Consider the following 40,599-nt stretch of genomic DNA (forward strand, 5'->3'; position numbering starts at 1 on the left):
CATCTTCCTCATCTTCCTCATCTTCCTCATCTTCCTCATCTTCCTCATCTTCCTCTGCTACCTGCTGTTCACTTGGGTTGATGAGATTTTGTAATTGTTCGGCTGTCTGTTGACCCAACTTGCGGATGGCTTGTTGCAATTGTTGCCGCTGATGCAATGACAAATTCAAAAAGCTTTCCGGATACCCTTGAGTACACAGGTGATATGTCGCCAGAATTAGCTGCTTGCGTACGGTTTCCCCCAAGGCGCTGAGATAATTGGTATAGGCGGTTTGGAGTTCTTTTGCGATCGCCTGTATCGCTTCTTCTAGTGCTAAAATATCCCGTTCAATTCGCTCAATTGCTTTCGCCATATCTTCTTGCTATTGCCCATCTAAACCTTATATTGGTATAAACGTACTACTTTAGTTTAAAATAACCATCCAAAGCATTTTAGATTTTAGATGTTGAATGTTGAATTTTAGATTTACACAGAGATAGGAACTCTAATCTATAGTAACGCTCAGCAAATAGTGGTAAAGTTTATTACCAAAGTCCAAACAAAAATCTGACATTAATTTGACCGTGAATGAAAAACAGGTCAGCTTGGCTTGCCTGACCTGTCTTGGAAATAGTCGTTTGTCTTTTGCCCAAAACTAACGACAAATGACTAAATTACTTGCTGCCCATTTGCGCAGCGACTTCTTCAGCAAAGTTGCTTTCTTCCTTCTCAATACCCTCGCCCAGGATATAGCGAACGAAGCGAGCAACAGAGATGCTTTCGCCCAGTTGTGATCCAGTCTGCTTAATCAATTCTTCCACTGTGATACTCTGATCACGAATATAAGGTTGATCCAGCAAAGTCAGTTCTTTTAGGCGTTTTTCAATCCGTCCCTGAACAATCTTTTCTTTGATGTTCTGTGGCTTGTTCGCCAAGTCATCCCGCCCCATTTCAATATCCTTTTCTTTTTGGGCAACTTCAGCGGGAATTTGGTCTACGTTGACATACTCAACATTTGGGCAAGCTGCAACTTGCATCGCTAAGTTGCGTCCCAGAGTTTGAAACTCTTGACGACTCGCTACTGCATTTTGGCTGCTTAGTTCCACTAACACACCAACTCGACCGCCGGTATGAATATAACTGTCTATTACCCCTTGTGTGCCTTCTAGTGCAAATTTGGCGAAGCGACGCAGTTGGATATTTTCACCCAACTGGGCGCTCATTTGCTTAATAACAGCTTCGACCGTTAGACTTTCATCTTCAATGTAAGGTTGAGTCAACAAAGCCTCAGGGCTTTCGGCGGTTGTTGCTTGCTTCGCCAAGTTCTGAACTAAAGCTTTAAAAGCCTCGTTACGGGCAACAAAATCAGTTTGGCAGTTGACTTCTATGAGCACACCAACCTCACCTCCGGGTTGAATGTACGTGTCTACTAGACCGTCTGCCGCAGTACGTCCTGCTACCTTCTCGGCTTTGGCAATGCCTTTTTGCCGCAGCCACTCGATGGCTTTTTCTATATCACCATCAGTTTCTTTCAGCGCCTTTTTGCAGTCCAGTATGCCAGCACCAGTTTTCTGACGTAGCTCTTGGACAAGTTTTGCAGATATTTCCGCCATGTTGCCTCAATTCCTAACTTGACTGACAGTTTTAATCGCTCTCAAATAAAGTTTAGAGTCCTGGGTTTCAGAAAATCCTGAGCAATGAATCATAAGTGCTGAGTTATTTCTACTCAGCACTCACCACTAACTTAGGATTTTACCTGTAGCTAAGGACTGATGAATAAGTAGTACTCTAGAGTACCAAGTACTACTATTTTACTCGGCACTCAGCAACGCCCTAGTGGGAACGACCACGCCTTACGGTGAGTCCAGCGCTGCGGGAGGGTCTCCCTCCGCAGGCGACTGGCGTAAGCGCAAAGCGCAGGCTCCGCCAACGCGTAGCGTGCCGAAGGCATACCCGGAGGGCTATCGGGTATGTCCTTGAAAGGGACAGGACTGGACTCACCAGTTGCCTAGGCGCGTGAAAGCCCTGATTCGCGCTGACTGCTGAGCACCGATTATTCTTCTTCTTCGTCGTCGGGAATCCCCAAGTCACTGTAGTCGCTTTCGCTTTCGTCGTAGTCGTAGTCTCCCTCAGCGCCTTCGTAATCTTCGTATTCTTCTTCTGCATCCAATTGACCGTGACGACCTTCGTAAATGGCGTCTGCCAATTTGCCTACTATTAACTTAATCGAGCGGATGGCGTCGTCATTTGCCGGAATGGGAATATCTACTACATCCGGGTCACAGTTAGTATCCAGCATGGACACAATCGGAATTGCCAACTTTTGGCATTCTTGCACTGCGTTATACTCCCGGCGTTGGTCTACAATCACCACTACATCAGGAACTTTCCGCATGGTTTTAATCCCACCCAAGTATTTCTGAAGCTTCGCCATTTCCCGACGCAGCATTGAAGCTTCTTTTTTGGGCAGCAAATCGAGAGCGCCGTTTTCTTCCCGGCGTTCCAAATCTTTCAGGCGGTCTACCCGAGTTTTGATAGTCGTCCAGTTGGTGAGCATTCCACCCAACCAGCGCTGGTTAATGTAGTGAGAACCACAACGGGCAGCTTCTTGGGCAATAATTCCTGCTGCTTGCCGCTTGGTACCAACAAACAGGAATTTCTTGCCAGCCTCAGCTTGTGACCTCATATAGCTATAAGCTTCTTCCATCAACTGGGCAGTTTGCACCAAGTCGATGATATGTACTCCGTTGCGAGAGGTGTAGATATAAGGAGACATTTTTGGATTCCACCTACGGGTTTGATGCCCAAAGTGAACTCCTGACTCCATCATTTGAGCCAATGAAACGACTGGCATATTTGTTACTCCTATTCGGGTTAAACCTCCACCCAGGCGTATCTCCCAAAGCAGGAAACACCCGAACTCCTGGATGTGCGAGATTAGTTAACCATACTAGAGTAGCATAGCTGTGGCAGCGATTGGGGAATTGGGAGTGTGGAGAAAATACGACATTCAAAATAAGAAATTACTACATCATCTTTACCAATGCAATAGCTTGCGCCCCTCGCCTCTTATCAAGCTGGCTTTTGCATTTGGGTATACGCTTCATAGACACCCTTGACGTTATACCAGTTTAGAAAAATTCGGGCAATTTCTAACGCCAACTGCGGTTTACCTAAATTAATTAACCATTGTAAAAATGGAGCCATTGTACGTTCATTAAGGATGCCATTCACTGACAGGATTCCCCAAAGTAAGCGATGCAACCAAGTCATTTGAATCATCATTCGCACTTCCCAAGTGGGGTGCTTTTGATAAAACAAAACTCCCATGCGTCCGCGCTGAATTTCTTTGTCAATTAAGCGGGGAACTTGTTCTAAGGTAAAAGGTGGATGCCAGTGATATCCAACGGCAGCAGGACATTTAATCAGTTTTAAACCAAGATTTTTCAGTCTGACACCTAGTTCTAAATCTTCCCAACCATAAAGTTGAAAACGTGTGTCAAAAAGCCCGGCTTTCTCCAGCCAATGCTTGGGAATGGCTACATTACCTGTGGCAAAAAAGGCGGCGGAAAAATCTGTTATTTTGTATGGTTCAGATGTCGGATTGTCAAAATTACAAGTATTAATAACTGCACCGTAGGTAAAGAAGCGATCGCCTCCCAATTTCTCCTTTCCTTGCATCAGTGCTGACTCATGAGCTTGTAGAAAATTTTCTGTCACCACTAAATCACTATCAATAAAAATGATAGTGTCTCCTAGTGCCTTTTCTACTCCCAAATTTCGCGCTGCTGCAGGTCCTGCATGATTTTGACGAAACACTCGCACATGGGGAAACTCCTGTTTGTTTGCTTCTAACCACTCCAATGTCCCATCAGTAGAGCCATCATCCACTAAGACAATCTCGTAACCTTGTAGAGACGCGCCATCGAATGTTTGTTGATAAGACGCGCCACCTCTCGTCTCTACATCAGTTAGCTTCTGTGCCTCCAAAGCTCTGAGGCACTTTTCCAAAATTGGCTTACGATTGTAAGTCGGAATCACAACGCTAAAAAACACAGTCTCACCCACATCAGTATTGCCCATCTCCAGGATAGGACAGCAGTGACTACAAGACTGTTCCTTAAAGCAAAACCACCCTAGTTCTTCTAGGGCGGAGGTGGTTGAGATGAGGATTATGGCGATTTGCATTTGGATGCAATACAATTTTTACCCCACACCTTACCCCAAAGGGTGCAAGCGAAGAGGGGAGAAAATACTCGTTTCAAGGGTAGGTTTTACAGATTTTGCGTTTTGACCGATGTGGAGATGCGGAGAAACCCAGACGCAAAGAAAAATTTTTGAACGAAAATATAGGCTTTGCTGATAACTTTCAAAACACCTGCCCTTAAGAGAGAAAATACTCCCCCTTTGGATCTTGCAAAGAGGAGAATTGGGAGGTAAAGTTCCTGCGGTATTTAAGCAAAGTGAGAACCGCTATATAATGCAGTGAGTTGTTTTCCTTAGTTGGAAGCCGCTTTACGACGGTGTTTGCGTAGCAGAACACCTGCTCCAAGTACACCCACGCCAACTAATGCTGTGGTGGCTGTTGGTTCTGGAACCGCCCGAGGAGTCTTTAAGGAGAATTTCAGTACAGCGTTACCCGTAGAAGGAGCTCCTGGTGGGCCAAGTCTGTCCTCTTGAGTAAAATCTATTTTGCCTGTGGTGTTCTGGAATACGCCCGTTCCACCAGTGATAGTTATCGTACCACCACCCTTAATTGTGCCTTCGATGGGGTTAATTTCAGCGCTGTCATTTGCTAGTCCAAATAACTGATTGGGACCATCGCCGTAGTATATATCGCCAAGTACTTCGCCTTGTATGCCAAATGTGGCTGGATCTGAATTAAATCTGGTGAATGTGTTAGCTCCACGAGGCTCAGACTGTCCGTAAGTATTGCTAGTAAATTTAGTCAATCCGTAAAGAGCATCAGTACTCTCACCTGTGATGGTTGCCCTTGTGATGTTCTGTTCCGGTAGAAAGGGCTGAAGTTCGACTGATGTCTTGTAGTTAGCAGTAAATTCATAGGTATCATATGTAGCCTGCGCGCTCGCGCTTTGCACATTTAACCCGAAACCACCGAAAGCTAAGGCTGCTGGTATGAGCCATTTGATGTGTGAACGGAGCATAATTGACCTTGTGTACTATATTAGTTAAGCACTGAGTATAAACTAACAGTGTATATTTATAAATGATACGTAAAAATGAATCTATTCGTAATAAATTGTTATAAAGCAGGCGTAAAGCCATTGTGAAATTAAGTCAAGAGAGTTTATGTTCTAAAAGATACATCATGGAACTCGTACTGCAATATCAAACGTCAATTGTCTAGCAATGCCTAGAAATCAAGCTATGGTAAGCATTGTTCATGTTAGAGATGTAATTTATATAGGGTTATTTGGGTCATGCTTTTAGAGCAACATTACAACTGCGAGTGTTCAGATAGTTCCGCCGATGGAACTCAAAACAGTCGAAAAACTCAACTTTTATCAATAACTGTTTGTTTACTTGCTGGGTTTTTTGTTGCTGAGTGGAGTGTCGGTTTATGGAGCGGAAGTTTATCTCTACAGGCAGATGCAGAACACATTCTTTCTGATATCGCTGCTTTGGGAATATCACTGTTTGCCAGTTGGTTAGCACAGCAACCTGCTGCTGGTCGGGCAACATTTGGACATCGCCGCATTGAAATTATGGCGGCTTTGGTGAATGGGTTAAGTTTGCTTGTGATTGCTATTTTCATTTGTTGGGAAGCAATTCATCGGTTGGGGAGTCCGGAAGAAATTTCTGGCTTACCAATGCTAGCAGTAGCTGTGGTAGGTTTAATCGTCAATCTGCTCAACATGACTTTGCTGCATCCCCACTCTCATAACGACTTAAATCTACGGGGTGCTTGGCTTCATATCATCGCTGATACTGCTAGTTCTTTGGGTGTGATTGTTGCTGCTGTCGCGATTCACTTTTGGAATTGGTTATGGGCAGATGCGGCTATTAGCTTAGTAGTTGCTAGCTTGATGGGTATCAGTGCTTTGCCGCTTGTACGAGAAAGTCTCTCGATTCTTTTGGAGTATGCACCAAAATCAATTAACCCAAGTGCTGTGGAAATCTCTCTCAAGTCTTTTGCTAAAGTTTTGCAGGTAGAAAAACTTTACGTTTGGAGAATTAGCAAAGAGCAGATCATGCTTTGCGCTCATCTAACTGTGGATTGTACGACTATTGAAGAACGCGATCGCCTGCTTGGGCAATTACAAACTCATCTACAGCAAACTTTTGGTATCAACGAAATCACATTGCAGTTAACTAGCCGCAACTCTAGTGCAGCGATTCCGATTCATCCTTTGTTTAAGCAGGATTTAGTCTCAATGTTGTCTGTTAAAAATTTGTCTCTTTAAAATTAAGTTATTCAAATTCAACTGGCCAAAGTTCAGAAATTTCCACTTTCCAATCGGGAAATAGTTCTGGAATTGTCAAAATATCTCCATCAGTTAGCACAACTGGTTCGGCATTTGTACGATAGATAGTCACAGTATGCTTATCAGGATCAATTAGTATCCCAACACGCGCCCCCATGCTTAAGAATGACTGAATTTTTTCTTTGAGCGGTTTAATCCGGTCACTTTGAGATTTAATTTCTACTACCAAATCTGGAACTAACTCACCAAAATACCTGGGACTGCGTCGCAGACGTTCAGCAGAAACAAACGACACATCGGGAGCAGTTAAATCTGAGTTTGGGAGAATAAATCCACCACTAGAGTCAAAGACTCGCCCCAATTTACGAGGTTTAACCCAGTTGGCTAAAACTCTGATAAACTCAACCCCAATCTCGCTAGAAACAATATCTGATGGATCCATGACAATTATCTTTCCATCTATCAGTTCCAGTTGGTAGTCAAGATGAGCTTCGCTAAGCTGGGTTTGCAGTTTTTCCAAGTCTTTAACGGTGAGAGACATAAGACATCACCTATTTGTACATCTCATTTCATAGTAGAGCTTTCAGTTAATGTGTATAATATGTAACATTTAGTAAAAAATTTTAATATGTATTAAATAAGTTAGATAATAATGACTCATTGTGCTGTTTTGTCAACTGGAGAAACAAATGGGGCGCGCTAAGAAAGTTGTTTTAGCTTATTCTGGTGGTGTAGATACCTCGGTGTGCATCCCCTACCTCAAGCATGAGTGGGGCGTAGAAGAAGTCATTACCCTAGCGGCAGATTTAGGACAGGGAGATGAATTAGAACCTGTCAGAGAAAAAGCTCTGAAATCTGGAGCAAGTGAATCGCTGGTAGTGGATGTCAAAGAAAGCTTTGTGAAAGATTACGCTTTTCCGGCAATTCAAGCAAACGCCCTGTATGAAAATCGTTATCCTTTGAGTACTGCCCTTGCGCGTCCGTTGATTGTCAAAGCATTGGTAGAAGCAGCAGAAAAATACGGTGCTGATGCGATCGCTCACGGATGTACTGGCAAAGGTAACGACCAAGTGCGCTTTGATGTCTCGACTGCTGCACTAAATCCCAATATCAAGATACTTGCCCCTGCACGGGAATGGGGAATGAGCCGCGAGGAAACCATCGCCTACGGGGAACGGTATGGTATCCCCTCGCCAGTCAAAAAATCCTCACCCTATAGCATTGACCGTAATTTGCTTGGTCGCAGTATAGAAGCAGGCGTTCTGGAAGACCCTAATGTGGAACCATTAGAAGAAATCTATGCAATGACGAAGGCGATCGCCGACACTCCCGATAAGCCAGAGTACGTTGAAATTGGATTTTCCAGAGGAATTCCTACCACCCTCAATGGTGAATTCATCAACCCAGTTGAACTGATTGAACAACTTAACCAAGTGGTTGGGAATCACGGTGTTGGACGCATCGACATGGTAGAAAATCGCTTGGTAGGTATCAAATCGCGGGAAATTTATGAAGCGCCTGCTTTGCTCGTGTTAATTCACGCACACCGCGATTTGGAAAGCTTGACTTTGACCGCAGATGTTACGCACTACAAGCGTGGTATTGAGGAGACTTACAGCCAATTAATTTACAACGGTCTGTGGTACAGTCCTCTAAAAACAGCATTGGATGCCTTTATTCAAAAGACACAAGAGCGAGTGTCTGGAACTGTGCGGGTGAAACTTTTCAAGGGCAACGCTACCATCGTTGGGCGGAGTTCTGATAATTCGCTGTATACTCCCGACTTGGCAACCTACGGTGCTGAGGATACATTTGACCATAAGGCAGCGGAAGGTTTTATCTACGTTTGGGGATTGCCAACGCGCATTTGGTCACAGCAGGAAAGAGGTAGATAGATACGGTCTGTAGGGGCACGGCAATGCCGTGCCCCTACAATCGTGATGGCGTCACAATTTCTTGTCACAATTTCTTTAGGGAAGATTGGCGTGTGCCGACAATGCCATGTATAACCCAATAATGATTTAGAAAGGTATATCTAACAGAAATTCCTGATTTTCAGGATAATGCTGAGGGTTTTCTGGATCTTCTGCCCAACGCCAAGGATTTTCGACAATGTATTGTCGGATATTGTGCAAAGATCCTTGATCGCGGTTGATGTGTTCGTAAAAATCACGTTGCCAAATTAATGATGTGCCTTTTGTGTTGCAGATAGCATTAATCAGTTTGGTGACAGCACTTTTATATGAACGAATTACCGTACGGATAGAACCGCACACAGGTCTGCCAAATTGTTCTATCGTAGGGGCACGGCAATGCCGTGCCCCTAGAGATATGTCGGTAATCAGCAAAATCCCATGCAGATGATTGGGCATCAGGACAAAGGTATCTAATTCAACATGGGGAAAATGTTCGGGAATCGCCTGCCAGCAGTTAAAGGCAATATGTCCTAAATAATTTAATCGCATTTCGCCCTTGACCACATCACCAAATAGACATTGCCGCGCCTTTGTGCAGAGGGTGACAAAATACGCTCCCGGTTGAGTATAGTCATATTCTTTTAGGCGAATAGAACGACGGTGATGTATTCGCGGATCATAGGGCATGGTTAGATAAACGTATTCATATATTGTGTCGATTTTAACCAAATTTCTTTTTGGTGTAAGGGTACGACGACGTAAGGAACATTGCCGTGTCTCTACCCCAATCCCTATAGCGGTTGTCCTTTGGATGCAACACGCGGTAGGGGCACGGCATTGCCGTGCCCCTACAAATAACCTGTAAATGGTGGCGGAGGCGATCGCAGACAAGTTGGAGCAAAGTTTTGCAGTTCTACATACCTGGAGACACTCGGCGAGGTAACTGGACTCGAAATGCAGATCCTTCCCCTAGCTTGCTCTCAACTGTAATTGTTCCCTGCATCATGCGTACAAGATGGCTTGTAATAGCTAGCCCAAGACCCAAACCACCGTATCTACGATATGTCGTCATATCCACCTGTTGGAATTGCTCAAAAACGTTTTGTAGTTCAGTTTCAGGGATACCAATTCCAGTGTCTTTAACCATTATCACTATTTCGTCTAGAGAAAATTCATATATCTCTACCGACACGATGCCCAAGTGAGTAAACTTGATGGCATTGGATAGTAGGTTGAATAAAATTTGCTGAAGATGGACATGATCGTTGATAATGCGGGAGTTATGCAAATTTACACAAACATTCAATGCTAAATTCTTGGCTTCTACCTTCGGGCGAACGCTTTCAATAGTTCTATTGACCAAATGAGTCAAATTAAATTCTTGTTGTTTTAGCTTCAAGCGACGTGCTTTAAGGTTTGAAATATGAATAAGGTTATCAATTAGCAGCGCCTGGTGTTTTGCATTGCGATCAATTGTCTCGAATGCATGAGCAGTGGTTGCTTCACCTAACTTTCGGTTACGGAGCAGTGAAATCCAGCCAAGAATAGAAATTAGAGGGGTACGCAGTTCGTGAGACACAACAGCTAAAAAATCATCTTTGATTCGCTGGCTACTTGTTATCTCTTCTATCTGACGGTTATGTACCTCAATGCTTAGCTGGTAAAATGCTGCAACTGAGGGCAACAAATTTGGTTCTAGTTCTTGCCATTGCTTCCGCACTTGACTAAGCAATCCCCCCATCATCAAATTCTCATCTTGCTGATTCTTCATCCATTCCTGAAAAGCATCTTCCACCCTGTCAATCAATCGCCGTAGTTCCCTATTTTCCTTTCGCCACTGGGTAAAGCGTTGCCATCCCTCCATTAAGGCTTCATGTGCCAAATCAACTCAGGCTTCTCCTTCACGTTCTTCTTGCCCAGTTACCAGCAACCGTCCTTGAATCAAATCATCCAAAACATCGCTGATTATATTGTTACCACCAATGGTTAACAGTTTGGCTTTAGGTTGCCGTTGCCTTGTATCCTTTTCTCTCTCACCCGTTCGCACCAACTTCAAGAATATCCGCTTAATCCATTCCTGTTCCTGCTGTGTGAAACTGTGATAAATATTTTCTGCGTGACGATCTAGCGCACCAATCACACCGTCCATTGTCCGATACTGCTCAACTGTTAGCTGATGCTTTTGGTTGTCTCGTTTCTCCCAAAGTTCTGTTAGGGCAAACTGCAACAGTGGCAAACATCCCTGCTCTTTACCCACATCTTGCATAATCTCTCCCAGCAACCCGTCCTCAAAGCGATAACCTTGCAGGTTTGCTGGTAATGCGATCGCCTGCTCTAAATATGCCCCCTTTTTAAGGGGGTTGGGGGATCTCCTAGAACGGAACATCATTAACCGAAATGTATTGCTACCCAGCTGGCTTTTATTTCTTATTCTCACGCAAAAACGCAAAGACGCCAAAGAATAACTTTGCGCCTTTGCAACGCCAGTCGCCTGCTGTCGGGAAACCCTCCTGCAGCGCTGGCTCGTCTTTGCGCGAAATCTTTCAGGATTTACTTATTAGGTTGAGGAGTCATGCGCAGGTAAGGCTTGACTTCCTCATACCCTTTGGGAAATTTCTCCTTCAGCACTTCTGGATCTTTCAGCGAAGGAACAATGACGCAATCATCGCCATCTTTCCAATCTGCCGGTGTCGCTACGCTGTAGTTGTCAGTCAACTGTAGCGAATCAATCACTCGCAGAATTTCATCAAAGTTGCGTCCAGTGCTGGGAGGATAAGTTAAGCTCAAACGCAGTTTCTTGTTGGGGTCGATGATGAAGACTGTACGCACAGTCAAAGATGGATTGGCGTTGGGGTGAATCATGTCGTAAAGGTCAGAAACCTTGCGATCCGCGTCTGCCAAAATTGGATAGTTGAGGGTAGCGTTTTGAGTTTCCTCAATGTCTCCAATCCATCCTTTGTGGGATTCAACATCATCAACGCTGAGAGCTATCACTTTAACGTTGCGCTTGTCAAATTCTGGCTTTAGCTTAGCGACTTGTCCTAACTCTGTCGTGCAAACAGGTGTGTAGTCTGCGGGGTGAGAGAAAAGTACAACCCAGCTGTCGCCAGCCCATTGGTAAAAGTCTATGTCTCCGGTGGAGGAGGCTTGGGTAAAGTTTGGTACTGTATCGCCTAAATGGAGAGCCATGTGAGATTCCCTGTAGTTCAGAAAGGCATATGTATTCTATCTTGCCATGATGCCACAAAACCCCGGTTAGCCGATTGGGGTTTAGCTCAATGAAACAAAATTTTAGCTTGTGCAAAGTTGCACAAACAGACTTATTATTTTACGTCCAAGTGGGACAAGATTTGATTATACGCTTCAATGGTTTGAAGAGCGATCGCATCCCAACTGTAATTTTTCAATGCATACTCTTTAGCATATAGTCCCCGTCGTTGACGTTCTGAGGGATTTTGTAAAGCTATGCGAAGTAATTCCGTCAAGTCTGATACATCTGTTGCACCCACCCATCCCGACTCGCTATCACGGACTTCTTGACAAATATGCACTTGGTCTGATATGACTACTGGCGTTCCTGATACCATCGCTTCGGCTACAGCAATCCCAAAATTTTCATAATACGACGGCAAAACAAATAAATCAGCAGCTTGGAGAAGGGCAGATTTTAATTCACCTATAACAAAGCCAGTGATAGTTGTGTGCGATCGCAGTGGTGAAGTTTTGATCTGTAATTTTATCTTTTCTTCGTAACCTGGGTCTTGGGGATTCGTCCCAGCTAAAACAAAGTGAAAATTTAACCCTTCAGCTAAAAGCGTCTCTAATGCTGGAAGCAGCAAATTCAACCCTTTTTTTGGGTCAATACGAGACATAAACAGCACCAACGGCACATCCTTAGGTATACCCAACTTACTACGCACCTCCTTTTCCCCTATCTCAAGAGGGTTGACACCTAAAGGAATCACTAAATCTCGTGTAGAGACTCCAAATCTTTCTGATACTTTGGCTTCCTGAACACTGGTAAAGTGAATGGCGGCTGCACCAGCTAAATTTGCACGTTCTAAAATTGCCGCATAAAGCTGTTTTAATTGCCTTTTTTTGCGTAAATCTGCTGGGTCTAAAGTCCCTAAAGGACGCAAAATATACGGTAGCTTTTGCCGACGACAAATGGTTGCAGCAACACTGCTAACAGGGGAGAATAGAGCATGAATATGAGCTAAATTAAATGTATGGGCGTGAACATTTAACCATTTGAGTAAGTCAACAGAGAATTTGTAGCGACGAAAAGGGGCGCAACGGAAGTATATTATTTTATAGCCATCCTGTTCGATTGGGGTATTTAAAGGAACATCCAAGGGTTCTTGACCAGTATCACCATTACTGTCAGTTGTCAGAATTGTAACTTCTACTCCTTGCCGTGCCAATGCAGAAGATAGCCCTAGTACCATTTGGCTGGGACCGCCATATATTAAAGAAATTGAGGGAACAATTTGTAGTACTCGCATATTTAGTCATTCGTCATTAAAAATTCATTGGTTCAGATTCCCGACTTCTTAAAGAAGTCGGGAATCTTATTGTTCACGTTCCAAGTAGCGTGCCCGTAGAGCTTATGATTTAGGATTGGTATAATAACTAAATAAACTTTTTGCAAAAGTCATAAAATGATAATTTAGAACCACCGATGCACACAGATTAACACAGATAATTTATCTGTGTGCATCTGTGTTAATCTGTGGTTTCATTTTCATGACATTGACTTCGGCAAAAGATTTAATGACTATTCACAAGTTCTTTATAAAACTCTAATTGCTGTTTTGCTAAAGCTTTATTTGTGTATTGAGTCATTACTTTTTGATAACCCATTTCGCCTAATTTTTTAGCCAATTCAGGTTTTTTTATCAATTGAACTATGCAATCAGCAAGTGCTTTGGCATCTCCTTCAGGAAATATTAATCCAGCATCTCCAATCACATAAGGAATTTCACCGGAATGGGAACCTATAACAGGAACTTTGCAAGCCATTGCTTCAATAAGCACATGACCAAATTGTTCTTTCCAACCAACAGAAGTTATGTTTTTAAGCTTGTAATTTGTTTCCGATGGCAAGACTAAAGTACTCATTAAATTAATATACTTTGGCACTTCATCATGTGAAACGCTTTCTAGCAAAATGATTCTGTTTTGAATATTATGTTTTGCAGCTTGATTCATTAATTCTGATTGCAACGAACCACGCCCCAAAAGTAGAAATTTCCAAGATTTATCCTTCAAGCTAGCTAAGGCATTCACAAGAGTTAGTAATCCCTTTTCTTGAACAAAACGCCCGACGAATCCCACAACAAAATCATGTGGTTCAATTCCTAACTTGGTTGCTAATTCTGGCTGTGGTGTGGGAGTAAATAAAGTTTCATCTACACCCAGTTGGGGCATTACTTTTATTTGTCCTTTGTATCCCTGTTGCCGTAAAATTTCTGCACCATCTTGATTCCCTGAAATAATACCGTGGCTGTGCGTTAGGTTATATTTTTCTAATAAAGAAACTGGAAATTTCAGATTATAGGGCAGATTCCACCAGGTAAAAAATACATTTTTTGCCTTGAGTCCTAATAGCTGATTTAAAGTAATCATCTCAGCATAAGCCAGCCCCCTAGACCCTTGTTCTACTTGAATAATTTGGGGACGGAACTTTCCTAACAAAGGTATCAAATCAGCGCCAAAAGTCAGCAGCCCTTGATGATTTTGACTAAAGTTAGAAACCGGAACTATGCGAAATTTGCCTTCATCACGGTATTGAGTTTCAATTATTTTGTTCTGAACACCGCCAGGTTTCCACTTTTTTGGTACGACAACTGTTACTTCAATTTCAGGTTCTAGTTGAGACAGAATGCGCAATTTTTCACAGTTAAGGTCTACTATATAAGTGTGACTTGCTACGAGAATTCTCATTGATATTTAAGATAGGCAATTGGGAATATGGAACCACCGATGGACACAGATGCACACAGATAATACATGAGAAAGATATCTGTGTAAATCTCGTGTTTATCTATGGTTTAAACACTTTTAACTTGTTCATCTATGCGAGTGTAAATTTGACCATCATTCCAAATTGATTGAATGACAGTACCTAAAGCTTTCAAAAAACCTAAAGAGTAGAAAACGCCGCGAGTGAGAATTTTGATGGGAGAACCGCTTTTGTGGCAAGGAGGGCGTCCGAGAACGTGACAGTCAAATAAACGGGCGTAGAGGCGTAACGCTTGGGTAGCGGTGAGGTTTTTCAGCCCCATTAAGAAATGGTTGTGGTAGAAAGTGAGTTGATATTTTAGAGAGCGCATACTAATATCATGGCAACCTCCCGTTTCTTCTCCAAGATGCACCAAATGTGCATCTGGATCGTACCAAATTTTATATCCAGTCTGCCGCAATCTTAAACAGAAATCAGATTCTTCTCGCACTGCACTACCACGAAATCTTTCATCAAATCTCAGTCCGTATTTGGTAAAAATTTCCCGGCGAAACGACATATTACAACCCCTTGCTGTTAGCACTTCTTGGGGTTTTATTGTATGCACCAAATCTATATAATACCAAGCAATTCCTGGATCCATTGCCTGAGGAGGAAGATATTCAATCTGTAATTTTCCTCCAGAATCACCTAATTTCATTCTGTCAAATACGCGTCCAGCAACAGCCCCCACTTCTGGGTTTTCCAAATAGTTTTTTGCATGCGCTGCTAAAAATCCATCTGGTAACTGTACATCATCATCAATAAATAAAATAATCTCACCTGCTGCCCGCCGCACTGCATAATTCCGCGCCCCTGGCAAACTTGCCCAATTTAAACGGAACCGTTTTATTTTACTGGCTGCGGTTAATTCCTCCAGGTAAGCTTCAACTTCTGGATCATGTTTCGGGGTTTGATCCACAACCAAAACTTCATAATTTGGGTAGTCCTGTTTCAGGATATCAGCAATGCTATCGCGTAGTGGTTCCTCACGACAGTAGGTGGGGATAATCACAGAAATTAAAGGAAAATTCATATTAATAGTCATTAGTCATTAGTCATTAGTCATTAGTCATTAGTCATTAGTCATTAGTCATTAGTTCTCCCTCTGCTCCCTCATCTCCCTCTGCTCCCTCATCTCCCTCATCTCCCTCATCTCCCTCATCTTCTTCTTCCGCACTCCTTTTGCTTGTGCCTCTACGAGTCTTTCTTGCTTATCTATTTCTGGCAATTTCAAAAGGACTCCAGCAAAAAACCAGTAATAGACAGCTACCGGGTCAACGTCCAAAGGATAATAGTAGGTGTTGTAACTCATAAATAGTATGAAGACCCACAAAGCACCTGCGTAACTGCGGAAAATAGGATTTTTGACTGAACGATAAGTTTGGAAGCACACAATTGTTAAAGTTGTGACTAAAGCAAGAAACCCTAGCAGTCCTAATGGTCCAATTTCATGAAGTATTTTAGGATAGTAGGTTTCCACCAGTTTGGTTTGACCTAGCAAACGGGCAGAGTTAGTAGCACGTCCTAAACCATTTCCTAAGGGTCCATCTAAATTTTTCCAGACCTCATTAAATTGCTGCACAATAAACTCTTGTGGCGGTGAAGCTTGCCAGCGTGCGTTCAAACTTTCTATCCTCTGTCCTACGATTTCAGGATTAGCTACCATTGCAATTCCTAAAATAATGACGAGTCCGACTCCTATAGGGAGAAATCGTTTCAGGTTGCGAATTTCACCAGTCAGCAAGAGCAAAGCGACAAAGCATGCAGGCACTAATGCTAAGGCTATTCTCTGCCCGGAGACAACTGCATTGATAAAGACTAATGCCATAGAACCTAAACTGAGAACCCGCCAAGTTTTAGAAGGATCACTAAAGCCGCAGGCAAAGGCAAAAAAGGTGCTGGAAATTAAGAACCATGCCCACTGCCAAGGCGCAACAAAGGTTCCTGGTAGACGAATGACCCCTTGATCAGGACTATAAATGAGAGAACCACCAATGAAACAACGCGCTTCAATTGATGCTCTGAATTGGGCTGCTCCTTCTAAATATCTAGTGCCTTGACATATCCCTCTTGATAATAGTAGGTATTGAACAAGTCCTAGGACACAGCACACTAATATGAGGACAACCTGTAGGCGCGATAAAAATAGGAAATCTCGCTTATTGCGAATGAGATAATAAGCGCAAGCTATTAGGGGTACATAGCCCAAAAGTACTTTCAAACCCAGTATTCCCATGCCTATCGGTATTTCCAGCTCTGAATTATCCGATAGTTGAGTGGAGGGCGGGTTGAACTGCTGTCCTCCATTGACAAATACCAGTGTGAGCAGACATATGCCCAACAAAATAAACAGTGGAGTTTTAATGGCTTGGGGAATAATCAGGGGTAGCCGCTGCTTACGACAAATTTGCCAAATTGCAATCAGTGCTGGAATGTAGAAGGAGTCTTTAGCTATTTGAAGTATGGGACTATTACCAATGTAGTAGGTGATGGTACCGCCAAACGGCACGTAAATCAGGAAGGCAAAAAGGGCTTGACGGGGATATTTGTAGGACAAAGCAATAGTAATAATTCCCAATAAACCTGGGACTGCTGCCTTAATTCCACCGACAAAAGCCATGAGAATGCCAAAGAAGATACCGCCAACAATAACGGGGATTAAAAAATTGGTGAATTCTTTCCGTGCTTGTGCAGATTTGCGCTTCTGGGCTAAACGTTCTTTGAGGCTAAGGGTTGGAGTTTCCTTTTGCTGCTGTTTTTTGGCTTTTTTGTATTTCTTGGATTTTAGCTTTGCTGTCAGCATGGCGGCGCTTTAAGAAGAATACAGAATGCAGAACGCAGAATATCCCCAGATAGAAATTTGGGGGATTGAGTAAGGAAAGAATTCGTTTCTCCCTCCCTAATTGAATTTAGGGGCGCTATACACGCAGCTGGGAATCAGAATGAGATCTCGATTTTAAACCTCCCTGCTCATTTTCATTCGGTGAGTTCTGGGTTCTTTCGTCGGTAAATATGCCCGTTAAGTTGTGAGCGATCGCTTTATTGTTACAGATTATCTTGAATATAGCGGTTCTGTTCTCACTAAATTTTTATTCAATGGATATAAATTAAATTCTTCGCGAATTGATTGATTCAAGCCTTTACGATTGAATATATTAAATGTTAGCTTGGTTGTTCCGTAATAAAGATTTTCTCCGGTGGCAACAATATAAACGGCACCTGGAAATGGTAATTGCTGGAGGTGATTCCCATTTTTAGCTAAAGTTTCTCTGACTTTCTCGTGGTCAACATAGAATTTATAGTAACCATAACCACGGTTGTACTCTGGATTCTGAGGTAGATTATTCAAGTCATACCTGAGAATATTGCAACTTCCACAAATTTTATAAAAATTTCTTCTTTTAACATATACAAAATCACTGCCGTCTTGATACTTATAACCTTTATTGATAAACCAACCATTACAATTACTATTTTGACTGACAAATTCTGCTAAATACTTGCTGACACAATCATCAGCATCAACTGTCATAGTATAAGTTGGAGAAAATTCTTGAGCATGAATTAATCCCTTGAGAATTTTTCGTCCTTTGTCAGTATGTCCTTTAGAAAAGGCGTCAGACTCGTTTGCTGGTGGAAAATCAACTTCAATATATCTAACGTAGGGATGATGAAATTCCACCCGTGGTCGCTCATGGCAAACAACAATCACCCTATAGTCTGATGAAGTCTGATTGCAAATTGATTTAATGGTTCTTTCAAATAACTTGGTTACAAGCTCCCAAGATTTGGAAGCTTGCGGGCTTTTGAGGGGTATGACAAAAACAAGCATGAGCCGCTACGCTAATATACAACTTTTTGAGCGGATGAGGACTATCAAAATTTTCTAAAACCTGGATATGAGTACAGACGCAAAGATGACGTTTGTACAGTGCAGATGCTTATATTAATAAAATCTTACCCTTAAAACTTTAAATTTAATTAGAAAATTTTTATATAAATTTTACAATATTTGTGCTTTTAGAAAGGCAGTGTGTCAAGCAATATTCCCCCTATACCTTTGAGGGCTGGAAGTCTATAGTACAGCACAGCACAAATAACTAGGCAGTTAGAAACTGACAAAAAAGTTTTTATAGGCATTACACCCTGTAGCTATGCTGCCTTTACAATAGCTACACTTGCCTCTCCCCTTTCTATTAGAGTGACTATTATTTTTATAGGACTTACGCACACTCTACAAATTCTTGGCGTTCTAGCCTACGGCACGCCGCTGCGCGTCTAAGGCGTCTTGGCAATTTGATAAATTAAGCTTTTCGACATTTTTGCGTAAGTTTGTTTTATTTATAAAGCTATTTAAGTATATTCACTTATTTACTAAATGTTATTTGCTAATTACATACAGAATGTGGAAGTTATTCTAAAGGAGTTTGGAAATTCGTTAATAGCACTATATGCTGAGATTTACTGAATTACTGAACGCAATCTAACAAGGCGCTAAACCAGTTCCAATCTAAATTACAGGTTTAGACTTGAAAGATAATCAAAGCAGAACTCAGCTAAAAGGTTATGCTTCTTTATCCTTACCAAATTTAAATTACAATTTAGGTTAATCATGCCGCAATTTATTAGTCTTCCGTTCTCAATCGCAAATGTATACCAAGGTTTTGCTGAAGCCAACGGCATAGCTAAAGCAAATGAAGCCGGACTGATCCTTGAATTTCAAGTAAAAGATGGTCTTATGGGTGTGTTCAAGTCACCCATAAAAGAAGTGCAAATACCCATTAACGAAATTTTCTCGGTTGAGCTGCAAGTCATTTGGTTCGTAACTAGATTAATTATTAGAACAAAAAGTATAGCTATATTAAGTGATGTTCCAGGAAGTAAAGCAGGGCAGATTGCGCTGTGGATTGCGCGTAAGGACAGACAAGTAGCCAGAGAGTTAGTGTCAGTCTTGAGGTTGAGTATGACACAGAAAGAACTGGACAGCTTGAACCAAGAGATTGCTCAACTTGGTGATGCTGGCATATGAGTAAAAGAACGAAGCCCGCGTCGGCGGGCTTCGTTCTTGACTTGCAGAGTTTCTTGACTGCAAGTGAGAATTAACTAGTTAAATATATCTAATGAGGGATTATTTTTAAGCTGCTATGTGTTGCTGGACTTGCGTCACTAATTCATTTGTCCAGTAATGAACAAGTTCGGCTGCTTCGGCTTCTACCATAACTCGGATGAGTGGTTCTGTCCCGGAGGCACGAACTAAAACTCTGCCAGAATCTCCCATTGCTGCTTCGGCGCGGGCGATCGCCTGTTGCAAAGGTTGGCAGTCTTTCCATCGCAAACGCTTGCATCTGTCTTCGACTCGCACGTTGCGCAACAGTTGCGGATACGTTTGAAAGCTTTGATCCATCAATTCTGATAAAGGAACACCTGCCCTTTGTACCAAAGCTGCTAAATGTAAGGCTGTTAACAAGCCATCTCCAGTAATACCATAGTGACGGCAAAGAATGTGACCAGATTGTTCACCGCCTAGCATTCCTCCAGTTCCCAGCATTTCCGCCTGAACGTACTGATCACCTACTGCTGTACGAATAAATTGACCACCGATTTGCTTCCAAGCCCTTTCCAAACCTAAGTTTGCCATGACAGTGGAAACAATCAGATTATGGGGCAGTTCTTGGTTTTGTTGCAAGCTGCGTCCCCACAAATAGAGGATATAATCTCCATTGACTGGTCTACCGGTGTTATCTACAGCTAAAACGCGATCAGCGTCGCCATCAAAGGCAAAGCCCAAGTCAGCATTGTGTTCTTGTACCGTTGCTTGCAGAATTTCCAGATGAGTTGAACCGCAGTTGACATTGATGCGATCGCCATCCGGTTCGTTATGCAAGCAGATGACTTCTGCCCCCATCTCCGTAAATACGGATGGTGCTAAACCAACGACTGCTCCCCATGCCAAATCTAGAACAATTTTCATGCCCTGAAAATTCATGGCACCGTGCAGGGGTTTTTTCAACGCCTCAACATAATTTTCTACTAAGTCCAAACGCGAGTAATGCCGTCCGCAATTACTACAGTCAGCAGAACCCACACCACGCAGTCCAGCTTCTATTTCTGTTTGCAACCCTTGGGATAGTTTCATCCCATTTGCGCCAAAAATTTTAATGCCGTTGTCTTCTGGCGGGTTGTGGCTAGCAGAAATCATCACTCCGCCGATGGCATCGGTGACGCTGGTGAGATATGCAACGCAGGGAGTAGGACATAGTCCCAAATACCAAACTTCTAACCCTGCTGCTGTTAACCCTGCACTCAAGGACATCGCTAGCATATCGCTGGAGTTTCTGGAGTCTTGTCCAAGGATAACTGGTCCTGGGTTTGAAACATGGCTACGCAAAACAGTACCTGCCCAAAAGCCCACTTGTAATGCCAAAGGCGCACTCAGCAATTCTCCTACTCGTCCCCGAATACCATCTGTGCCAAATAGGGGTGTTGCTGGAAGCGATATCAAGTTAAGCCCAAAACTAGCTTCATTGACCTTCTTTTCCAATTTCTCAACTTCAGAATCAGAACTCCCAGGAATGCTACCTTGAGTCGGAGTTATATATGAAACCATAATAAAAAAAGCTCCACATAATTAAACTGGAGAATAACACTTTAAACTTTATTGAACAATTCCTACTGAGTACCTTTTAATCGGGACATTTTGCTATTTTTTCTTCCTACAACTTACTTTGATTCTTCTATCCTTTCAGCAAAATTACTTATAAGTCTTTTCAGTCTTTTGTAAAGATTTTGTAAAATACGTATTTATACTAAAGGGAGTTGTCAACTCCGCCTCAAGGGGATAAGGAGGAGAGGGGAGAAATCAATTCAAAATTCAAAATTCAAAATTCAAAATTAGGAGTCTCTTCCTCATCTCCCTCACTCCCTCATCTCCCTCATCTCCCTCATCTCCCTCATCTCCCTCACTTCCTCCCTCCCTCACTCCCTCACTCCCTCCCTCATCTCCCTCACTCCCTCATCTTGTCTCACAAATCATTGCAAAACACCTGTATTGAAAGCGCACTAGTCGTTAGCGCCCAATCTGGTATTCTAAACTTAAAAAATATTAATAGAAATTCTCATCAAATGGTTTTACTGTAACGTTTTAGTGGCTTTTGTAGCCGTTCGTAAATTAGAACTCCAGCAGTTGACCTTTTAAAGTCGAGCAATTTAGCATGAGCAGTAATTTAGCAACAAAATTACGTGTAGGGACGAAAAAAGCCCACACAATGGCAGAAAATGTTGGTTTTGTCAAGTGTTTTTTAAAAGGAGTCGTAGAAAAAAACTCTTATCGTAAGCTGGTGGCTAACCTTTACTTCGCCTATTTAGCGATGGAAGAGGAGATGGAGAAGCACCGCAATCATCCGATTGTTTCAAAAATTAATTTTGCAGAACTCCACCGCAAGCACAGCCTAGAGCAAGACCTAAGTTATTACTACGGTGTAAACTGGCGGGAGGAAATCAAACTCTCTGCGGCGGGGGCAGCATACGTACAGCGCATCCGGGAAGTGTCTGAAAAAGAACCTGAGTTGTTAGTTGCCCATTCCTACACCCGATACCTGGGAGATTTATCTGGTGGGCAAATTCTCAAAGGCATTGCCCAAACTGCGATGAACCTTTCTGATGGACAAGGTCTCGCCTTCTATGAATTTGATGATATTGCTGATGAAAAGGCGTTTAAAGTCAAATACCGTCAAGCTTTGGATGAACTGCCAATAGATGATGCTACAGGCGATCGCATTGTCGATGAAGCAAACGCCGCCTTTGGCATGAACATGAAGATGTTCCAAGAATTGGAAGGGAATCTCATTAAAGCCATTGGGCTGATGTTGTACAACAGCATCACAAAGCGTCGTACACGCGGTAGCACCGAACTAGCAACTGCTGAGTAAAGCTGAGTCAATACGATTAACACAACATTTTTATCAATTGCTAGGGGCAGCGTCTCTGGGATTACCCTTGTAGAAAGGGGGTCACGGGGAAGTTGCCCCTAGTCACGTCTGAGCTTGGTAGTGAATCGCCCTTAGGGCAAGGCATGTTGCCTCCTACGGGGTGCAGAAGGGAAGAAAAAAGTTTTAAATACAGCAGCTTGCAAGTAAGTGAGGTACAGTTCTGATGTCTATAAACTAGTGGTTCATCGCATTAATTCTGATGGTTGTATAAGTTCGTAGTAAGGAATGCGCGTCCTAAACTTCGAGAGTGCAAAGAGCGCTCACTACGAATCCCTCAAAACAAATGCGATGGACCACTAGATATAGAGCAAATTTTACTTCTGACTTCTGACGACTGACGCCAATATTGCTGCTGTATTTCTAATCAACAACCCCCAAGGCGAAATTAACCGTATAAGGTTCCTCTAGAGATTGCTGAATACTCGCTTTTAGGCAATCAAGATAACGAGCAACAGCTCGCAGTTGTTCGACATTAGGGCGATAGGTGAGATTTCCTTGTTTTTCAAAAAGTGGTGCAACGCTCATTGCCTTATAATCAGAATTTTCAGATGAAGCTTGGGTGAGGCTGATGGCATCTAGGCTGGTGGGGATCAAACCAGGGGGTAACTCACCTTCCAAAAAAGCCAGCAGGCGTTGTTGACAGCTGCGGGTGTTAATCCCACGATTCTCAAATAACTCGAGTACTTCGCCAAAGGATATGGCTCGCTTTGGCAAGATTCGCAGCAATTCCGTGAACAGGAAATAGTCGGTGTACTGCTGTCTGGGAACTTCTACCACCTGAGGATGCAAAGGAAGCACCGCTAAACCATATGCAACCCGACTGCAAGAGGGAGAGCCATTTTCACCGAGATACACATCTTGGATAATTTTGGCGTTGGGCAGTTTTTGTCGCAGCCAACGACTCACCGCTCCTAAGGAAGCAACCCCGCCTGTTAAGATAGCTTGATTGATTGCTTCTGTGGGTATGCCTTTAGCAACCAGTAACTTGTTGAGTTCTCGGTTGAGGCGGCGCACAAACGGGACAAACACCTGGCTTTCTAAGTCTCGTCGCTGCAACACCCATCGCTGATCTGCCAGTTCTAGGGTGAAAGATTCTTGATGTTGCAAAATCAGCTTGAGGGCGATCGCTGAATCTATAACTGCCTTTCCTAAAAGAGAACTTTCCAACCGCTGCTGTAGGCGAATGCGCTCGATTATATCAGCTTCCCCAGGTCGAGGCAGCTTCAATTCTTCCAACCCCAAACCAGAAAAGCGCATCTGATCCAAACCAGGAATTGCTGGTTGCCAATGCGAAGGATTACTGGTAACAGTTTTGTTATCTTCTTGCATAGGCATACGTGATTGTCGCCATTTTGATGGGAAGAGCAGTTGACAGATAATGTCTTGCTCTAATCCCTTGCCAGCATAAGCAAAACCGTGGAGCATGAAATTAGTGTGGCTGAGGTCTTCCAGATTTTCTGGCAAATCTACCAGCGCCATTTCTGTTGCACTAGCACCAATATTGATCACGAGGGTATTGCCAACTAAAGGGCGATCGCTACTTCTTGCAGGACGAGAACCTTGACGACCTCTAATTTTGACGATTTCACCTTCAGCACCATCGAGTTCGCAAAGCAAACAGGCAATTCCTTCCTCCACAAAAAAGACTTGTTGTGGATGCTGCACTAATTTGCTAATGAGTAAAGCTTCACGGATGTTGAAGCGATATTGTTCCGACCAGTTGGATGGACAAGTGCAAATAACACCTGTAATATTGCTGATGATACTTTGGAAAGTTTCTTGGTTTAGACCAACAGCAGCTGCAGTTAAACCCAAAGTTGTGCTACTGCGATCCGACGTAAATGTTAACAGCAATTTTGAGAGCGATCGCACAACCCAAACTAATGGAACCGTGGAAAATTCGTTTAATTGCAAAACTGGTTCCCAATAAGAGCGATCGCTCTTGTAAGGTAGAGCAACTTGCAGATAAGGCTTCAACTGCGCCGAAAATAAGTTTTGCGTGGGAACTGCAGCCGACTCAGGTGGTGTAGAACCCGTCGCTATATCCTCAGGGACTTTTTCTTCAGCCACAGCCGCTGGTGCTGTTTGCTCTTGTGCTTCTTTGCTTTCTATTTCCCCAGCAGTCATAGAAGCCGTTGGCAAATAAACTTCTGCTGGTAAACGAAACGACCTTTTTACAGAAGTTGCTTCCGGTTGGGTTTCGGCTGACCAATATAGAGGATACACCTCACTTGTGGAGCGATTTAACAGAGCAGCAGAAATTCCAGTTGTCCCCAAATCGATTCCTAAATACCAAACAGATTTAGGAGTATTTTGTTCCTGTGGAACGTCTGTATCGTTGGTTGAATGAGAAATTGAAACAGAAGAACCATCAACTGTTTCTTTCACTATACTTTTTTTTTCAATTTCCGCTACCTGCGCTCCTGTTGTGCTTGGATCTGACTCAGTTTCTGCTTGCTGTGGTAAGGGAGATAGGCTCTCAGGTGGATTTTCTTGATTTTCTGGTTGAGTTAAGGGCTGCAACAGAGCATTTATTTCCCCATCAAAACTGGCTAAATCCTGTTCCAATTGCTGCAACTGCGCTTCTTCCAAGGAAAGATCAACCATTTCTGTAGATTGTTCTTCTTGAAATAGCAAATTTTCCTGTGGCGAAGCGGGAATGTCATTATTTGAAGACTGCTCTAGTTCAGGATTTTGAATCTCGACTTCTGAAGTTTCGCGTGAAGTTGTCTGTGTAGGAGTTTCTACAACTTCTGAAGTAGCTGGAGTTGTGGTTAGTCCTTCAGCAGAAGATGGCACTTCAAGCAACTGTTCGGCATCACTTATAGCAAGCAGTAGCTCACTCAGCACTGTAATTGTATCTTCACTTGCTGGACTAACTGAGCTGGTACTGCTTGCCAAAGAAACAACCTGAGGGCGATGGCGCTTTTCTCCGACTGAGTCATCCGGAGACGGTAGGCGATCGCGATCATCCCCAGGCGGTAACTCTGCAAATGTATTTTCCTGAGGTGTGGAGGATTGTTCTGTCGGTTCTAATAGAACATCTTGTGTATCTTTAGCGTCATTGCTACTTCGTTCCAAAAGACCTGCTTGGGGTTCCTCCAACCAAGGATCGGGAAGCTCAACAGCAGCATTGACAGCCTTTTCTTGATTGGTTCCAGCTTCTAATGGAGTTTCAGAGAGATTAGACACCGAAGAAGGAGTTGTGACATTTTCAGATAACTCATCTGTGATATCCCTGGCTTCATGCGTTGTCATTTCCGGTGCCTCAAAAGTGACCTCATACAGGAAACTTTCTGATGGCAGTTGATCAGTTGCAGTTGCTGGTGCGTTGTCAGCAGGCGAGTTTACTGTTGGTTCGATAAATAACTGATTTGTGGCATCTGTAACCTCCGCTGCCACATCTGTTACATCTGTAACCTCATTTGTTGGCAGTGGGGTTACTGTTGGTTCAAATCGAGCACTTGTAATATTTGTAACTTCATTATCGTTGGTGACAGACGCAGATAATTTATCAGTGACATCCGTCTGTTGATCCCTTGTCACACCAGGTAGCGTTATCGTTGGCTCTTCAAATAACTCATTGATCTCAGTAGAGGCAGGCGCAGATAATCTATCCGTAGTCTCTGTTGCCACATCTGTCTCAGATGAGGTTACTGTTGGCTCAAAGATCTCATTTATCTCATTTATCTCATTTATATTTATAACTTCATTATTGGTAGCAGATAACTTATCCGTGTCATTTGTTACCTCAACACCAAACAAACTGGCGTAAAGTTGGTCTACTTCATCAGGAATTAACCCGGAACTCAGTCGCTGTATGCCACTCGTATTAGGAGCAGTCTCTATAGTAGAGTTCTGCTCGTCTTGCGTGTGCTGAAATACTGCATCCAAATCAGATGTACTACCAATCTCTTGTGCTTCCAAGCTTACAGATTGATTTTGCGTGAGTGAGGATGAAGCTTCTGCTTGTTGAAATTCAACTAACTCTGAAGCTAACTCCTGAGATTCTGCTGGCGTTTCATCTTTTAAATCCTTTGATGGTTGATTGATCAAAGCTGGTTGCTGCAACTGCAGCGTCAAATTACTGATAAAGCTTGCTAACAACTGTTCGCCTTGCACTCCTGTGCTGTGCATTCTTGCCAATGCTTGAGACAAGGACTCGTGATAAGTGTGAATATTGCGCTGTAATGCCTCAAAGACAACATTCACAGTTCCATCGAGAGCGAGTAACTTTTGATCCAGATCCCTAGCAAGTCTTGACAAATGCTCCATTTGATCGGGTGGAGTCGAAGCGGTTGCAGGTTCTGTATAATCCTCATGACTTGCAAACAAAGAAGGAGCAGTATCAATTTTGAAAAACTGCGGCATTTCAGAACTTGTTGTAGTTTCCGCAAGTTGTGGTGTTGAATTAGGCACAACACGACTGCTGAGAACCTGCAAAAATTCTGAAATTATCTGCTCCTGATTCGCTAATTGCTGTGCTAGAGAGTAGTTATGTAGTCGCTTTTGTTCTAATTGCCTGATTTCCTCTACAAGATTTGCCCGTTCTTGCAACAGTGTTTTTATTTCTTCTTGCAAAGGCGCAAGCACTGCCGCCAATGGGTTGCTTTCTTGTCCCGCCACAACATAAGAACCTTCCTCTTGCTTTTCATTCTGCTGTGGTAAGGACTGGTAAGAACCGTGTTCAACAAATTTTGCCACTAGAGGCGATTGTTGTGGCTGGGTTTGGGCATCATTTTCCGATAAACTGACTAAGAAATCGCGAATTCGTTCTAAAACCTGTCGTGGTTCTGAGGCTTGAGTGGAGAGAAACCTAGACAGGCGCTTGTTGGTTATTAAGCGGTCAATATCTGCGATCAGTTGTTGAGTTTCTGCTGCGCGAGAAGTCACGTTAATTTACCTTATCTAGAACTTTAAGTCAGGTGATTATAGAAATTTTTCAACGGTTGCAACTATTCGTTATGCATCATGTGGGCGTCCAGCAATATTATGGCGATTTGCAATTGAGTGCAATATACCCTAGTTCTTTAATCGAAGACAGCGATGACTACGAACTTGTACTTCATCCAAAGAAGAACTGCTATATTTGTCAATTAAATTTGTCAATAAACCTTGATCTACATAATGCATCGCGGCTTCCTGTAGGAGTGGACAGTCTTTGCCGCAGGAAATAGCCGATCGTGGCTTACCGAAAACAGGTAAAAATTATAGATTAGCAAAAATTAATTACTTTCAACTACCCCACCGTAAGACGGTGGGGATTGTAAGAGATAAGTCTTGCAACGCAAGTGTTGAATAGCTCGCTATCGCCTATTCTCGGTTAACACCTCCGGACACTTCCCTAGTTCGGATTTCATGTAAGCCCTCTTATTTGGGGCGTTGGGAGAGCCCTTACGGGTATGCCTTCGGCACGCTACGCGAACGCCAGTTGCCTAGGTCGGGAGACCCTCCTAAGCCATTCGGGCACGCTGAGCGCAAAGCGCACGCTACGCGAACGCGAACAGCACTGGTCTCACCAAGACATCTGAGAGTAGGTGAGTTAAGGGACTACAAACTTCACACGAAAGGATTATCTCCATGCATCGTGTTCCGGTTCTAACACCGTCAGGTAAACCATTAATGCCAACCAAAGCAAGTCGTGCAAGACGTTGGCTCGAACAAGGAAAAGCTAAAGTTGTCCACAACGACCTTGGTATCTTTCAAATTCAATTAATTAAATGCCCTAGGACAACCAACATACAACCAATTGCGGTTGGTATTGACCCAGGAAAGCACTACACTGGCGTTGGCGTGCAATCAGCCAAGTTCACCTTGTGGTTAGCTCATCTGCAACTGCCATTTAAGACCGTGCGGGAACGCATGGAGCAGCGTCGCATGATGCGACGTGGGCGTAGAGATCGCCGGATTAACTGCAAACTGTCTTACAACAAACGCGCTCATCGTCAAAAACGGTTTGACAACCGCCGTCAACGCAAAGTACCTCCTAGCATTCGGGCTAACCGCGAACTTGAATTGCGCGTACTTGACGAGCTATCACTGATTTACCCAGTTACAACCGTTGTTTACGAAATAGTTAAAGCGCGTGGCGACAAAGGTTTTAGTCCGGTAATGGTCGGGCAGAAGTGGCAATTAGAAAATTTTGAAGACTACGGAAAGGTTAAACAGGTTGAAGGGTGGCAAACAGCCAATATCCGTACACAACTAGGATTGCACAAACAGAAACATTCTAAGGGTGACGCAATTCCAGCAACTCACCCAGTGGATGGTGTTGCTTTAGCCTGTAGTACATTTATTCGTTACGGTGTCACTAGCCGCAATTCTCAAGGATGGATTGGTGAAGTGACTGTAACTCCTGCGCCATTCGCTGTAATCCGTCGTCCTCCAATATCGCGTCGCCAACTTCATCTCATGGTTCCAAGTAAGGGTGGAGTGCGGCGCAAGTATGGCGGCACAGTGACGCGCCACGGATTTAGAAAAGGCGATTACGTTGAGGCGGTAAAAGCTGGCAAGACCTACCGTGGCTGGGTTTCTGGTGATACCGACAAACAAGTTTCTATCAGCAATGCGGACTGGAAGCGTCTAGGACAATTCGCTGCTAGCAAAGTCCAATTGATACAGCGAAGCACGGGATTAATCGTGCTGTCAACTCGGAGGCTGTCAAATTTAACCCCATCGAGGGGTCAAATTTGACCCGCTATCCCTCCCCTACCTGCTTCACTTCGTGACGCTGCGCGAACGCGCTCGGTAGAGTATCTCGCGGAGAATTCGATGAGTATTATTAATTTAATTGGTTTATAGTTTTAAGTAGTAATCTTTACTAAGAAGAATTCAGGAGTCAGGAGTCAGAAATACACCTAGGGTGGGCAATGCCTACTATATCTGGGTTATATCTGGGTTTTGCTGAGCATTGCCCACCCTACAGAATACTTTTTCTGGGGAAGTATTCGGAAGTCTGTGCCAGAATTAGGCTCACGCTTGCTAGTCACACACGGCTATACTTGTCTCTTACAAGCCCCAAGCGGTAGGGCAGGGGTTAGTGATACTGCTGCTATTCCCCAACCACGGAACTGCAAGCCGTACACCCTTTGTTGCAAAACTTTAGCCAAATTTTAAGCTGTAACTTAATACTTTTTATAAAAAACGCTTGGCTCGCTTTATTGTGTAACATAGTCTATTTTTAGATTCTAGTGGCTGTACTTTGATAGCTTAGGCTAATAAAGGTACTGTTATTTTTTTGTATATTGCAGCTTATATTAGAAAAATCTCGTAATGGAAGACCGGTATAGCGTACAAGCAACTACCAATCCTCTGATGCACTTAGCACCGTTTTTTCAAGGCTTACCAGAAACCGTTGTAGAGCAGGCTCTTACCCATTTAGTAAGCCGCACTCACCCAGCTAATCAAGTGATTTTGTTGGAGAATGACTGGGGGGGATCCGTATATTTTATTGTAGAAGGATGGGTAAAAATACGTACTTACAATCTCGAAGGCAAAGAAGTAACGCTAAATATTCTCGGCAAGGGAGAATTGTTTGGTGAAATGGCAGCTCTTGATGAAGTGCCTCGTTCCACCGATGTCATTACCCTGACTACCACAGTGATTGGTAGTATGCCAGCACAAGATTTTCTCAAGTTACTTCAAACAGAACCAATGGCGGGAGTCCGATTGGCGCAACTGATGGCACGTCGGTTACGGCAAGTAAATCGGCGATTGCGGTTAAGGGAATCTGACAGTCAGTCGCGGGTAGCAGACACGTTATTGTTTTTAGCCGAGGGACAGGGAAAGAAAGGGGAAGGGGGAACCAAAATTCCCAATTTACCTCACCGGGAATTGAGTAGTTTGAGTGGACTGGCACGAGAAACAGTCACACGAGTATTGACAAGGCTGGAAAAAAAAGGCTTGATTAAACGGGAGCAGGACGTAATTTGTATTCCCGATTTGTCAGCCTTAGAAAGAATGATAGTTTAACAGTCTTCTCAAAAAAGAACTCAGAACTCTCTACAGTCAACAGTCAACAGTGAATTGATAACTGAGTTCTGTGTTCTTCTGATTTCAACCCCCGAGTAAATGAATGGTTAGGCAAACAAAAGACTTTAACAAGACCTCAATGAAACTGGAAGCGCCGTTGAGAATCGTGGAAACGGCGTTTTTAGCTAGCACCGCTAGCTTAATCTGGTTTATTAATTTTTACTTTCCTTTAGGACCTCTGTTACGGATATTTTTCCCCGTGCCGATCGCTCTGGTGTACCTTCGTTGGGGCAAACGAGCAGCATGGATGGCAGCAGTGACATCCGGGTTGCTGCTTTCGGTGCTGATGGGACCAGTCCGGAGTTTGCTGTTTGTCATGCCCTTTGCCTTCATGGGCGTACTTTTGGGAGCAACATGGAACCGACGTGTTCCTTGGATTGTTTCCATCACCTTGGGGGCGCTGCTTGGCACCATAGGAGACTTTTTTCGGGTGTGGTTGATGTCGGTACTCTCTAACGAAGACCTTTGGATTTACATCATTAACCAGGCGACGAATTTTATCGAGTGGTTATTCCTCGGACTAGGCATTTTGGCGAATCCCAGCGTATTTTTTATTCAAGTTGGGGCGATCGCCTTAATTCTTGTCAACAACTTTATCTACCTATTCACGGTACATATAGCAGCATGGCTGCTGTTGGATCGCCTAGGCAACCCCATCCCTCGCCCTCCACGCTGGGTGCAAGTGATCATGGATTATGAAGAATAGTTACCCCTTAGGGGAATTCGCTCATTCGCTCATTCAAAATAAAATTGTTTCGGTCATTTGTCATTATTTGAATAATTCTTAACCAATGACTAATGACTAATGACTAATGACTAATGACTTTATTCGCATTTATACTCAGACTAAACAGGCTCAGCAATGGACAGCTAAGTATCGCGGTTGTTTACCCGTATTTGCCTGTGTTTTAGGATTTACCGAAACTGGTTTGATTCCAGGAATTTCCGCAGCAGGTCGCACTCCAGAAGATAGGAAATACACGGCTTGTGCAGATGCTGAATTTTTATACTACGGTTCTGTACATAAGCCGAAGTATCCTTTACCACCATTAGCGGCTGGAGCTTCCCCCGTCCTCATTTCCCGCGCCGTGGTTGAGGCGCTAAATATTCCGGTTTATTTATTCAATGCTGGTTTACCTCAGCCCCCTGCTGTCCCAGCGATTGATTTAGGTGGCTATAGCGCTCACTGTTTGAGTCAAGGTGCTGCTATGGAACTAGCAACGGTACACCACTTGTTCAAACAAGGGCTGGTTTGGGGTGAACGACTAAGTAGCAAAACCGAAAACGGGTACTTCATTTTAAGCGAGTGTGTCGTAGGAGGAACGACAACCGCCCTCGCAATTTTAACTGGCTTAGGCATACCAGCAGGAGGAAAAGTCAACAGCAGTCACCCCGTTTGCAATCACGAGCAAAAGTGGGCGGTGGTGCAAGCTGGGCTGGAGAGGATGAGGAGCGGGGAACAAATGAATTCAAAATTCAAAATTCAAAATTCAAAATTCGGAGTCTCTCCCTCATCCCCCTCCGAACCCTCACTCCCTCACTCCCTCACTCCCTCATCCTCCTCATCCTCCTCATCTCCCCCACATGATCCCCTCGAACTCGTCGCTGCAGTAGGCGATCCCATGCAAGTTGTAGTCGCTGGGATGGCGATCGCTCTGAGTCGCAGTTGTGGCGTTTTGCTTGCCGGTGGGACACAAATGCTTGCCGTTTATGCTGTGATGTGTGCCATTGCTCAAGCTTACGCCTTATCTTGGCGACCAAAAGAAGTCGTCATCGGAACAACCCGTTGGGTAGCAGAAGACCCAACGGGTGGCACAATAGAATTAGCCCAGCTAGTGGGTAGGAGCAGCATAACTCCTGACGGAGTGACTCCGCCGTTACTAGCGACTGGGCTGAGTTTTACTAATTCCCTTTATCCGCAACTTAGAGCTTACGAGCAGGGTTTTGTGAAAGAAGGTGTTGGTGCTGGAGGCGCTTGTATAGCTGCTCATTTGAGCCGAGGTTGGCAACAACATCAACTTTTGGAAGCCATTGAAGCTCAATTAGAGCAATATCAAAAGAATTCAGAATTGCGAACTTACAATTCTGAATCTAACCAGCTTTAAAAGAATTTTCTTTTTCCTTAATAACAGCCCCTTTAAGAGCAGCAGATTAATCCATATCCCGCGCGTGAGGTGGATTTTCCATGTCATTTTTGTAAAGTCAGCAAGCATACAGTCAACTCATAAAAAAAAATGGTATGGAAACCCATTCTGAGTTTTGACGCCTTTCTAAGTTTTTTTGCTTAAGAGTGAATTCTTTTTAGCAGTAATTGCTCTTCCAAAGCAGCAATGCGATTGTATGCGGCTGTTAATTGCGCTGTCAGCCGTTGGATTTGAATTTCTGGGGTTAAATGTCTATCTCCGCCTTGAAGATTAGTGTCTAAATACATGCCATCTGCGATGACATCCTTGTGTTCAAGCTCTGACTTGAAACTTATCTGTCCTTTTAACTGATAACGCCTTGTGTCACTGCTTTCCAAGAAGTTATCGTTAGCCTCTTGTGTTTTTACTAAGCAGCCTTCTGATAAAGCTCGAGAAACTTTACTATCAAGCTGCCCAATCACCTCGTAGAGGGCATCCAGTTTTTGACTCAAAGTCAGGACCTGCTTTTGTAATGGCTCCATTTAATACCCTCATCCGTTTATCTATCTCTATAGTATTCAATCTCTTGGCGAGGTTAACTATACTTATGATTTTTTTAACTTTTGATATGTTCTGTTGAAATGCAATACTTAAATCTGAATTTGGAAACATATCTACACATTCTCTAGAAGTCTTACTAAACCTTTGTGTTTAAAAAAATTAATTTTTTGGATTTCTTTTCATAAGTACTCGTGCTTAATGTTTCATCAATGCTAAGTCACAAGAAGCGCAAAGCCTTGCACTTAAAGTAATTTCTAAGTAAATCCCCACGGATAAATCTGGCAGAGTCAACAAAAAAAGGCTCTTTTTTCTCTCTAAACAAATTTACGGCGTCACACCTTTTCCTGAGCGCCTTTTACTCTAGAGACTGTAAAACAAAAAATGACATACCGAACACTCAACACTCAGGAATGTTTCTGTAAATAATTACTTAAGTAAAATTTTACTGATGATTTGTACTGGTATCAAGTTGACAAACAAAATTTAAAATCAAGTTATCAACAAACTCTAACAATTAGCTAGATTGAGTAGTGCAAGAAGGCACCGGAGACTGAAGGCAGGGAAATCTGAAGAAAATAAGACTTATTGGGTAATCGTTTGGCAGTTTTTTTGTGCCTTTGTTATTTCGACGCCCGCTGCATTAGTATTGACCAGAACTAAATATTTTTTTGTAAATAAAAATTAAAGATATAACTTAAGCCAACAAGGAACTACTCCCTTCGGTGGTCTAAGATTACCTATAGTGATTTACTCCTCTCTCTGTGTCCTCTCTTGCCTCGTGCGGTTAAAAAATAGGTATTCTTCTGGCGGTTTGGGAGTAAAACCTAATCACAAAAGAGACACCCAAAGATAGAAGCAATCACAACGTTTTGCTTCATTCTTGCTACACTTGGATTTGGTGAAACTGCTACTAAATCACGCTTTTCCACTCTAAAAGTCAAAATCAATGGAGCGACGTTCTTTTTTGCTAGGTATAGGTACTGTAGCGCTTTCACAACTGCTTGTTGGGTGTGGTGGCAACAAACAGGCGACACTAAATGTGCAGCTGTTAAAAGGTTCTATCCCTGGTCAGGTGGTTAATCAATTCAGCAAAGGTTTGCAGCAAAAGGTGCAGTTAAAGTTTGCTCCTGTAGAGAAATTACAGGATTTATTTGAACAATTGCACTCCTTGCAGGAGAAACCAAATACCAACGATGAGCAAGGATGGCGTCGCGTCTTACCATTTGCCCAATCCCAAAAAGCTACCTTCCCTGACCTAGTAACACTGGGAGATTACTGGATAGACTTAGCCATTGAAAAGAAACTCATACAACCCCTGGAAGTGGCAAAGATAAAACAGTGGTCTGCTTTACCCAAACAATGGCAGGAATTGGTGACACGTAACGACCAAGGTCTAGTTGATCCCCAAGGAAAAGTTTGGGCTGTTCCTTACCGTTGGGGTAGTACGGTGATGGTTTATCGCCGAGACAAGTTCCAAAAATTAGGTTGGACACCGAAAGATTGGAGCGATTTGTGGCGAAATGAACTGCAAGGGCGCATTTCTCTTTTGAATCAACCACGGGAAGTGATTGGTCTGGTTTTAAAAAAGCTGGGAAAATCTTATAACATAAACAATTTAGACATTCCAAACTTGGAAAAGGAACTGCACTCATTAAATCAACAGGTAAAATTCTACGATTCTACTCGGTATTTGGAACCTCTGATTATTGGCGATACTTGGTTAGCAGTTGGTTGGTCAAGCGATGTAGTGCGAGTGCTTGGGCGCTACCCGCAACTTGCAGCAGTTGTTCCCCTGTCAGGAACAGCACTTTGGGCAGATGTATGGGTAAATCCTTTGGGACAAGATAGGCAAGCTGTGTTATATGAATGGATAGATTTTTGTTTAAACCGTGGCATTGCTAAACAAATTTCTTTGCTGACCAAAACGAATTCACCAATTCCTACAAACATTGCTGCGTCTGATTTCCAAGAATCATTACGCAGTTTGTTACTTGTTAATTCTGAAGTTTTAGAGAAAAGTGAATTTTTACTTCCGCTACCCGAATCAGTCGCTGCTCAGTATGAGTCTTTATTCGCCAAAATAAAGGGGTAATTGTTAGGGATTAAAGATAGTACATATGCACTATGTTTTATTCTCATTTTTGGTCGTTAGCAGTTTTTGAATCTAGTTTACCATTGTCATCGTGTTGCTGATCGCATTTGGGCAAGCAGCTTGAGAGAATCGCTAATGCGGCGAGATGAAGAGATTTTGCCACTTCCTGGTGGCCAGCCTTCACGTTGCTGAGAGCGAATGCCATCTGTTTCCTCGGTTTGGTCGTGGAATAAAATTTGCCGTGTTGGAAAGGGCAAGTCGATACCATTTTCGACTAGTTTTTTCTTGATTGCAGAAATTACTTTATCCCGTGAGTTGAGAGCATCCGCTCGTCGTGGCGGCTTTATCCACCATCGGGCGCGGATGTTAACAGTACTTTCGGCAAGATCCATCACCAGCGCCTCAGAAACTGGGTCTTTCAATACACTGTCTACACTATCGATCGCTTGGAGAATTAACTGCTTGGCTTGGTCGATGTCGTCCCCGTAGCCGATGCCGATATCGTACTCCAAGCGGCGGTTCTCAAAGGCGGTGTTTACTTTGACAGAATTAGTGAACAACTCAGAGTTAGGAATCACAATTCGGCGACCATCGTAGGTTCTGATTGTTGTAGCCCGTGTCTGAATACTTTCTACCGTTCCCTCAAAGTTTTTAAAGACTATTTGGTCATCAATTTGGAATGGTTCTGTCAGCAGGATTAAAATACCTGCTAAGAAGTTTTGCAAAATGTCGCGGAAAGCAAAACCAATCGCTACACCGCTAATTCCTAGGTGCAACAATCATGGCTCCAATAATCACAGCTGTACTGTTGGAAAGTAAACCAAAGGTGGCGATGACACAGGAGCCAACTATGACAGGTCTAAAGTTGATTCTGCAAGCAACTCTGTTTGTAGCTGCTGGAGTTGGTTTGGTTCAGCACCATTGCTTCTAAAGTTTTTGAAGCGCTCTCGAATGTTACTTGCCAAGACCATCCTCCTAATAAAGCTCATAGCTAACCCCTATTAGCTATTTATATTTAAGTTTCACTCAAGAACTGGTGTTATCTAGAATTAGTCTGGTTACTATTTACAGTCAACGACCCAGGTCTAAAGACACTGGGCTTAAGCGCCTAAGACTTTGACTACAGTTGACCCGACTCAGTACCTTAAGTACTACGTTATTGGTGAGTGTTTAAGTTCCTACCTATGGATGCGTTCGCGCAGCGTGCCGTTAGGCATAGCCAGTCTGTAGCTCTAGAAATTGAGGATTAAACAGGTTTATTGGGTTAAGCCAGTGTCTTCAATACAGTACCGACCAATAACTTTGTCCAGGCTAACTTTACTCCCGTAAGGGAAGGCTCTACGGAGCAAAACCATTATGCGTACAGGGCGAACGATTTGAAATGGTAACTGTCCCATTGAAAGTACATCACAAAAGTACACCGAATTTAGTAACCCCAAGGCGGTAATGGATTTCAAAGATATGTGACGGAAACTAAAGTTTCCGTGTCGTGTTTCCTCCTTGACCTAAAGGTACAAAGTTTCCACACTCCCGGAGGTTTTTCATGAATTTTACCAGGAATATCTTTATGGTGGTGGCTTCGGCAATAGGCGGGTAGAATGCGATCGCTCCTTGGCGGGCACTTTATGCCATCGCGCTCAACCAATCTCAGAGGTTTTGCAAGCTGGGGATGAGAAATACAGATAGGGCAGCAGTTTGTGGGCTACACCGTTACAATAATTTTGCCGTTTTGCTGATTGGACTCTATGTAGCGATAAGCTTCCACAATGTTTTCTAGGGAAAAAACTTTATCAGATGGTTTTGGGAGTTAGTAAGTCAAATCTTAGCAGTCGTCTGGAAGTCTTCTTGGACACTGCCAACGTGTACTCTCAGCCTAACTGCTTGATCAGGGTACACCATGCAGTGTAGTTGTGTTGAATATCAGACACGCAAGTTGTCTTGAACAGATAGTTCGCATAATCAGCAAAGGTAAATGAATGACCCTGGAAGCTCCAATCAGCACAACAATCCTCCACAAGAGCAGTTAAGTATCCTTTTTGAACAGCAGATGCGACAGTGAAAAGTACACAAACGGAAGTGTTTAACCCAGATAACAGCAAGAATTTCTTAGCCTTGCTCTTTAAAGTTTGGTCTAATTCTGGTTGCGTAAAGCCGTCTATCCGATTTTTCGTAATCACGGTTTCGTTAAAGGCAGGATTGGCAAAATCCATGAATTCAACAGCTTGAGTGCCTTGAATGCAAGACATAGGCATACCAAGCTTTTCAAATGGCATCCAATCCGATTTATCTGCTTGATATTCTGTTCTTAAGTGAATCACCTCTATTTCGTTTTTTCTGCAAAACGAAAGGAGAGAAGCTAAGTTAGTGGAAAATTTAGGGAAAGCTATTTCTGTATGGGATGACCAGCAACCTTGTTGTACATCGATTAATATGAGCGCAAAGTCATTCCAATCTTGCTTCATCTTTTTCAGGGATTTTGACTTTTAAAGTCTAACATCTAGTTAGTACGTACGTATATTGTTCTCCATCTATCAGAATTTAAAGCAAGTTTTAGTAATGTAGCAACCTCACCATCGCAATTCACAACTTATGACGGCTGGAAGCAATTTAATTTTTTTACAAGATATAGCAGAATTTCTCAACCAATTCTTTGCTGTTGAGCGCTACTCTCAAGAGGAAAGAGGCGGTGTGTATTTGCCTTCAACACGTCCTGTTAAACGTTTGGGGTTGCTATTAGAACCGTCGGCGCAGTTACACAAATGCGTAAGAACTCAAAACTTAGACGCGCTGTTCCTACATCGTCCTTGGAAACTTGAACCAGAACAACTTGCACCAGATATCAGCGTCATTTCTTATCATTTACCATTTGATGAGCGCTTGACATTTTCTTTCAATTCCCGTCTAGCGGAAGTCTTGGGAATGTCTGGTTTAGAAGTGCTGGGAGAGAAAGACGGCAGAGCAATCGGTATGATTGGAGAGGTTCCGACTCAAAGCTTTGCTCATTTATGTAATTGTGTAAATCAAATATTTGGTGGATACGAGCAAGCCAGTGCACCAGAACCCACTGAAGTGACACGAATTGCTGTTGTTGGTGCAATGACTGACTTGCTCGTGCGTGAAGCAGCAACCCGTGGTGCTAATGTTTATATTACCGGACAGTTACGACAACCAGCTGAACAAGCAGTGCAAGAAACGAAAATTGCTGCTATTGCCGTCGGTCATCGTCAAGGTGAAGTATGGGGTTTACGCGCACTTGCTGGAGTATTGCGCGAACGGTGGTCTAGTTTAGAAGTGGTTGTGCTTCAAAATTCGTAATTAAGTTAATCTTAAGAAAATGAGTCATAGGGTTATTGACAGTTGACGGTTAAGTGTCAACTGTCAACAGGCTAATAATTTTGCTCTTGGAAGATAGCCTGAAAGCGTTCATCCTTACGGATTTTATCAAATTCGGAGTTATCTTTAAGAATTTGTAGATATTTATCTGGACACAAAAGAATTGCTCGTTGTAAGTTGTTAATTGCCTCTTCGATATTGTTCTCCATAGCATAGCAACGAGCTTTGTTGTACCAGATGGTATCATCGCATGGTTGTAACTGGGCAGCTTGTTTGTAGCTAGCGATCGCTTCCGGATAACGCCGTAATTTTTCCAAAACGATAGCCCGATTTAACCAAGCTTTATCGTGGTTTGGTTGAATTCCTATAACTCGATCAAAGGTTGCAAGCGCCTTTTCGTAACGCCCCCATTCGAGCAAACTCATGCCTCGATTTTGCCACGCCATCGTATTATTAGGGTCAAATTCAATAGCACGGTCGTAGCTGTCAAGAGCTTCTTTATAATATCCTAGCTGTTTAAGAGCATTGCCTTTGTTGTTCCATGCCCAATAAGCATCTGGTTGCAACCACAAAGTGCGCTCAAAACTCTTCACTGCTTTTGCATACTGTCCCCAGTCACACAAGGTAATACCGCGATTATGCCAGATAGTAGCGGCATTTGGATTCAACTCTAAGGCACAGTCAAAGCTGTTAATTGCTTCAAGGTAGCGTTCTAACTTGCCTAACGCAATTCCCCGGTTGTGCCAAACCCAGCAACCATTCCATTGTAATTTCAGGCTTTGGTCAAAGCAAGCGATCGCATCTTCATGATGACCCAAGGAACCTAGAGCAAAGCCTTTTTGAGATAAGGCTTCCGGATAATCTGGTTTACACCTAAGAGCTTTGTCAAAACTCGCTATTGCTGCTTCAAACTTTGCTGCTTTGTTCCGGCGTAATCCTTGTTGGAAATAAAATTCCGCCTCCAGGTTAAATGTCAAATTCATAAATTTTGGCATCCCGCTCTAGATATATCCCTTGATTATACTTTAGATATATTTTCTATTCTAGATGCCCAAAACAATAACGTAACTCAACAAACAGATCCACTTGCGGAAATATGAGGGATATTTTGTGTGTGATGTCTTGAGTTTGACTCTCTACGCCTGATCAGCGACTTGTATTCACTCCCATTGGACCGCGAGTCACACCAAGCTGATTTTGCAATTTTAACTCTCGCCAGAGTTGAGAGCCTGTCATTTTGCCCCGCAATAGTTGCTGATAGCTATGTATCGTTTGTGTCACTTTTTCGGGGGTTTCATTCACAAATTCGATACGCAAATGTTGCAGACCAAGCTCTATCAGGTTCTGTACGTATTCTGCTCCCGTTTGCGCAGTGCCATTAAATACAGTATTTCGGCAGCCGACGTCAGCTTGGAGGATATGTTCTGTTCCCACTCTGTCCCGCAATTTCACAGAATGCTTTTCACAAGGGCGTCCGCAGTTGGTGTAGTCAGTCCCTTGAGATAGGAAGGCACAAAATACACAATGTTCCATATGGAACATGGGCATATGTTGATGAATTGTCACCTCAAACCAGTGGGGTGGGCAACTTGTCAGCAGGTCTTGCAATTGGGTGATGTTCAAATCGTAAGACGCTGTCAGGCGTTCCAAGCCAAATTGATGCTTAAAGTAGTCTGCTGTTAAGGCATTCGCAACGTTGAGAGAGAAATCCCCGATGCAACGGTCATTAGCAAAAAACTGGAGTTGGTCATAGTTCCGCACCAAATAGCCATCCGCCTCACAGGAACGCACTTGCTGCAAAATCCAGTTTTCTCCTGGTTTGCTAATTCTTGGAGGCGCAACCCAGATAGTGGGAGATGAAGAATCAGCACAGAAGATTGAAGAGGAAGCAATATTTTCATTCTTGATTCTTCCATCTTCATTCTTTGCCTGACGTACCATCCGGACTGCTTCCCGGTAAGCACGGGGGTCTTCAAATTCACAGTAGAGTGTTTGGATTCCCGCTTCCAGTGCAGCTTGTAGTTGTTTCAAGTTTCGCACGAGTACAACGAGAGAAGGGGAAGGGGGAGATGAGGGGGATGAGGGGGATGAGGGGGATGAGGGGGATGAGGGGGATGAGGGGG

At 43.2% G+C, this 40,599-nt stretch carries 29 protein-coding genes and 5 pseudogenes; 10 read left to right on the forward strand and 24 right to left on the reverse strand.

What is annotated here, in order from left to right:
• The 5 genes and pseudogenes from ACM0OZ_RS36980 to ACM0OZ_RS37000 form a co-directional block, all read right to left on the reverse strand.
• Nucleotides 1–352: pseudogene (locus ACM0OZ_RS36980) on the reverse strand (primosomal protein); the annotation flags it as partial.
• 301 nt (nucleotides 353–653) lie between these two features.
• On the reverse strand, nucleotides 654–1,592 hold the full coding sequence (tsf, locus tag ACM0OZ_RS36985; RefSeq protein WP_414587821.1) for a translation elongation factor Ts: 939 nt from the start codon (nucleotides 1,590–1,592) through the stop codon (nucleotides 654–656).
• Between the two features lie 440 nt (nucleotides 1,593–2,032).
• Nucleotides 2,033–2,833, reverse strand: a complete 801-nt coding sequence (rpsB, locus tag ACM0OZ_RS36990) for a 30S ribosomal protein S2 (protein ID WP_414587822.1) — start codon at nucleotides 2,831–2,833, stop codon at nucleotides 2,033–2,035.
• Between the two features lie 218 nt (nucleotides 2,834–3,051).
• Nucleotides 3,052–4,062 (reverse strand): glycosyltransferase family 2 protein, encoded by a 1,011-nt coding sequence (locus ACM0OZ_RS36995; RefSeq protein ID WP_414587848.1) that lies wholly within the window; start codon nucleotides 4,060–4,062, stop codon nucleotides 3,052–3,054.
• Between the two features lie 416 nt (nucleotides 4,063–4,478).
• Complete coding sequence (locus ACM0OZ_RS37000) at nucleotides 4,479–5,144, reverse strand: hypothetical protein (protein ID WP_414587823.1); 666 nt, start codon at nucleotides 5,142–5,144, stop codon at nucleotides 4,479–4,481.
• Between the two features lie 276 nt (nucleotides 5,145–5,420).
• On the opposite strand from ACM0OZ_RS37000, the gene ACM0OZ_RS37005 reads away from it, so the two are divergent.
• Entirely contained in the window at nucleotides 5,421–6,404 is a 984-nt protein-coding gene (locus ACM0OZ_RS37005) for a cation diffusion facilitator family transporter (RefSeq protein WP_414587824.1), read from the forward strand.
• 7 nt (nucleotides 6,405–6,411) lie between these two features.
• Here the strand turns inward: ACM0OZ_RS37005 and ACM0OZ_RS37010 are convergent, their stop codons facing one another.
• Entirely contained in the window at nucleotides 6,412–6,966 is a 555-nt protein-coding gene (locus ACM0OZ_RS37010) for a Uma2 family endonuclease (protein WP_414587825.1), read from the reverse strand.
• A 148-nt stretch (nucleotides 6,967–7,114) separates the two neighbouring features.
• Between ACM0OZ_RS37010 and ACM0OZ_RS37015 the strand changes: the two genes are divergently transcribed.
• On the forward strand, nucleotides 7,115–8,320 hold the full coding sequence (locus tag ACM0OZ_RS37015) for an argininosuccinate synthase (protein ID WP_414587827.1): 1,206 nt from the start codon (nucleotides 7,115–7,117) through the stop codon (nucleotides 8,318–8,320).
• A gap of 126 nt (nucleotides 8,321–8,446) precedes the next feature.
• Here the strand turns inward: ACM0OZ_RS37015 and ACM0OZ_RS37020 are convergent, their stop codons facing one another.
• From ACM0OZ_RS37020 to ACM0OZ_RS37060, 9 genes and pseudogenes are all read right to left on the reverse strand, one after another.
• Nucleotides 8,447–9,028 (reverse strand): transposase, encoded by a 582-nt coding sequence (locus ACM0OZ_RS37020; RefSeq protein WP_414587828.1) that lies wholly within the window; start codon nucleotides 9,026–9,028, stop codon nucleotides 8,447–8,449.
• Nucleotides 9,029–9,254: 226 nt separating this feature from the next.
• Nucleotides 9,255–10,112 (reverse strand): sensor histidine kinase, encoded by an 858-nt coding sequence (locus ACM0OZ_RS37025; protein ID WP_414587849.1) that lies wholly within the window; start codon nucleotides 10,110–10,112, stop codon nucleotides 9,255–9,257.
• A pseudogene (locus ACM0OZ_RS37030) lies at nucleotides 10,104–10,730 on the reverse strand (hypothetical protein); the annotation flags it as partial. The gene ACM0OZ_RS37025 and the pseudogene ACM0OZ_RS37030, both read right to left, overlap by 9 nt.
• 161 nt (nucleotides 10,731–10,891) lie before the next feature.
• On the reverse strand, nucleotides 10,892–11,530 hold the full coding sequence (locus tag ACM0OZ_RS37035) for a peroxiredoxin (protein WP_414587829.1): 639 nt from the start codon (nucleotides 11,528–11,530) through the stop codon (nucleotides 10,892–10,894).
• A 134-nt stretch (nucleotides 11,531–11,664) separates the two neighbouring features.
• On the reverse strand, nucleotides 11,665–12,846 hold the full coding sequence (gene hpsP / locus ACM0OZ_RS37040; protein WP_414587830.1) for a hormogonium polysaccharide biosynthesis glycosyltransferase HpsP: 1,182 nt from the start codon (nucleotides 12,844–12,846) through the stop codon (nucleotides 11,665–11,667).
• Nucleotides 12,847–13,111: 265 nt separating this feature from the next.
• The gene (hpsO, locus tag ACM0OZ_RS37045) at nucleotides 13,112–14,287 is read right to left on the reverse strand and encodes a hormogonium polysaccharide biosynthesis glycosyltransferase HpsO (protein WP_414587831.1); all 1,176 of its coding nucleotides are present in this window, start codon (nucleotides 14,285–14,287) and stop codon (nucleotides 13,112–13,114) included.
• A gap of 107 nt (nucleotides 14,288–14,394) precedes the next feature.
• Nucleotides 14,395–15,381: a hormogonium polysaccharide biosynthesis glycosyltransferase HpsN gene (hpsN, locus tag ACM0OZ_RS37050; RefSeq protein WP_414587850.1), complete on the reverse strand. Its 987-nt coding sequence runs from the start codon at nucleotides 15,379–15,381 to the stop codon at nucleotides 14,395–14,397.
• A 60-nt stretch (nucleotides 15,382–15,441) separates the two neighbouring features.
• A complete protein-coding gene (hpsL, locus tag ACM0OZ_RS37055; protein ID WP_414587832.1) occupies nucleotides 15,442–17,151 on the reverse strand; it encodes a hormogonium polysaccharide biosynthesis protein HpsL in 1,710 nt (569 codons plus the stop codon).
• 249 nt (nucleotides 17,152–17,400) lie between these two features.
• A complete protein-coding gene (locus tag ACM0OZ_RS37060) occupies nucleotides 17,401–18,180 on the reverse strand; it encodes a glycosyltransferase family 2 protein (protein ID WP_414587833.1) in 780 nt (259 codons plus the stop codon).
• Between the two features lie 780 nt (nucleotides 18,181–18,960).
• Here ACM0OZ_RS37060 and ACM0OZ_RS37065 point away from each other — a divergent pair.
• A complete protein-coding gene (locus tag ACM0OZ_RS37065) occupies nucleotides 18,961–19,377 on the forward strand; it encodes a hypothetical protein (protein WP_414587834.1) in 417 nt (138 codons plus the stop codon).
• Nucleotides 19,378–19,482: 105 nt separating this feature from the next.
• Here ACM0OZ_RS37065 and glmM read toward each other — a convergent pair whose 3' ends face one another.
• Nucleotides 19,483–20,955 (reverse strand): phosphoglucosamine mutase, encoded by a 1,473-nt coding sequence (gene glmM / locus ACM0OZ_RS37070; protein ID WP_414587835.1) that lies wholly within the window; start codon nucleotides 20,953–20,955, stop codon nucleotides 19,483–19,485.
• A gap of 604 nt (nucleotides 20,956–21,559) precedes the next feature.
• On the opposite strand from glmM, the gene ACM0OZ_RS37075 reads away from it, so the two are divergent.
• A complete protein-coding gene (locus ACM0OZ_RS37075; protein WP_414587836.1) occupies nucleotides 21,560–22,276 on the forward strand; it encodes a heme oxygenase (biliverdin-producing) in 717 nt (238 codons plus the stop codon).
• 420 nt (nucleotides 22,277–22,696) lie between these two features.
• Here ACM0OZ_RS37075 and ACM0OZ_RS37080 read toward each other — a convergent pair whose 3' ends face one another.
• Nucleotides 22,697–27,229, reverse strand: coding sequence for a hypothetical protein (locus tag ACM0OZ_RS37080; RefSeq protein WP_414587837.1), 4,533 nt, complete (start codon nucleotides 27,227–27,229; stop codon nucleotides 22,697–22,699).
• A 687-nt stretch (nucleotides 27,230–27,916) separates the two neighbouring features.
• Between ACM0OZ_RS37080 and ACM0OZ_RS37085 the strand changes: the two genes are divergently transcribed.
• The 4 genes from ACM0OZ_RS37085 to ACM0OZ_RS37100 all read left to right on the forward strand — a co-directional run bounded on the left by ACM0OZ_RS37085 (nucleotide 27,917) and on the right by ACM0OZ_RS37100 (nucleotide 32,472).
• Complete coding sequence (locus ACM0OZ_RS37085; protein WP_414587838.1) at nucleotides 27,917–29,029, forward strand: RRXRR domain-containing protein; 1,113 nt, start codon at nucleotides 27,917–27,919, stop codon at nucleotides 29,027–29,029.
• A gap of 579 nt (nucleotides 29,030–29,608) precedes the next feature.
• Nucleotides 29,609–30,307, forward strand: coding sequence for a Crp/Fnr family transcriptional regulator (locus ACM0OZ_RS37090; RefSeq protein ID WP_096566354.1), 699 nt, complete (start codon nucleotides 29,609–29,611; stop codon nucleotides 30,305–30,307).
• A 103-nt stretch (nucleotides 30,308–30,410) separates the two neighbouring features.
• Entirely contained in the window at nucleotides 30,411–31,073 is a 663-nt protein-coding gene (locus ACM0OZ_RS37095) for a DUF2232 domain-containing protein (protein ID WP_414587839.1), read from the forward strand.
• Nucleotides 31,074–31,179: 106 nt separating this feature from the next.
• Complete coding sequence (locus ACM0OZ_RS37100; protein ID WP_414587840.1) at nucleotides 31,180–32,472, forward strand: nicotinate-nucleotide--dimethylbenzimidazole phosphoribosyltransferase; 1,293 nt, start codon at nucleotides 31,180–31,182, stop codon at nucleotides 32,470–32,472.
• Nucleotides 32,473–32,651: 179 nt separating this feature from the next.
• Here the strand turns inward: ACM0OZ_RS37100 and ACM0OZ_RS37105 are convergent, their stop codons facing one another.
• Nucleotides 32,652–33,032: a hypothetical protein gene (locus ACM0OZ_RS37105; RefSeq protein WP_414587842.1), complete on the reverse strand. Its 381-nt coding sequence runs from the start codon at nucleotides 33,030–33,032 to the stop codon at nucleotides 32,652–32,654.
• A gap of 965 nt (nucleotides 33,033–33,997) precedes the next feature.
• On the opposite strand from ACM0OZ_RS37105, the gene ACM0OZ_RS37110 reads away from it, so the two are divergent.
• Nucleotides 33,998–35,143 (forward strand): extracellular solute-binding protein, encoded by a 1,146-nt coding sequence (locus ACM0OZ_RS37110; RefSeq protein WP_414587843.1) that lies wholly within the window; start codon nucleotides 33,998–34,000, stop codon nucleotides 35,141–35,143.
• Nucleotides 35,144–35,186: 43 nt separating this feature from the next.
• Here the strand turns inward: ACM0OZ_RS37110 and ACM0OZ_RS37115 are convergent.
• The 4 genes and pseudogenes from ACM0OZ_RS37115 to ACM0OZ_RS37130 form a co-directional block, all read right to left on the reverse strand.
• Nucleotides 35,187–35,913, reverse strand: a pseudogene (locus tag ACM0OZ_RS37115) (mechanosensitive ion channel family protein); the annotation flags it as partial.
• Nucleotides 35,912–36,108: pseudogene (locus tag ACM0OZ_RS37120) on the reverse strand (TIGR00341 family protein); the annotation flags it as partial. The pseudogenes ACM0OZ_RS37120 and ACM0OZ_RS37115, both read right to left, overlap by 2 nt.
• Nucleotides 36,109–36,845: 737 nt before the next feature.
• A pseudogene (locus ACM0OZ_RS37125) lies at nucleotides 36,846–36,923 on the reverse strand (hypothetical protein); the annotation flags it as partial.
• 88 nt (nucleotides 36,924–37,011) lie between these two features.
• On the reverse strand, nucleotides 37,012–37,605 hold the full coding sequence (locus ACM0OZ_RS37130) for a cysteine hydrolase family protein (RefSeq protein ID WP_414587844.1): 594 nt from the start codon (nucleotides 37,603–37,605) through the stop codon (nucleotides 37,012–37,014).
• Between the two features lie 127 nt (nucleotides 37,606–37,732).
• On the opposite strand from ACM0OZ_RS37130, the gene ACM0OZ_RS37135 reads away from it, so the two are divergent.
• The gene (locus ACM0OZ_RS37135) at nucleotides 37,733–38,458 is read left to right on the forward strand and encodes a Nif3-like dinuclear metal center hexameric protein (protein ID WP_414587845.1); all 726 of its coding nucleotides are present in this window, start codon (nucleotides 37,733–37,735) and stop codon (nucleotides 38,456–38,458) included.
• 71 nt (nucleotides 38,459–38,529) lie between these two features.
• On the opposite strand, the gene ACM0OZ_RS37140 is transcribed toward ACM0OZ_RS37135, so the two are convergent.
• Both ACM0OZ_RS37140 and ACM0OZ_RS37145 read right to left on the reverse strand, forming a co-directional pair.
• On the reverse strand, nucleotides 38,530–39,471 hold the full coding sequence (locus ACM0OZ_RS37140) for a tetratricopeptide repeat protein (protein ID WP_414587846.1): 942 nt from the start codon (nucleotides 39,469–39,471) through the stop codon (nucleotides 38,530–38,532).
• A gap of 151 nt (nucleotides 39,472–39,622) precedes the next feature.
• The coding region (locus tag ACM0OZ_RS37145; RefSeq protein ID WP_414587847.1) for a U32 family peptidase at nucleotides 39,623–40,599 on the reverse strand (977 nt) is incomplete at its 5' end.

Source organism: Scytonema sp. PCC 10023 (genome assembly GCF_963920835.1).
In the GTDB taxonomy this organism is placed as follows: domain Bacteria; phylum Cyanobacteriota; class Cyanobacteriia; order Cyanobacteriales; family Nostocaceae; genus Kalymmatonema.

Excerpts from the sequence above, each read along its gene's own strand:
- tsf (WP_414587821.1), bottom strand. The coding sequence starts at position 1,592 with ATGGCGGAAATATCTGCAAAACTTGTCCAAGAGCTACGTCAGAAAACT.
- rpsB (WP_414587822.1), bottom strand. The coding sequence starts at position 2,833 with ATGCCAGTCGTTTCATTGGCTCAAATGATGGAGTCAGGAGTTCACTTT.
- ACM0OZ_RS36995 (WP_414587848.1), bottom strand. The coding sequence starts at position 4,062 with ATGGGCAATACTGATGTGGGTGAGACTGTGTTTTTTAGCGTTGTGATT.
- ACM0OZ_RS37000 (WP_414587823.1), bottom strand. The coding sequence starts at position 5,144 with ATGCTCCGTTCACACATCAAATGGCTCATACCAGCAGCCTTAGCTTTC.
- ACM0OZ_RS37005 (WP_414587824.1), top strand. The coding sequence starts at position 5,421 with ATGCTTTTAGAGCAACATTACAACTGCGAGTGTTCAGATAGTTCCGCC.
- ACM0OZ_RS37010 (WP_414587825.1), bottom strand. The coding sequence starts at position 6,966 with ATGTCTCTCACCGTTAAAGACTTGGAAAAACTGCAAACCCAGCTTAGC.
- ACM0OZ_RS37015 (WP_414587827.1), top strand. The coding sequence starts at position 7,115 with ATGGGGCGCGCTAAGAAAGTTGTTTTAGCTTATTCTGGTGGTGTAGAT.
- ACM0OZ_RS37020 (WP_414587828.1), bottom strand. The coding sequence starts at position 9,028 with ATGCCCTATGATCCGCGAATACATCACCGTCGTTCTATTCGCCTAAAA.
- ACM0OZ_RS37025 (WP_414587849.1), bottom strand. The coding sequence starts at position 10,112 with ATGAAGAATCAGCAAGATGAGAATTTGATGATGGGGGGATTGCTTAGT.
- ACM0OZ_RS37035 (WP_414587829.1), bottom strand. The coding sequence starts at position 11,530 with ATGGCTCTCCATTTAGGCGATACAGTACCAAACTTTACCCAAGCCTCC.
- hpsP (WP_414587830.1), bottom strand. The coding sequence starts at position 12,846 with ATGCGAGTACTACAAATTGTTCCCTCAATTTCTTTAATATATGGCGGT.
- hpsO (WP_414587831.1), bottom strand. The coding sequence starts at position 14,287 with ATGAGAATTCTCGTAGCAAGTCACACTTATATAGTAGACCTTAACTGT.
- hpsN (WP_414587850.1), bottom strand. The coding sequence starts at position 15,381 with ATGAATTTTCCTTTAATTTCTGTGATTATCCCCACCTACTGTCGTGAG.
- hpsL (WP_414587832.1), bottom strand. The coding sequence starts at position 17,151 with ATGCTGACAGCAAAGCTAAAATCCAAGAAATACAAAAAAGCCAAAAAA.
- ACM0OZ_RS37060 (WP_414587833.1), bottom strand. The coding sequence starts at position 18,180 with ATGCTTGTTTTTGTCATACCCCTCAAAAGCCCGCAAGCTTCCAAATCT.
- ACM0OZ_RS37065 (WP_414587834.1), top strand. The coding sequence starts at position 18,961 with ATGCCGCAATTTATTAGTCTTCCGTTCTCAATCGCAAATGTATACCAA.
- glmM (WP_414587835.1), bottom strand. The coding sequence starts at position 20,955 with ATGGTTTCATATATAACTCCGACTCAAGGTAGCATTCCTGGGAGTTCT.
- ACM0OZ_RS37075 (WP_414587836.1), top strand. The coding sequence starts at position 21,560 with ATGAGCAGTAATTTAGCAACAAAATTACGTGTAGGGACGAAAAAAGCC.
- ACM0OZ_RS37085 (WP_414587838.1), top strand. The coding sequence starts at position 27,917 with ATGCATCGTGTTCCGGTTCTAACACCGTCAGGTAAACCATTAATGCCA.
- ACM0OZ_RS37090 (WP_096566354.1), top strand. The coding sequence starts at position 29,609 with ATGGAAGACCGGTATAGCGTACAAGCAACTACCAATCCTCTGATGCAC.
- ACM0OZ_RS37095 (WP_414587839.1), top strand. The coding sequence starts at position 30,411 with ATGGTTAGGCAAACAAAAGACTTTAACAAGACCTCAATGAAACTGGAA.
- ACM0OZ_RS37100 (WP_414587840.1), top strand. The coding sequence starts at position 31,180 with ATGACTAATGACTTTATTCGCATTTATACTCAGACTAAACAGGCTCAG.
- ACM0OZ_RS37105 (WP_414587842.1), bottom strand. The coding sequence starts at position 33,032 with ATGGAGCCATTACAAAAGCAGGTCCTGACTTTGAGTCAAAAACTGGAT.
- ACM0OZ_RS37110 (WP_414587843.1), top strand. The coding sequence starts at position 33,998 with ATGGAGCGACGTTCTTTTTTGCTAGGTATAGGTACTGTAGCGCTTTCA.
- ACM0OZ_RS37130 (WP_414587844.1), bottom strand. The coding sequence starts at position 37,605 with ATGAAGCAAGATTGGAATGACTTTGCGCTCATATTAATCGATGTACAA.
- ACM0OZ_RS37135 (WP_414587845.1), top strand. The coding sequence starts at position 37,733 with ATGACGGCTGGAAGCAATTTAATTTTTTTACAAGATATAGCAGAATTT.
- ACM0OZ_RS37140 (WP_414587846.1), bottom strand. The coding sequence starts at position 39,471 with ATGCCAAAATTTATGAATTTGACATTTAACCTGGAGGCGGAATTTTAT.